The sequence below is a fragment of the Peribacillus faecalis genome (assembly GCF_014712675.1).
Classification (GTDB): Bacteria; Bacillota; Bacilli; order Bacillales; family DSM-1321; genus Bacillus_AD; species Bacillus_AD faecalis.
The window spans coordinates 1-57,671 of the sequence record NZ_JACXSI010000034.1 but is presented as its reverse complement, the minus strand read 5'-3'; the positions used below and the strand labels follow the sequence as shown (position 1 = coordinate 57,671).

48 protein-coding genes (1 of these 48 running past the window's edge) are annotated in these 57,671 nt (G+C 39.6%); 44 read left to right on the top strand and 4 right to left on the bottom strand.

All coding sequences use genetic code 11. The features are described from left to right. The 33 genes from pnp to IEO70_RS13530 all read left to right on the top strand — a co-directional run. On the top strand, positions 1 to 1,023 hold the end of the coding sequence (gene pnp, locus IEO70_RS13690; protein ID WP_190998929.1) for a polyribonucleotide nucleotidyltransferase. It extends 1,092 nt beyond the left edge of the window; the window shows 1,023 of its 2,115 coding nt (coding positions 1,093–2,115); the start codon falls outside the window, past its left edge; it ends in the stop codon at positions 1,021 to 1,023. A 200-nt stretch (positions 1,024 to 1,223) separates the two neighbouring features. After that, on the top strand, positions 1,224 to 2,186 hold the full coding sequence (locus IEO70_RS13685; protein ID WP_328820932.1) for a polysaccharide deacetylase family protein: 963 nt from the start codon (positions 1,224 to 1,226) through the stop codon (positions 2,184 to 2,186). Positions 2,187 to 2,294: 108 nt separating this feature from the next. Beyond that, positions 2,295 to 3,542: a M16 family metallopeptidase gene (locus IEO70_RS13680; RefSeq protein WP_190998927.1), complete on the top strand. Its 1,248-nt coding sequence runs from the start codon at positions 2,295 to 2,297 to the stop codon at positions 3,540 to 3,542. A gap of 98 nt (positions 3,543 to 3,640) precedes the next feature. Continuing rightward, positions 3,641 to 3,898, top strand: coding sequence for a YlmC/YmxH family sporulation protein (locus tag IEO70_RS13675; RefSeq protein ID WP_190998926.1), 258 nt, complete (start codon positions 3,641 to 3,643; stop codon positions 3,896 to 3,898). A gap of 299 nt (positions 3,899 to 4,197) precedes the next feature. Beyond that, positions 4,198 to 5,091, top strand: a complete 894-nt coding sequence (gene dpaA / locus IEO70_RS13670; protein ID WP_190998925.1) for a dipicolinic acid synthetase subunit A — start codon at positions 4,198 to 4,200, stop codon at positions 5,089 to 5,091. Between the two features lie 4 nt (positions 5,092 to 5,095). Beyond that, positions 5,096 to 5,692: a dipicolinate synthase subunit B gene (locus IEO70_RS13665; protein WP_190998924.1), complete on the top strand. Its 597-nt coding sequence runs from the start codon at positions 5,096 to 5,098 to the stop codon at positions 5,690 to 5,692. A gap of 361 nt (positions 5,693 to 6,053) precedes the next feature. Continuing rightward, entirely contained in the window at positions 6,054 to 7,112 is a 1,059-nt protein-coding gene (gene asd / locus IEO70_RS13660) for an aspartate-semialdehyde dehydrogenase (RefSeq protein ID WP_190999007.1), read from the top strand. A gap of 67 nt (positions 7,113 to 7,179) precedes the next feature. Continuing rightward, entirely contained in the window at positions 7,180 to 8,415 is a 1,236-nt protein-coding gene (gene dapG, locus IEO70_RS13655) for an aspartate kinase (protein WP_190998923.1), read from the top strand. Positions 8,416 to 8,457: 42 nt separating this feature from the next. Then, on the top strand, positions 8,458 to 9,330 hold the full coding sequence (gene dapA, locus IEO70_RS13650) for a 4-hydroxy-tetrahydrodipicolinate synthase (protein WP_190998922.1): 873 nt from the start codon (positions 8,458 to 8,460) through the stop codon (positions 9,328 to 9,330). A gap of 144 nt (positions 9,331 to 9,474) precedes the next feature. After that, positions 9,475 to 11,142, top strand: coding sequence for a ribonuclease J (locus tag IEO70_RS13645; protein WP_190998921.1), 1,668 nt, complete (start codon positions 9,475 to 9,477; stop codon positions 11,140 to 11,142). A 401-nt stretch (positions 11,143 to 11,543) separates the two neighbouring features. Continuing rightward, a complete protein-coding gene (locus IEO70_RS13640) occupies positions 11,544 to 12,290 on the top strand; it encodes a ClpP family protease (protein WP_190998920.1) in 747 nt (248 codons plus the stop codon). Continuing rightward, on the top strand, positions 12,287 to 12,514 hold the full coding sequence (locus IEO70_RS13635) for a YlzJ-like family protein (protein WP_190998919.1): 228 nt from the start codon (positions 12,287 to 12,289) through the stop codon (positions 12,512 to 12,514). Before IEO70_RS13640 ends, IEO70_RS13635 begins: the two co-directional genes overlap by 4 nt. Before the next feature lie 119 nt (positions 12,515 to 12,633). After that, on the top strand, positions 12,634 to 14,970 hold the full coding sequence (locus tag IEO70_RS13630) for a DNA translocase FtsK (RefSeq protein WP_190999006.1): 2,337 nt from the start codon (positions 12,634 to 12,636) through the stop codon (positions 14,968 to 14,970). 345 nt (positions 14,971 to 15,315) lie between these two features. After that, positions 15,316 to 16,041, top strand: a complete 726-nt coding sequence (locus IEO70_RS13625; RefSeq protein ID WP_190998918.1) for a GntR family transcriptional regulator — start codon at positions 15,316 to 15,318, stop codon at positions 16,039 to 16,041. A 46-nt stretch (positions 16,042 to 16,087) separates the two neighbouring features. Continuing rightward, positions 16,088 to 17,170 (top strand): BMP family lipoprotein, encoded by a 1,083-nt coding sequence (locus IEO70_RS13620; RefSeq protein ID WP_190998917.1) that lies wholly within the window; start codon positions 16,088 to 16,090, stop codon positions 17,168 to 17,170. Positions 17,171 to 17,271: 101 nt separating this feature from the next. Continuing rightward, positions 17,272 to 18,366 (top strand): BMP family lipoprotein, encoded by a 1,095-nt coding sequence (locus IEO70_RS13615; RefSeq protein ID WP_190998916.1) that lies wholly within the window; start codon positions 17,272 to 17,274, stop codon positions 18,364 to 18,366. Between the two features lie 402 nt (positions 18,367 to 18,768). Further along, entirely contained in the window at positions 18,769 to 20,304 is a 1,536-nt protein-coding gene (locus IEO70_RS13610) for an ABC transporter ATP-binding protein (RefSeq protein ID WP_190998915.1), read from the top strand. After that, positions 20,297 to 21,343, top strand: a complete 1,047-nt coding sequence (locus IEO70_RS13605) for an ABC transporter permease (protein WP_190998914.1) — start codon at positions 20,297 to 20,299, stop codon at positions 21,341 to 21,343. The genes IEO70_RS13610 and IEO70_RS13605 overlap by 8 nt, the downstream gene beginning before the upstream one ends. Then, complete coding sequence (locus IEO70_RS13600) at positions 21,344 to 22,303, top strand: ABC transporter permease (protein ID WP_190998913.1); 960 nt, start codon at positions 21,344 to 21,346, stop codon at positions 22,301 to 22,303. It abuts the gene before it with no gap. A 261-nt stretch (positions 22,304 to 22,564) separates the two neighbouring features. Beyond that, a complete protein-coding gene (yfmF, locus tag IEO70_RS13595) occupies positions 22,565 to 23,845 on the top strand; it encodes an EF-P 5-aminopentanol modification-associated protein YfmF (RefSeq protein ID WP_190998912.1) in 1,281 nt (426 codons plus the stop codon). After that, entirely contained in the window at positions 23,845 to 25,131 is a 1,287-nt protein-coding gene (gene yfmH / locus IEO70_RS13590; RefSeq protein WP_190998911.1) for an EF-P 5-aminopentanol modification-associated protein YfmH, read from the top strand. Before yfmF ends, yfmH begins: the two co-directional genes overlap by 1 nt. A gap of 257 nt (positions 25,132 to 25,388) precedes the next feature. After that, positions 25,389 to 26,114, top strand: coding sequence for an elongation factor P 5-aminopentanone reductase (ymfI, locus tag IEO70_RS13585; RefSeq protein ID WP_190998910.1), 726 nt, complete (start codon positions 25,389 to 25,391; stop codon positions 26,112 to 26,114). A 186-nt stretch (positions 26,115 to 26,300) separates the two neighbouring features. After that, positions 26,301 to 27,092: a DUF3388 domain-containing protein gene (locus IEO70_RS13580; RefSeq protein ID WP_190998909.1), complete on the top strand. Its 792-nt coding sequence runs from the start codon at positions 26,301 to 26,303 to the stop codon at positions 27,090 to 27,092. Positions 27,093 to 27,112: 20 nt separating this feature from the next. Then, entirely contained in the window at positions 27,113 to 28,021 is a 909-nt protein-coding gene (locus IEO70_RS13575) for a helix-turn-helix domain-containing protein (protein ID WP_190998908.1), read from the top strand. Between the two features lie 192 nt (positions 28,022 to 28,213). Further along, positions 28,214 to 28,792, top strand: coding sequence for a CDP-diacylglycerol--glycerol-3-phosphate 3-phosphatidyltransferase (gene pgsA / locus IEO70_RS13570; protein ID WP_190998907.1), 579 nt, complete (start codon positions 28,214 to 28,216; stop codon positions 28,790 to 28,792). Between the two features lie 21 nt (positions 28,793 to 28,813). Then, the gene (locus IEO70_RS13565; protein WP_190998906.1) at positions 28,814 to 30,055 is read left to right on the top strand and encodes a competence/damage-inducible protein A; all 1,242 of its coding nucleotides are present in this window, start codon (positions 28,814 to 28,816) and stop codon (positions 30,053 to 30,055) included. Positions 30,056 to 30,320: 265 nt separating this feature from the next. Beyond that, on the top strand, positions 30,321 to 31,361 hold the full coding sequence (gene recA, locus IEO70_RS13560) for a recombinase RecA (protein ID WP_190998905.1): 1,041 nt from the start codon (positions 30,321 to 30,323) through the stop codon (positions 31,359 to 31,361). A 366-nt stretch (positions 31,362 to 31,727) separates the two neighbouring features. After that, the gene (gene rny / locus IEO70_RS13555; protein ID WP_190998904.1) at positions 31,728 to 33,290 is read left to right on the top strand and encodes a ribonuclease Y; all 1,563 of its coding nucleotides are present in this window, start codon (positions 31,728 to 31,730) and stop codon (positions 33,288 to 33,290) included. Positions 33,291 to 33,403: 113 nt separating this feature from the next. Beyond that, positions 33,404 to 34,201 (top strand): TIGR00282 family metallophosphoesterase, encoded by a 798-nt coding sequence (locus tag IEO70_RS13550; RefSeq protein ID WP_190998903.1) that lies wholly within the window; start codon positions 33,404 to 33,406, stop codon positions 34,199 to 34,201. Between the two features lie 499 nt (positions 34,202 to 34,700). Then, positions 34,701 to 34,961, top strand: coding sequence for a stage V sporulation protein SpoVS (gene spoVS, locus IEO70_RS13545; protein ID WP_190998902.1), 261 nt, complete (start codon positions 34,701 to 34,703; stop codon positions 34,959 to 34,961). 71 nt (positions 34,962 to 35,032) lie between these two features. Then, positions 35,033 to 35,962: a dipeptidase gene (locus IEO70_RS13540; RefSeq protein ID WP_190998901.1), complete on the top strand. Its 930-nt coding sequence runs from the start codon at positions 35,033 to 35,035 to the stop codon at positions 35,960 to 35,962. 313 nt (positions 35,963 to 36,275) lie between these two features. Continuing rightward, entirely contained in the window at positions 36,276 to 38,006 is a 1,731-nt protein-coding gene (locus tag IEO70_RS13535; protein WP_190998900.1) for a 2-oxoacid:acceptor oxidoreductase subunit alpha, read from the top strand. 2 nt (positions 38,007 to 38,008) lie between these two features. Beyond that, the gene (locus IEO70_RS13530; protein ID WP_190998899.1) at positions 38,009 to 38,875 is read left to right on the top strand and encodes a 2-oxoacid:ferredoxin oxidoreductase subunit beta; all 867 of its coding nucleotides are present in this window, start codon (positions 38,009 to 38,011) and stop codon (positions 38,873 to 38,875) included. A 248-nt stretch (positions 38,876 to 39,123) separates the two neighbouring features. Here IEO70_RS13530 and IEO70_RS13525 read toward each other — a convergent pair whose 3' ends face one another. Continuing rightward, entirely contained in the window at positions 39,124 to 39,378 is a 255-nt protein-coding gene (locus IEO70_RS13525; RefSeq protein ID WP_190998898.1) for a hypothetical protein, read from the bottom strand. A gap of 413 nt (positions 39,379 to 39,791) precedes the next feature. Here IEO70_RS13525 and miaB point away from each other — a divergent pair, with 413 nt between their 5' ends. The 5 genes from miaB (at position 39,792) to mutL (ending at position 47,726) form a co-directional block, all read left to right on the top strand. After that, positions 39,792 to 41,330, top strand: coding sequence for a tRNA (N6-isopentenyl adenosine(37)-C2)-methylthiotransferase MiaB (gene miaB, locus IEO70_RS13520; protein ID WP_190998897.1), 1,539 nt, complete (start codon positions 39,792 to 39,794; stop codon positions 41,328 to 41,330). A 2-nt stretch (positions 41,331 to 41,332) separates the two neighbouring features. After that, a complete protein-coding gene (locus tag IEO70_RS13515) occupies positions 41,333 to 41,764 on the top strand; it encodes a RicAFT regulatory complex protein RicA family protein (RefSeq protein ID WP_190998896.1) in 432 nt (143 codons plus the stop codon). A 284-nt stretch (positions 41,765 to 42,048) separates the two neighbouring features. Beyond that, positions 42,049 to 42,588 carry an outer spore coat protein CotE gene (gene cotE / locus IEO70_RS13510; protein WP_190998895.1) on the top strand — a complete coding sequence of 180 codons (540 nt, stop codon included), beginning with the start codon at positions 42,049 to 42,051 and terminating at the stop codon, positions 42,586 to 42,588. Between the two features lie 531 nt (positions 42,589 to 43,119). Then, positions 43,120 to 45,738, top strand: a complete 2,619-nt coding sequence (gene mutS, locus IEO70_RS13505; RefSeq protein ID WP_190999005.1) for a DNA mismatch repair protein MutS — start codon at positions 43,120 to 43,122, stop codon at positions 45,736 to 45,738. Positions 45,739 to 45,755: 17 nt separating this feature from the next. Beyond that, a complete protein-coding gene (mutL, locus tag IEO70_RS13500; protein WP_190998894.1) occupies positions 45,756 to 47,726 on the top strand; it encodes a DNA mismatch repair endonuclease MutL in 1,971 nt (656 codons plus the stop codon). Positions 47,727 to 47,776: 50 nt separating this feature from the next. Here mutL and IEO70_RS13495 read toward each other — a convergent pair whose 3' ends face one another. From IEO70_RS13495 to IEO70_RS13485, 3 genes are read right to left on the bottom strand one after another with little or no spacing between them, the layout of a single operon-like run. Beyond that, positions 47,777 to 48,889, bottom strand: coding sequence for a Ger(x)C family spore germination protein (locus IEO70_RS13495; RefSeq protein ID WP_190998893.1), 1,113 nt, complete (start codon positions 48,887 to 48,889; stop codon positions 47,777 to 47,779). Next, positions 48,879 to 49,985 (bottom strand): GerAB/ArcD/ProY family transporter, encoded by a 1,107-nt coding sequence (locus IEO70_RS13490; protein ID WP_190998892.1) that lies wholly within the window; start codon positions 49,983 to 49,985, stop codon positions 48,879 to 48,881. The genes IEO70_RS13495 and IEO70_RS13490 overlap by 11 nt, the downstream gene beginning before the upstream one ends. Further along, positions 49,978 to 51,516, bottom strand: a complete 1,539-nt coding sequence (locus IEO70_RS13485; RefSeq protein WP_190998891.1) for a spore germination protein — start codon at positions 51,514 to 51,516, stop codon at positions 49,978 to 49,980. Before IEO70_RS13485 ends, IEO70_RS13490 begins: the two co-directional genes overlap by 8 nt. A 272-nt stretch (positions 51,517 to 51,788) precedes the next feature. Between IEO70_RS13485 and miaA the strand changes: the two genes are divergently transcribed. The 6 genes from miaA to glnA all read left to right on the top strand — a co-directional run bounded on the left by miaA (position 51,789) and on the right by glnA (position 57,507). After that, positions 51,789 to 52,754 carry a tRNA (adenosine(37)-N6)-dimethylallyltransferase MiaA gene (miaA, locus tag IEO70_RS13480; RefSeq protein WP_407949319.1) on the top strand — a complete coding sequence of 322 codons (966 nt, stop codon included), beginning with the start codon at positions 51,789 to 51,791 and terminating at the stop codon, positions 52,752 to 52,754. A gap of 15 nt (positions 52,755 to 52,769) precedes the next feature. Continuing rightward, positions 52,770 to 53,003, top strand: coding sequence for an RNA chaperone Hfq (gene hfq, locus IEO70_RS13475; RefSeq protein ID WP_190998889.1), 234 nt, complete (start codon positions 52,770 to 52,772; stop codon positions 53,001 to 53,003). Positions 53,004 to 53,120: 117 nt separating this feature from the next. Further along, complete coding sequence (gene spoVK, locus IEO70_RS13470; protein ID WP_235973610.1) at positions 53,121 to 54,089, top strand: stage V sporulation protein K; 969 nt, start codon at positions 53,121 to 53,123, stop codon at positions 54,087 to 54,089. 107 nt (positions 54,090 to 54,196) lie between these two features. Next, positions 54,197 to 55,465 (top strand): methionine gamma-lyase family protein, encoded by a 1,269-nt coding sequence (locus tag IEO70_RS13465; protein WP_190998888.1) that lies wholly within the window; start codon positions 54,197 to 54,199, stop codon positions 55,463 to 55,465. A 263-nt stretch (positions 55,466 to 55,728) separates the two neighbouring features. Beyond that, positions 55,729 to 56,133, top strand: a complete 405-nt coding sequence (locus IEO70_RS13460) for a MerR family transcriptional regulator (RefSeq protein WP_407949316.1) — start codon at positions 55,729 to 55,731, stop codon at positions 56,131 to 56,133. Positions 56,134 to 56,172: 39 nt separating this feature from the next. After that, positions 56,173 to 57,507, top strand: coding sequence for a type I glutamate--ammonia ligase (gene glnA / locus IEO70_RS13455; RefSeq protein ID WP_190998887.1), 1,335 nt, complete (start codon positions 56,173 to 56,175; stop codon positions 57,505 to 57,507). The last annotated feature ends 164 nt before the right edge of the window (positions 57,508 to 57,671 follow it).

Genomic DNA, 57,671 nt, shown 5'->3' with positions numbered 1-57,671 from the left:
ATTCTTGACGGATTAGGCGTTGAAGAGTCAAAACGCTTCATGCATCATTACAACTTCCCTCCATATAGTGTCGGTGAAACAGGATTTATGAGAGGGCCTGGACGACGTGAAATCGGTCACGGTGCACTAGGTGAAAGAGCGTTAGAGCCAGTGATTCCATCTGAAAAAGATTTCCCTTACACAATTCGTCTAGTATCGGAAGTATTGGAATCAAACGGTTCAACTTCTCAAGCAAGTATTTGCGCAAGCACATTGGCGATGATGGATGCAGGTGTGCCGATTAAATCGCCGGTTGCAGGTATTGCGATGGGTCTTGTAAAGAAAGACGAGCATTACACAATCTTAACAGATATTCAAGGTATGGAAGATCACCTTGGCGACATGGACTTTAAAGTTGCCGGTACAGCTAAAGGTGTTACTGCGCTGCAAATGGATATCAAAATTGACGGATTATCAAGAGAGATTTTAGAAGAAGCTCTTCAACAAGCAAAAGCAGGCAGAATGCATATTCTTGACTCTATGCTGAAAACAATCCAAGAGCCGCGTACGGAATTATCTCGATACGCTCCGAAAATCTTGACGATGACAATCAATCCAGATAAAATCCGTGATGTTATCGGACCAAGCGGTAAACAAATCAACAAGATTATTGAAGAAACAGGCGTTAAGATCGACATCGAACAAGACGGCACAATCTTCATTTCTTCTACTGTTGAAGAAAACAACCGTAAAGCGAAACAAATCATTGAAGATCTTGTACGTGAAGTAGAAGTGGGTAAAACATATTTAGGTAAAGTAAAACGTATCGAGAAATTCGGTGCATTCGTTGAAATCTTTGCAGGTAAAGATGGATTAGTTCACATTTCTGAGCTTGCTGAAGAGCGTGTCGGCAAAGTGGAAGACGTTCTGGCAATCGGAGACGATGTACTCGTAAAAGTTACTGAAATTGATAAACAAGGCCGTGTAAACTTATCTCGCAAAGCTGTTTTAAAAGAACAAAAAGAAGCAGAGAAAATGAGCTAAGTTAAGGTTCTGTTACAAAGCGTCGGGCAAAAATATTGCCTCGGCGCTTTATTTATGTTCAAAAGTTCAGTATGATTAAATTGTTCAAGCACTTCTATATTACTTAAACTTCTCATAAAACTGTACAAAGCATGTTTTGTATTCGGCAAATTGACAAATGCTATACGAAACATCTCTGTTAGATGAGGAGGATAAGAGAAGTGAGTCAAAAGTGGAAGCTTTATTTAAGTGTAATTTGCATCGGATTATTTTCATGGCTAATCGTACAATCCGCTTATGTTCATACATACATTACTCAATTGAAAGAGCAGCAGGCTGTAACAGTCAGCAAAAAGACGAATCTTTTATTGGAAGAGATTAAACAGAAGGCAGCGCAATATGAAATTGCTCCGAAAGATGCGATGATTGATTCCGTATGGAAAACGGTGCCCGGTTATAATGGTTTGCAGGTTGATATCCAAGCCTCTTACGAGAATATGAGAAAAGAAGGCGTCTTCAATGAGAAAAGATTGATTTATAAGGAAATTTCGCCAAAGAAGCATTTATCCCAGCTTGAGGCAGCTCCAATCTATAGAGCACACCCTGATAAGCCTGTCGTCTCTTTTTTAATCAATGTAGCGTGGGGAAATGAATATATTCCTACAATGTTATTGACATTAAAAGAGCATAATGTGAAGGCTACTTTTTTCCTTGAAGGAAAGTGGGCGAAGAACAACCCTGATTTAGTGAAAATGATTCATGAAGCAGGCCATGAGATCGGAAATCATTCTTATTCGCATCCTGATATGAGCTCATTGCCGGCCGAGCAAACACGACAGCAAATTAGCGAGACAAGTAAAATTATAAAAGCAATTACCGGAGAGTCAGAATCTTTATTTGCCCCACCAAGTGGAGCGTTTCGAGATGAGACAGTAAAAATAGCACATGAATATGGTTTGCATACAATTATGTGGAGTGTCGATACAATTGATTGGCAAAGACCGCCATCTTCTGTTTTAATAGAACGAGTAATGAGTAAAATTCATAAAGGAGCATTTATATTAATGCATCCTACTAAACCGACATCTGAAAGCTTGGAACAGCTGATTATACAAATCAAAAGGAAAGATCTCCATATTAAAACAGTGTCGGATGCACTTTCGGAAGAACGGATCATGCATTAATCAGATTGAACCGTGCATTCAACTTACTTTTGTAAGCTAATGGCTTAGAAGACAGGCTAAATAAAGAAAAAACAATGGAAAACAGCTAGAAGTTAGGGAGGAACAAAATTGATAAAGAAATATACATGTCAAAATGGTGCAACAATCGTATTAGAACAGATTCCTACAGTTCGATCAGTGGCAATCGGTCTTTGGATCAAAGCTGGTTCGTCATATGAGAACGAGAAAAATAACGGGATCTCGCATTTCTTGGAGCATATGTTTTTTAAAGGCACGACAACACGCAATGCGAAAGAAATTGCGGAAGCTTTTGACAGCATTGGCGGACAAGTCAACGCTTTTACCTCAAAGGAATATACATGCTATTATGCGAAAGTACTCGATAACCATGCTTCATATGCACTAAATGTATTGGGAGATATGTTCTTCAACTCCGTATTCGACCAGGAAGAACTGGAAAAAGAGCGTAATGTAGTTTATGAAGAGATTAAAATGTACGAAGATGCTCCAGATGATATCGTTCATGATTTGTTAAGCAAGGCTGTATATGAAAATAACCCGCTTGCTTTTCCAATTTTGGGCCGTGAAGAAACATTGGCGACGTTTACGAGCGATACACTGAAGCAATACATATATGATATGTATACACCTGACCGCTTAGTCATCAGCATTGCCGGCAATGTCGATGAAAGCTTTATTAAAGAGGTAGAGAAGCTGTTCGGAAGTTTTGAAAGAGGAAAAACAGCCGAAACCGTAAATGAAAAGGCAACGTTCCATATGAATACACTGCACAGAAAGAAAGAAACCGAGCAAGCTCATTTATGCCTAGGTTATGAAGGTTTGCCAATCGGCGATCCTGATTCATACAGCTTAATTATTATGAACAATATTTTAGGCGGCAGCATGAGCAGCCGATTGTTCCAAGAAGTCAGGGAACAACGCGGTTTGGCGTATTCCGTTTATTCTTACCACTCAAGCTACAAGGATAGCGGTTTAGTGACAATCTACGGTGGAACAGGCGCAAAACAGATGAATGTGTTATTTGAAACGATTCAGCAAACGTTAGATGTATTTAAACGTGACGGCATTACTAAGAAGGAATTAACAAACAGCAAGGAACAGCTTAAAGGCAATTTAATGCTGAGTCTAGAGAGCACAAACAGCAGAATGAGCCGCAATGGCAAGAATGAATTAATGCTTGGCAAGCATCGCTCATTAGATGAAATTGTCGAACTGATTGATGCTGTTACTGAGGACAGCGTCATGACGATGACAAATAAAGTATTCGGCAATCAGCATTCAATGGCCTATATAAGCCCTATCAATGATTGGGCAAAAATGGCTGGAAGCAAGTAACGCGGAACGCTTTAACAATATCTTATAGAATTTACTTCTAAGAACGTCCAATTTTCTATATGAATGTAATAGGACAATTTAAAAGAGGTGATATTCTAATGAGATTAAGTGAACTTAGCGGGAAAGAAATTGTCGATGTAAAGCGGGCTGAAAGGCTTGGCGTCTTAGGTCAGACAGATTTGGAAATTAACGAAAATGGTCAAATCGTTGCACTGATTATCCCTTCTGTGAAATGGTTCGGATTTAAGCGGAATGGCAACGAAATCAGAGTTCCTTGGCGTCATATTAAAAAAATCGGTACTGATATGATTATTATAGACATTCCCGATTCGCAATTGGATGGAGTGGATCCGTAAAGAGCTTCCTAAAAGCAAATGCTTTTAGGAAGCTCTTTTTTTATTAAAACAATACATAAAAACGACCGGTGACGGTTTTTCTTAAAAGATAAGAAAGTATTAATTTTTGAACTTGGAAAGCTGTCTAACCTTATACCTGCCATGCTCGGTCCTAAGCTGCCTCCCCCGGGAATCCAAGAGGGCGGATTCAAAAATGAAAAAGGACCGGTAACGGTTTTTCTTATCACCTTAGTGCACATTTGTTCATATGATGACAAAGGAATAGGGTGAAAATAGACCTTTAAAGAAGGTGAAACATCATGCTGACAGGTATGCAAATCGCTGTTATAGGCGGAGATGCAAGACAATTAGAGGTTATAAAAAGTTTGACTGAAAATGACGCAAAGCTTTCTCTAGTCGGATTTGAGCAATTAGGCCATTCTTTTTCGGGCGCGACCAAGGAGAAACTGGAAGAATTAGAACTTGATAAATTAGATAGCATTATTTTGCCTGTGCCTGGTACGAACTTAGAAGGGAAAGTTGAAACTATTTTTTCAAATGAAACGGTAATTTTAACAAGTGCGCTATTAACGAAAACGCCGGCTCATTGTACGGTGTATTCTGGAATCAGCAATGCTTATTTGGACGGTATTGCAAAAAAAGCAAACCGTAAGCTGGTCCGTCTTTTTGAAAGAGACGATGTGGCGATTTACAACAGCATTCCGACAGTTGAAGGAACAATTATGATGGCAATTCAGCACACAGACTTCACTATCCATGGCAGCAAGGTGCTTGTTTTAGGGCTTGGCAGAGTAGGCATGAGTGTTGCAAGAGTATTTCATCTGTTAGGAGCTAAAGTTAAGGTAGGAGCAAGAAAAACCGAACATATCGCCCGTATTACCGAAATGGGCCTAGAGCCATGCTATTTGAAAGATTTAGAAGAAGAAGTGAAGGATACGGATATTTGTATTAATACAATCCCAGCCAAAATTGTTACGGCTAAAGTAATTGCCAAGATGCCGGCTCATACATTGATCATTGATTTAGCTTCGAAACCGGGCGGCACGGATTTTCGTTATGCGGAAAAAAGGGGAATTAATGCCTTGCTGGCCCCTGGATTGCCAGGAATTGTTGCGCCAAAAACAGCGGGTAGAATATTGGCGAATGTACTGACGCAGCTGCTGGAAGAAGATTTAATGAAGCGAGAGGGGTAGGAAAATGAGTTTAAAGGGTAAACGTATCGGCTTTGGAGTAACGGGGTCCCATTGTACTTATGATGTTGTTTTTCCGGAAATCGAAAAGCTGGTGGAAGAAGGGGCGGAAGTAATCCCGATTGTCACACATACAGTTACAAATACGAATACACGTTTTGGAAAAGGAGAAGAGTGGGTAGAACGATTCGAAGCTATTACCGGCCATCACATTATTGATTCAATCGTTAAGGCCGAGCCGTTAGGACCGAAGATGCCGCTCGATTGCATGGTAATTGCGCCAATGACAGGCAATTCATTAAGTAAGCTGGCAAATGCTTTGACAGATTCTCCTGTTTTGATGGCTGCCAAGGCGACGATGAGAAATCACCGTCCTGTTGTGCTGGGGATATCAACGAATGACGCATTAGGTTTAAATGGAGTGAATATTATGAAGCTGATGGCTGCAAAAGATATCTACTTTATCCCATATGGTCAGGATGATCCGCAAAAGAAACCAAAATCGATGGTGGCGAATATGTCGCTTATTCGCGACACGATTGTAGCGGCTATCAATAAAGAACAATTGCAGCCGGTTATCATTGAAAAATTCCGTTATGAATAAGCCGTTTATTATAGAAATTAGAAAATTTAGAAAACATATGTTTCTTTTGCAAGTTAATATGTTAAAATCAACTTAATGCTATAGGGAAGAGTAGATTTGAAAAATTAGTATTGTATTTTATCTGTATTTATATTCTAATTAATAAGGAAATAGGTGAAAAAGTTTTAAAATCATACTATTATATTAATTGACTGCATGAAGTATTTGCCGTTCATTGTAAAATATATTAGGTGAGTAGGCGAGAGGCGAATCCTATTTTTGTAATCTTAAATGTCACTCTTATACTAATAGTAATCAAGGCTTTTATGCCTTAAATAACAATTAACACTTAACAAAAGTAGAAAGAAAAGGGGTTTGAATGATGGAAGAGAAACAACAAGGACTGCATGTGGCAGTTGTCGGTGCGACTGGCGCAGTCGGTCAGCAAATGATTAAAACATTAGAGAAAAGAGACTTTCCAATAAAACAGTTAACTCTTTTATCTTCTTCTCGTTCTGCTGGAACAAAAGTCAAATATAAAGGTCAGGAAGTAACTGTTCAAGAAGCTAAGCCTGAATCATTTGAAGGGGTAGATATCGCTTTATTCAGCGCAGGCGGCAGTATTTCGCTTCAATTCGCTCCTGAAGCAGTAAAACGCGGGGCGATTGTCGTTGACAACACTAGCGCATATCGTATGGATGAAAATGTTCCTCTTGTAGTGCCTGAAGTAAACGAGAACGATTTGAAAGAGCATAAAGGCATTATTGCAAACCCGAACTGCTCTACAATTCAAATGGTAGCAGCTATGGAGCCTATTCGCCGTGCTTACGGTTTAAATAAAGTGATTGTATCGACTTATCAAGCGGTATCCGGTTCAGGTGCAGCTGCAATTGAAGAACTTCAAACGCAAACGCAGGAGATTCTGAATGGTGAAGAGATTAATCCGCAAGTGTTGCCTGTTAAATCTGACAAAAAACATTACCAAATTGCATTCAATGCAATTCCACAAATTGATAAGTTTCAAGATAACGGCTATACATTTGAAGAGATGAAAATGATCAATGAAACGAAGAAAATTATGCATATGCCTGAGCTTCCAGTAGCGGCTACGTGTGTCCGTATTCCGGTTGTAACAGGTCATTCCGAATCATTATATATTGAAGTGAATGAAGCAGGTGTAAGCGCAGAAGACATTAAAGCTTTAATGAAGGATGCTCCTGGTGTCGTACTTGAAGACGATATTGACAACCAAGTGTATCCGATGCCTGCTCATAGCGTAGGCAAAAATGAAGTATTCGTAGGAAGAATTAGGAAAGATTTAGATAATGATAAAGGCTTTCATATGTGGGTCGTTTCTGATAATCTTTTAAAAGGGGCTGCATGGAACTCTGTTCAAATTGCAGAAAGTCTAATTAAATTAGGTTTAGTAACGCTAAAATAACCTAGGAGTATTCCTTAGTCGATTGAATAAGAAAGCAGGCTGAGGTAATTTGAGGTGTGAAAAGAAAATGAATATTATTGTTCAGAAGTTCGGCGGTACATCTGTCAGAGATGAAGAAAGTAGAGCACATGCAAGAAAACATATAGAGAAAGCAGTTAAAGAAGGCTATAAAGTTGTAGTTGTTGTTTCAGCTATGGGTCGAAAAGGAGAGCCGTATGCAACGGACACCCTTCTGTCATTGGTCGACGGATCTCAAAGCTTAATAACAAAGCGAGAGCAGGATTTATTGCTTTCTGTGGGAGAAACGATTTCATCAGTTGTCTTTGCAAATATGCTCTTACAGCATGGAATTAACGCAACAGCATTCACAGGCGCACAAGCGGGCTTTCGTACAAATAATGATCATACGAATGCGAAAATTATCGATATGAAATGTGATCGTCTACTGAAAGAGTTAGAAAATGTCGATGTCGTAGTAGTGGCAGGTTTCCAAGGTTCGACACGCAATGGTGATATCACAACGATAGGACGCGGCGGCAGCGATACTTCTGCTGCGGCAATCGGAGCAGCGCTGCAAGCTGAATGGGTAGATATCTTTACTGATGTTGAAGGTATCATGACAGCAGATCCTCGCATTGCAGACAATGCACGCGCATTGTCTGTCGTTACTTACAACGAAGTATGTAACATGGCTTATCAGGGAGCTAAAGTCATTCATCCGCGCGCAGTTGAAATTGCGATGGCGGCAAAAGTGCCGATTCGCATCCGTTCTACTTACAGCGATGGCTTAGGCACGCTCGTTACATCAGTGCATCAGCAAAGCCGAGGAAGCGACATTAATGATAACTTAGTAACAGGCATCGCGCATATGAGTAATATTTCTCAAATTCGTGTTAATGCTAAAAAAGATCAGTATGATTTTCAAACAGAGATTTTCAAAGCGATGGCAAATGAATCTATTTCTGTCGACTTTATTAATATTTCTCCTAATGGTGTCGTTTACACAGTCAATGATGAGATGACAGATACGGCAATTGCAGCTCTTGAAAGAATCGGATATGAGCCGAAAGTCATCAAAAATTGCGCGAAAGTTTCCGTTGTCGGTGCCGGAATTGCCGGTGTTCCAGGCGTAACGGCTAAAATCGTGAACGCGCTGTCTGATAAGGGAATTTCAATTTTGCAGGCTGCCGATAGTCATACAACCATTTGGGTGCTTGTAGAAGGAGATCAATTATCACTTGCTGTCAACGCATTGCATGATGCGTTCGAATTGCATGTTGATTATGAAGACTCAATGAAATAAGATGAACATGCTTTATTAAAATCGTTAGGAGTGAAAGAAAGTATGATTTCTTTCGGAAAAGTATTAACTGCGATGGTGACGCCATTTGATCATAAAGGAAATATTGACCTTGCGAAAACGACGCAGCTGGTTAATTACCTTATTGAAAATGGGACAGATTCAATCGTTGTATCAGGAACAACAGGCGAATCACCAACGCTTTCAACAGAAGAAAAATTAGCATTATTCCAGCATGTGGTGAAGGTAGCCGATAAACGTGTAAAAGTAATTGCCGGTACGGGCTCTAATAATACGTATGCATCGATTGAACTATCAAAAAAAGCGGAGAAGATCGGTGTGGATGGTCTTCTGCTTGTTGCTCCGTATTATAACAAACCGAATCAACAAGGCTTATATGAGCATTTTAAAGCAATTGCTGAAAGCACAGAGCTACCGATTATGCTTTACAATATACCTGGAAGAACTGCTGTGAAAATCGATGTCGATACAATTGTTAAGCTTTCGGCTATTCCAAATATTGTCGCTTTAAAAGAATCGACAGGCGATCTTTCGGCAGCAACTGCTATTATTGCTAATACTGATGAAAGCTTCAAATTGTATTCAGGCGATGATTATTTAACACTTCCGATGCTGGCGATCGGTGCGACAGGCGTCGTTTCTGTAGCATCACATATATTCGGCAATGAAATGCAAGAAATGATCAAAGCATACCAATCTGGCGAAACTGAAAAAGCAGCACTTATGCACCAACGATTATTGCCAGTAATGAACGGCATGTTTATTGCTCCTAATCCGACTCCGGTCAAAACGGCTCTTCAAATGAAAGGGATAGACGTTGGATCTGTCCGTTTGCCATTAGTGCCATTAACGGGGCAAGAACGTGAGAAATTAAGCACAATCGTTAATAGTTTTTAAAGGCTGTCTCAAAAGTGACAATCTCACTTTTGAGACGCTTTTTTTATACATAGATTTTCTGAAAAGGTTGATAAGTAAAAAATGTATGCGGTATAATGATAGTAATTGCTTTGAACGGGTGGTATATAATTAGGAGGAAATTTTGTGAAAAATAAAGGAAATAGTAACATTCAAATAGTTGCTCTTGGGGGTCAAGGGGAACTGGGCAAAAACATGTATGTAGTAGAAATTGATCAAAAAATGTTCGTATTGGATGCGGGACTAATGTTCCCAGAAGATGAAATGCTCGGAATCGATGCGGTAATACCGGATGTTTCGTACTTGCTTGAAAATAAGCATAAATTGCAAGGGATTTTCATAAGCCACGGGCATGAGGATCACATTGGGGCATTAGCTTATTTGTTGGACTATATCGATGTTCCGGTGTACGGATCGAAACTTAGCATTGAGTTGATTAAGATCAAACTGAAAGAAGCGAAGTTTAAAGGAAAAGTGAAATTTTTTGAAATTGATAATAATACACTATTAAACTTTGATGGAACGACTATTAAATTTTTTAAGACGAATCATAGTATCCCGGGTTCTTACGGGATTTGCATAGATACGGACCAAGGCAGTATTGTTTACACAGGGGATTTTAAATTCGACCAAGGAGCTTCTCCTCTATATGCAGCTGATTTAGGGAAAATGGCAAAGATAGGTCAGGAAGGCGTTTTAATTTTACTGTCAGACAGTGTAGGTGCTGAAATGCCGGGCTATTTAATGAGTGAAATGATGATTGAAGAGAATATGATGGATGTTTTCCATTCTTCTGAAGGACGAGTCATCATTGCTTCATTCGCTTCTAACATCAATACAATTCAGCATACGATGAATGCCGCTTATAAGAGTAACCGAAAAGTGGCGATTGTCGGCAATGAAATTCGCCAAATCACAGATTTGACGATTTCATCAGGATTTTTACATGTTGAAGAGGATGTCATTATCCCTATTTCGGAGGCGAATGATTTACCGGATCATGAAGTTGTTATTTTAGTTGCAGGAGCAAAAGGAGAGCCGATTTCAGCGCTTGAAAGAATGGCCAGAAAAGCTCATAAACAGGTTGCTTTAACATCGACAGATACAGTTGTTGTTGCTGCTTCACCTGTAAGAGGTGGAGAATTGGCAATGTCAAGAGCAATTGATGCTTTATTCCGCACAGGAGTCAAAGTTGTCGCAGGCAAACGCTCTTTATATGTACCTGGACATGGTGCGCAAGAAGAATTGAAAATGATGCTCAATTTAATGAAGCCAAGATATTTTATGCCTGTTCACGGTGAGTATCGTATGCTGAAAGCTCATGAAAAAATAGCCAAGAAATGCAATCTAGATAAGGATGACATTGTTATCGCCGAAAATGGCGAAGTAGTGGAATTGAAAAAGAATGAGATTCGCATTTCCGGTAAAGTAAGTGCAGGTAATATTTTAATAGACGGAAGCGGAGTCGGCGATGTCGGGAATATCGTGCTTCGCGACCGACGATTATTATCGCAAGACGGGATTTTACTTGTCGTTGTAACTTTAGACCGAGCAACAAAGGCTATTGTAAGCGGTCCGGAGATTATCTCAAGAGGTTTCGTATACGTGAGAGAATCTGAGCATCTTATTGATCGAGCTGTAGAAATTGTTCGTGAATCAGTTGAAGAAAATGTCAGTGGCGCTAACTTTGATTGGTCTAGCTTGAAGCAGGATGTACGTGACCGTTTGAGTTCGCATTTATATGAAGCTACGAAAAGAAGACCAATGATTCTGCCAATCATTATGGAAATTTAATATTTATTATAAAAGCTTGATAATTCCGCTGTTCTTTATTTTAAAGGGCAGCTGATTTATCAAGCTTTTTTTACGTTTGGTGAGACGCATACACAAGATTTGCAGTAAACTTCAGATGAAGTACCGGTGACGGTTTTTCTAAAAAGTATATATTTTTGAACATAGATAGCTGTCTAACCATACACCTGCCATGCTATGTCCTAAGCTGCCTCCCCCAAGAAACCAAAACCGGGTTTCTTGTGTGATTCATCTTAGTCCTGCCACATGTCTCCTTTTTCATTGAAATGAATTCATGTAGCGGATTCAAAAATGAAAAAGGACCGGTGACGGTTTTTCTAAAAGGAATGATTCGGCAAAACTGCGTTCATACTAGTACTATTATTCGTAAAGGGGAGTTCACTATGTTTGAAAATCAGCAATCACCGCCGCAAAATGAGCCACAAGGAGAGAAGCCTCCTTCAATTTTGGATAAAATACAGCAGCTTGGCCAAACGACTGTTCCACAAATGTCCGATTCAAAGATTCATTGTTTGACGATTATCGGTCAAATAGAAGGGCATATGCAATTGCCGACACAAAATAAGACAACGAAATATGAGCATGTTATTCCGCAAATAGTAGCAATCGAGCAAAATCCGAATATAGAGGGTTTACTTGTTATTATGAATACAGTCGGGGGAGATGTAGAGGCCGGGCTAGCTTTAGCTGAAATGTTAGCGTCTTTATCAAAACCGACTGTTTCAATTGTTTTGGGAGGAGGACATTCGATCGGTGTTCCTATTGCTGTAAGCTGCGATTACAGCTTTATTGCAGAGACCGCGACAATGACAGTTCATCCGATCAGGCTGACCGGACTTGTCATTGGTGTTCCGCAAACATTTGAGTATTTGGATAAAATGCAGGACCGTGTTATTCATTTTGTGACGAAGCATTCCAATATAACAGAAGACGACTTTAAGGAGTTAATGTTTGCGAAGGGTAATCTGACGCGCGATATCGGAACGAATGTTGTCGGGACTGATGCGGTGGAGATGGGCCTGATCGATGCTGTAGGCGGGGTCGGGCAAGCGATGAAGAAGTTGAATGAATTGATAGAAAAGAATAAGAGTGATTTATCAAGTGACGAAGGGAAGACGACTTTAAATTGATCTTGTATACGATTGTACCGCATGAAATCATCTATGAATCAGAGCAGGAATTTAAAGCCAGTCAAGAGAATGTTTATTACAATGGTGTACTTGTTACGGTGGAGAGACTCGCAGTAAATCGCTATCAAATTGTAAGCATATTAAGCACTGATCCGAAAGACTATTTAAGAGAAGAACTGCAGCCGGGCAAGATGATTGAAATACCGCTAATTCGAGGCGTCTAATTATGAATTATATGGTATACTGAATAAGAACGTTTATTCTGTAGGGACATATGTGTGAGGTCATAAAAGCAGCCATTTGGCTGCTTTCTCTAGGAACAAAAGAAAGTATGGGTGATGAAATGGCAAAAAGAAAAAGAAGAAGAAAAAGCAAATCGACCTCAGAGATGAAACGCACCCTAAAGTATGAAATAACCGGTCTTATAATGGCTGGTCTGGCTGTAATATCTATAGCAAAACTTGGTGCTTTTGGAGTTGCGCTTTCAATGGTTGCGCGCTTTTTTATGGGAGAATGGGAAATTATTTTATTGATATCTCTATTTTTATTGGCCTTATATTTAATGTGGAAGAGAGACTTTCCGCCGTTTGCCGGACGTCGAATGATTGGAATTTATTTAATAGTTGGAAGTATCCTGCTATTGAGCCATGTAAAGTTGTTTCAATTGTTGTCAGAAGGAGGACCCTTCGAGAAGCCTAGCGTTATTCAAAATACATTTGAATTATTTTGGATGGAGGCAACGAGTGCAGGCGCGAATCCTTCAGATTTGGGAGGCGGTATGCTTGGGGCACTCTTGTTCGCCTTATTCCATTTCTTATTTGCTTCTGCAGGTGCAAGAATAGCAGGCTTAATCACATTAATAGTCGGTTTAATTCTCGTCTCCGGCAAAACATTTGGTGAAGTATTCGGTAAGTTGATCATTGGGTCAAAGGATTTTCTTAAGAAACAATTTGAAGGGTTGAGAAAAGAATTTTCAATCAGTCAAAAGAAAGAGAAAAAGCCTAAGAAAGAAAAGACAGTGAACCCTATTGCGGAGCCGGCACAGGAGATCGAGGAATACATAGAAGCAACACCGATAGACATTAGCTCTTTCTCTGAAAAGGCAAAATATGAACAACCGCAAGAGACTCGCAAAGTTCATGTGATTCCGGATGAAACAACTGTTTTGCAGGAAGAAGCGAAGTTAGAAGAAATAGACGTTAATGAATCGACACAGCCGTTGCCTTTTGTTGAAGTAGAGAATGCGGAGTACCAACTGCCTCCCCTGTCACTTTTACAGATGGCCGGCAAATCAGACCAAACGAAAGAATATAAACGTATTCATGAGAATGCAGCAAAGCTTGAGCGGACATTCAGTAGTTTCGGTGTTAATGCAAAGGTAACCCAAGTACATTTAGGGCCGGCTGTCACAAAGTATGAAGTTCACCCGGCTGTGGGTGTAAAAGTGAGCAAAATTGTTAGTTTATCGGATGATATCGCTTTAGCATTAGCTGCAAAGGGCATCCGGATTGAGGCGCCGATTCCGGGGAAATCAGCGATTGGAATTGAAGTGCCGAATTCTGAGGTTGCTATGGTTTCCTTGCGTGAGGTGCTAGATTCCAAACAATCGCTTGAATCGGATTCAAAGCTATTGATTGGATTAGGCAGAGATGTTGCTGGGGATGCAGTTATGGCTAAGCTTAATAAAATGCCGCACTTGCTTGTTGCCGGAGCAACCGGTTCAGGTAAATCAGTGTGCATAAACGGAATTATAACCAGCATACTAATGAGGGCAAAGCCTCATGAAGTCAAACTCATGATGATTGACCCTAAGATGGTAGAGCTCAATATGTATAATGGAATACCTCATTTATTGGCACCTGTAGTAACTGATGCAAAAAAGGCGTCTCAAGCTTTAAAGAAAGTTGTCAATGAAATGGAAAGAAGATATGAACTTTTTGCACATACAGGAACGAGGAATATTGAAGGCTACAATGACCATATTAAGCTTCATAATATGGAAAGCGAAGCGAAACAGTCGTTATTACCTTATATCGTTGTCATTGTCGATGAGTTAGCTGACCTAATGATGGTGGCATCTTCGGATGTGGAAGATGCCATTACAAGACTTGCGCAAATGGCTCGAGCAGCAGGCATTCATTTAATAATTGCAACGCAAAGACCTTCAGTTGATGTCATTACAGGCGTTATAAAGGCTAATATTCCATCTCGGATTGCGTTTAGCGTTTCTTCAGCAACCGATTCACGTACAATTCTTGATATGGGCGGTGCGGAAAAGCTTTTGGGCAGAGGTGATATGCTTTTCTTACCTGTCGGAGCTTCTAAACCGATCCGAGTACAAGGAGCATTTTTGTCCGACCAGGAAGTCGAAGAGATTGTTGATTATGTTATTTCGCAGCAAAAGGCACAATATCATGAAGATATGATTCCTGATGATACACAGACAGTTACTGAAGAAGTAGCGGATGAACTGTATGATTCAGCTGTTCAGCTGGTGATAGAAATGGAAACAGCCTCTGTATCTATGTTGCAAAGAAGATTCAGAATTGGTTATTCACGGGCAGCGCGCTTAATTGATGAAATGGAAGCAAGAGGTATAGTCGGCCCGTATGAGGGCAGTAAGCCAAGGGTGGTATTAGTAAACAAGGAAGATTTGACTCCTGACGTTAAACATTCATAGTTGTACCGAGGTCCAAGCGGAATTTCAAACTGTTTTGAGTTTCGCTTGGATCTATTACTATCTCCCTAATAGCTGAACACTATAGGGGAATAAGGTTATACTCTTTCGTGATTAAGAGCGGATAAGACAATGATTATGTTGGAAATGTGGTATTAATTGTCAAATAACGAGCCGATTTTATCTTTTTATGCTAAATTCGTTATATTTTTCACACACTTTTGTTAAAAAATTAAATGTTGGCTATTTATTTATTATTTAAAAAGTGATAATCTATTAACGATTAGTAGAAAGATTGCACATCTGAGGTCTGACGTCTTAGGTGTATTAGTTTTGGGGGAATGCTTGATGACGATAAGGCAAGATCACCGTCTTCTTTATCTGCAGGTCATTGATAGGATTAAAAAAGATATAAAAGATGGCGTTTATGCGGATAAAGAGAAACTACCATCAGAATTCGAACTTGCTAAGCAACTCGGTGTTAGTCGAGCTACCCTTAGAGAAGCTTTGCGTATTCTTGAAGAGGAACACATGGTTATTCGCAAACACGGTGTAGGAACATTTGTGAATGCGAAGTCTGTGCTCAGCTCAGGAATTGAACAACTAACAAGCGTAACCGATATGATTACGCAAGCTGGAATGAAGGCAGGTACCATCTTTTTAAGTTCTACAGTTCAATTTCCTTCCGATGAAGCATTGCAAAAGCTCAAATGCGAAAAGGATGATGCACTAGTAGTAATCGAGCGTATTCGAACTGCAGATGGAGAGCCGGTTGTATATTGTTTGGATACTATCCTGGAGAAACATTTGCCCAGCTCTTTTTCACATCAAGAAGAATCTATTTTTCATATATTGGAAAATTATTCGTCCATTAAAGTTACATATGCAGTGTCTGTTATTGAACCGCTTGGTTACCATGAGAAAATATCACCTTTGCTGCAATGCGACCCGGAAACAGCTTTACTTGTATTAAAACAGACACATTATGACGACATGGATCGTCCTATATTGTATTCAATCAATTATTTTAGGGCGGATCAGTTTAGTTTTCATGTGCTAAGAAAACGAATGTAATTTGTTTGATCTACTAATCAAAAAACATCTTGGGAGGTTTACATCATTGAAAAAGCGTAAATTAGGTTTAGCATTATCAGCAGTTTTAGCAGCGGGAACAATTCTTGGAGCTTGCGGAAGCGACGATAAAGGCTCAAATAGCGGAAGTGATTCTAAAGATAACTTCTCTATAGCAATGGTTACTGATGTTGGTGGGGTTGATGACAAATCATTCAACCAATCAGCATGGGAAGGCATCCAAGAATTCGGTAAAGAAAACGGGTTAGAAAAAGGCACTGGCGGATATGATTATCTTCAATCTGCAAGTGATGCAGATTATGCAACTAACCTTAACACTTTAGTTCGCAACAATTTCGACTTGATTTATGGTATCGGCTATAAATTAGCTGAAGACATTAAAGAAGTGGCAGAACAACGTCCTGATTCAAAATTTGCTATTGTTGATGAAGTAGTAGAAGGAGATAACATTGCAAGTATTACATTCCGTGAAGAGCAAGGTTCTTTCTTAGTCGGTGTAGCAGCGGCATTATCTTCTGAGTCAAACAAAATTGGATTTATTGGCGGTATCGATTCTGAACTTATTAACAAGTTTGAAGTAGGTTTCATTGCTGGTGTTAAATCTGTTAAACCTGATGCTGAAGTAAGTGCGCAGTATGCGAATGCTTTTGATAAAGCAGAAATCGGTAAAGAAATTGCTAACTCAATGTACAAACAAGGCGTCGATGTTATTTATCATGCTGCTGGTGCTACTGGTAACGGTGTATTCACAGCTGCGACTGAGCTTAAACAAGCTGATAACAACAAAAATGTATGGGTAATCGGTGTAGACCGTGACCAATATGATGAGGGTGCAGTACCTGGCACTGACTTAAATGTAACATTAACTTCAATGATTAAACGTGTAGACGTTGCGGTTAAAGACTTAGCAACTCAAACTAAAGAAGGAAACTTCCCTGGCGGAAAAACTATCCGTTACGGTTTAGATGAGGAAGCTATTTCAGTTGCAACTACCGGTGATCACATGTCTGAAGAAACACTGGCTGCAATTGAAGAGTGGACTGCGAAAATCAAAGCAGGTGAAGTTGAAATTCCAACAACTCACGAAGAATTAAAAGCAATGAACTTTTAATCATTAAATGAGATAGCCTTTAGTAGACTTGATTCTGTGATTTCTTTTCTGTTTTAACATTCATTCGAACAAAAAATGATATGTAATTAGGGGGAGTTATTTTGAAGAAACGCAAATTCGGTTTGGCATTATCTCTAGTATTAGCAGCAGGAACAATCCTTGGCGCTTGCGGAAGCAGTGACGAGAGCAGCAATGATAAATCATCTGGGGATACAGAAGAAAAATCAAAATTCACTGTTGCCATGGTAACTGATACCGGCGGTGTTGATGACAAATCATTTAACCAATCAGCTTGGGAAGGTTTGCAAGCTTTTGGTGATGAAAATGGAATTGAAGAAGGCAATAGCGGATACACATATTTGCAATCCAAAAGCGATGCAGATTATGCTACTAACTTAAATACGTTAGTACGAAATAATTTTGACTTAGTTTATGGTATTGGATTCTTATTAGAAAAAGATGTAGCAGCAGTTGCACAGCAAAATCCGGATGCTAAATTTGCAATTGTCGATTCAGTTGTAGATGCAGAGAATGTTGCCAGCATCACTTTTAAAGAAGAGCAGGGTTCATTCCTTGTCGGTGTTGTCGCAGCCTACGCTACGCAATCTAATAAAATCGGCTTTATCGGCGGTGTAGATTCTGAACTAATCAATAAGTTTGAGGTTGGCTTCATTGCCGGTGTTAAATCTGTTAAGCCTGATGCTGAAGTAACAGTACAATATGTAAATGACTTTAGTTCAGCTCATATCGGTAAAGAAATTGCTAACTCCATGTACAAACAAGATATTGATGTTGTTTATCATGCTGCCGGCGGTGCGGGTAATGGTGTATTCACAGCGGCTACAGAGCTAAAACAAGCAGATGCTAACGCAAATGTATGGGTTATCGGTGTTGACCGTGACCAAGCAGAAGAAGGTAAAGTGCCAGGCACGGATTTGAACGTTACTTTAACTTCAATGGTTAAACGTGTTGATGTTGCTGTTAAGGACCTTTCTGAAAAAACAATGGCTGGTAACTTCCCGGGCGGAGAAATCATCCAATATGGTCTTGAAGAAGGCGGAGTTGGTATTGCACCAACTACGGACAACGTCCCTGCAGAAGCATTAACTGCTGTTGAAGAGTGGACAGAAAAAATCAAATCAGGTGAGACTAAAGTTCCAACAACTCGTGCTGAGTTAAAGGAAATGGGCTTCTAATTTGATGACATGTAAATGGGGGAATACCGGTTTTGCTAGGTATTCCTTCATTTACGAATATAGAGAAGAATTTCAAATAAAACTAATTTTAATTTTAATATTATTTGTTTCTTTATCACAATTGCTATAGTACAATAACGTAAGGAAAAATTGGTTCTACAGCTATAAAATTGTAAACATGATATATTATTGCAATTAATTAGCTTTTAAAACGCTTACACATTAGAATGAACAGGAAAAATGAACGGGAACCTCGAAATAATAGAAAAAGTAAATGAAAGGGTGTAAGTTGTAGGACTTCTTACAAGTTTTCCTTTGCTTTTTTAAAAAAATAAAGTTGGTAAAGATGTATAGAAAATATGAAAACATCTTTGCTCTGTATATAAGGGAGTGAATAAAAAAGTGGAATACGTTATTGAAATGCTTAACATTAGAAAAGAATTTCCGGGCATTGTAGCGAATGACAATATTACGCTGCAAGTAAAAAAAGGCGAAATTCATGCATTACTTGGGGAAAATGGGGCTGGAAAATCCACTTTGATGAATGTGTTATTTGGTCTTTATCAGCCGGAAAAAGGTGAAATTCGTGTAAATGGGGAGAAAGTACATATTTCAAACCCGAACATAGCGAATGATTTAGGAATCGGGATGGTTCACCAACATTTCATGCTTGTTGATCCATTAACTGTAACTGAAAATATCATCTTAGGACAAGAACCAACAAGATTCGGTAAAATTAACTTAAAAGAAGCAAGTAAAGAAGTTAAAAAAATATCTGATCAATACGGTTTAAGTGTCGACCCGGATGCAAAAATCTCAGACATTACGGTAGGTATGCAGCAACGTGTTGAAATTTTGAAAACTCTATATCGCGGTGCTAATATTCTTATATTTGACGAGCCTACTGCCGTTCTTACGCCTCAGGAAATTAAAGAATTGATTTCCATCATGAAAAAGCTGATTGCAGAAGGCAAATCTATTATTTTGATTACGCATAAGCTGAAAGAAATTATGGAAGTGTGTGACCGTGTTACGGTTATTCGTAAAGGTGAAGGCATCGGCACAGTGGATGTGGCAGATACAAATGAAAATGAACTGGCAAGCTTAATGGTTGGCCGTGAAGTAGTTTTCAAAACTGAGAAAAAAGAAGCTCATCCGAAGCAGGATGTATTAAAAGTCGAAAACCTTGTTGTTAAAGATTCACGTCATGTGAACGTTGTGAACAACTTGAATTTAAATGTCCGTGCAGGTGAGATTGTCGGTATCGCCGGTGTTGACGGCAATGGTCAATCAGAATTGATTGAAGCTATTACAGGACTGAGAAAAATCGAATCCGGTTCAATACTGTTGAATGATAAGAATATAACGAAATTGACTCCACGTAAAGTGACAGAATCTGGAGTAGGCCATATTCCGCAAGACCGTCATAAACACGGGCTTGTATTGGATTATCCTATGAGCGACAATATCGTTCTGCAAACGTATTACAAAGAGCCATATTCTAAATATGGGGTACTAAATCAAACAGAAATCGTAAAAAAAGCGAAAGAAATTATTGCCGAATATGATGTGCGTACGCCTAGTGAAAGCACTCTCGCACGTGCTTTATCTGGCGGTAACCAGCAAAAAGCGATAATCGGTCGTGAAATTGACCGTAATCCGGATTTACTGATTGCGGCACAGCCTACACGCGGATTGGACGTCGGAGCGATTGAATTTATCCATAAGCGTCTGATTGAACAGCGTGACCAAGGAAAAGCGGTTCTTCTTGTTTCATTTGAATTAGATGAAATTATGAATGTAAGTGACCGCATCGCTGTTATGTATGAAGGACAAGTAGTAGCCGTAGTCGATCCTAAAGAAACAAATGAACAAGAACTGGGTCTTCTAATGGCCGGAAGTAAGAGAACGGAAGTGGGGGAAGTAACTAATGTCTAAGCGTACGGTCAATTTATTAGTACCTGTTATAGCCGTATTACTAGGTTTACTGGCAGGTGCGCTGATCATGCTTGTGTCTGGATATAATCCAATTTCAGGTTATCAGGCACTTTTAGAAGGTGTTTTCGGAAATGAATATAATATTGGGGAAACAATCAGACAAGCCACGCCATTAATTTTGGCAGGTCTTGCTGTCGCATTTGCCTTTAAAACTGGATTATTCAATATCGGTGTTGAAGGACAGCTAATTATCGGCTGGTTCGTAGCGGTTTGGGTTGGTACAGCTTTTGATTTACCGGCAGGTGTTCACGTAACGGTAGCAGTTGTTGCAGCAGCTGTAGCTGGTGCATTATGGGCAGCGATTCCGGGTTTATTAAAAGCAAAGCTGCGTGTCCATGAAGTAATTGTTTCAATAATGCTGAACTATACAGCTCTATATGTCACAAACTACTTAATCCGTAACGTGCTGACAGAGAATTCGGATACGACAGAACGCATTGCTGAAACAGCTTCATTACGTTCAGAATTTTTATCAAGCATGACTGATTATTCTCGTCTGCACTGGGGAATTGTCATCGCGATTATCGCTGCGATTATTATGTGGTTCATCTTAGATAAAACAAAAACAGGTTATGAACTTAAAGCAGTTGGTTTCAATGAAGAAGCATCACGCTATGCAGGTATGAATGTAAGCAAAAATATCGTATTCTCAATGGTAATTTCCGGTGCGTTTGCAGGTTTGGCAGGTGCGATGGAAGGTTTGGGAACTTACGAGTTTACTAGTGTAAAAAGCGGCTTCTCCGGTATAGGATTTGATGGGATAGCAGTTGCATTGTTAGGCGGAAACACAGCTATTGGCGTTGTTTTAGCCGGAACACTGTTTGGAGCTTTAAAAATGGGAGCTTTAAATATGCCGTTCGCTGCGGGTGTACCAAATGAATTGGTAGATATCGTGATAGCACTTATTATTTTCTTTGTAGCATCAAGCTATGTCATTCGTGTGTTCTTAGAACGCAAGAAACGTAAGGGGGCGAAATAAATGAGCTTTGTAGAAATTTTGCATATTATCATACCTTCTATGATTGCTTTAGCAGCTCCTCTTATTTTTACAGCAATTGGCGGCGTGTTCTCTGAGCGTGCCGGAGTAGTAAATATCGGTTTAGAAGGTTTAATGGTTTTCGGGGCATTCACATCGATTGTATTTACATTATCATTCGGTGATTCTCTTGGTGCTTGGACACCATGGTTGGCAATTATTGCGGCAATGGCTGTGGGTATGCTGTTTTCATTATTGCATGCAGTTGCATCTATTTCATTCCGCGCCGATCAAACAGTCAGTGGTGTGGCTCTGAACTTCCTTGCAGCTGGTCTATGTTTGTTCTTAGTTAAGTTAATGTATGATAAAGGTCAAACTGACAGAATTTCTGTTCGTTTTGACAAAACGGATATTCCTTTATTAAGCGATATTCCGGTTATCGGAGAAATCTTCTTCCAAAACGTTTATGTGATTTCATATATTGCGATTATAGTTCCTTTCATTGTTTGGTATGTTATATATAAAACACCGTTCGGTCTTCGCATTCGTGCGGTTGGGGAACACCCGATGGCTGCTGATACAATGGGGATCAATGTAACACGCGTTCGTTATATGGGTGTTATTCTATCGGGGGCATTTGCCGGTATCGGGGGAGCAATCCACGCAATTACAGTAACAAATGACTTCAGTCATGCGACAATCAACGGTCAAGGTTTCATGGCGATTGCTGCGATGATTTTCGGGAAATGGCATCCGCTTGGCGCATTAGGCGCAGCGCTATTCTTCGGATTAGCACAAAGTTTGAGCGTAGTTGGTGCTTCGCTTCCATTCTTCAGCGAAATTCCGAAAGTATACTTGGATATCCTTCCATACGTATTAACAATTATCGCATTAGCGGGCTTCATCGGCCGCGCAGATGCGCCAAAAGCTTCCGGTAAGCCTTATATTAAAGGAAACCGCTAATTTAATATTTTTCAAGAAACCCATAAGTCGAGTGCTTATGGGTTTTATTTTGGCAAGGAAGTTTAACTCCTAACTATAACCAAATACGAAAAAAGGAGCGGTAACGGTTTTTCTTTACTAATCAGCCGCATATAAGTAATACAGTACAGTAAGGGATTCCTTTGTTTTGAAAACCACTTATGAAAATAATGGTTTAAATACAAGAGGATAAGGTAAAATAAGCTTGATAAGGTTTTACATAACGGCAAGGGAGGCTTATGTATGTCCCAAGAAAATCAAACCATCTTTGAGAAGAATGGCTATAAATTAAACGTCATACCAACTGATAAATATAAAACGAATACAGTTGTTTGGAAAATGAAAGCGCCGCTGTCAGAGGATACAGTGACGCTGCGGGCTCTTTTGCCGTACGTGCTGCAGAGCAACACAAAGAAATATCCGAGCAATACAGCACTAAGAACATATTTAGAGGAACTGTATGGAGCTGGATTATATGGCAGTGCCGGAAAAAAAGGAGAATATCATATTATTACCTTCACACTGGAAGTCGCAAACGAAAAGTTTCTTTCCGGCGGTGAACCATTGCTTGAAAAAGCAATTCAGCTCCTGTCTGAAGTGATTTTTCATCCGAATGTGGAAAATGGAGCTTTTCAGCAAAAGACAGTTGATGAAGAAAAACGTAATCTGAAGCAGCGCATACAATCACTGAATGACGATAAAATGAAGTACGCTTCTACCCGTTTAATTGAAGAAATGTGTAAAGACGAACCTTATGCAATAGAAGTGAATGGCTTTAGCGATCAAGTAGATGCAATTACGCCCGCTATTTTATTCGATTACTTCACACATGCGGTCGAAACAGATGAAATTGACATATTTGTAGTAGGGGACGTTAATCCCCAACGGGTTGACCGTCTATGTTCGCAATACATTCATTTATCGGAAAGAAAACCGCAAGTGCAGCCTTTTGAACGCAACTTCCATGTTGATGCACCGAAGGAAGTAAAGGAAGTTCAAGATATTACACAAGGAAAATTGAATATCGGCTATCGTTCCGGCATTGTATATGGAGATAAGCAATACTACTCGCTGCAAGTGTTTAATGGTATTTTCGGCGGTTTCCCTCATTCAAAATTGTTTCTGGAAGTCAGGGAAAAAAATAGCTTGGCTTATTATGCAGCCTCAAGATTGGAAAGCCATAAAGGGCTAATCATTGTCATGGCCGGCATCCAACAAGAAAATTATCAAAAGACGGTCAATATCATTAAGGAACAAATGGATGCGATGAAAAAAGGTGAATTCTCGGAACAAATTATTTCGCAAACAAAGGCTGTCATAGAAAATCAGCTTCTGGAGACGATTGACCATCCAATCGGTCTTGTAGAAGTGCTTTACCATGATGTCATTGCAGGCAAAACGGTCAGTATACAGCAATGGCTTGATGGAGTGAAGAAGGTGACGAAAGAAGAAATTGTCGATGTAGCAAATCAAGTTGAGCTCGATACAATTTATTTCTTGGCAGGAACGGAGGTGGCACAATAATGGAAGCAGTAACGTATAAGCAAATTGACGAAGTGCTTTATTATGAAAAACAGAAAAATGGACTTGATGTATATATTTTGCCGAAGAAAGGTTTTAATAAATCATTTGCTACCTTTACGACGAAGTATGGCTCTGTCGATAATTGGTTTATCCCGTTAGGTAAACAAGAATATGACCATGTGCCGGATGGCATTGCTCACTTTTTGGAGCATAAAATGTTTGAAAAAGAAGACGGGGATGTATTTCAGCTGTTTTCTAAGCAAGGTGCCTCTGCGAACGCCTTTACTTCATTTACCAGAACAGCCTATTTGTTTTCTTGTACGTCTAATTTTGAGCAAAACTTAACAACGCTGATTGATTTTGTTCAGGAACCGTATTTCACGGAAGCGACAGTAGAGAAAGAAAAAGGGATTATTGGTCAAGAAATCAATATGTATGATGATAATCCGGATTGGCGATTATATTTTGGGACAATCGCAAATATGTTTCATAATCACCCTGTGAAAATTGATATAGCGGGAACAATCGAAAGTATTGATAAAATAACGAAAGATATGTTGTACGAATGTTATAATACATTTTATCATCCGAGCAATATGTTATTATTCATTGTTGGAGCAGTTGATCCTGAGAAGACGATGGAACTAATCAGAAATAATCAAAATAGTAAAACGTACGAAGAAGCATCCGAAATTAAGAGGAAAAATGATACTGAACCGAACGAGGTCGAAAAACAGAAACATGTTATTCATATGAATGTTTCAACTCCGAAAGTGCTGGTCGGTATAAAACCAGAAAATAAGAGCCTTTCAGGCGCTGAATTGCTGAAAAATGAATTAACCGTAAATCTATTGCTCGATATTTTGTTCGGACGCAGCTCGGATATGTATGAGCACTTATATTCAACAGGTTTAATCGACGGTACTTTTTCATATGATTATACAAGAGAAGAGAATTTCGGGTTTGCGATGATTGGCGGCGATTCCGGAAAACCGGATGAATTGGCTGATCAAATCATCAATTATTTACTGGAGAAAAAAGAGCATGATGACATTACGGAAGAAACATTGATGCGGACGAAAAAGAAAAAAATCGGCGGATTCTTGCGTTCATTAAATTCTCCTGAGTATATCGCAAATTCATTTACGCGATATGCATTTTATAAGACGAGCTTGTTTGAAATCGTTCCTGTTTTGGAAAGCATTACATTAGAGGACATCCAGAAGGCTGCGAGCGAGCTGATAAGCAAAGAACGTATGACAGTATGCCAAGTTTTGCCGAAATAAAAAACAAGTGATAGGGCTCTCTAAAAGTCAAATCTTGACTTTCTGGAGGCCCTTACTCTTGTGTGTTTTAAATGGAGGCTCTGTTATCATTTGTTGTTGATTGGAACGGAGGGCGGCGACTACTGTGAGGGAAAGCGTGCAGGCCGATACACCGCAGGAGCGTTAGCGATTGGCGTATGCCCCACGGAAAGCGTCCGCCCGCAGTGGAAATCAACAGTAGCCTTTAACATAGCCTAATGGAAATGAGGATTGAAAGAATGAAAGAGAAATATATATTAATAACTGGCGCCAGTGGAGGAATAGGAAGGGAAACTGCCTTGAAGTTGGCTAAAGAAGGCTATTCTTTATATCTTCATTATTTTCGTAATGAAGAAGCTATCAATACATTAATGGAACAATTGCAGCAGTACGATGGCGAATTTATACCTGTACAATCTGACCTTGCTGCTAAAGACGGGGCAGAAAAACTGAGCAGCCAAATTTTTTCTTTGGACGGCATTGTTTATACGTGCGGTAAATCTTATTACGGATTGATTTACGATATAAACGATGAAATTATCCAAGAATGTATGCAGCTCCATTTAACAAGTTTATTTGTTTTGTCCCAAAAGCTTACAGATAAGCTAATGAAAAAGAATTCTTCAAGTATAGTGGTGATCTCATCTATTTGGGGTGATACTGGTGCCTCCTGTGAAGTATTATACAGCATGGTTAAGGGCGGTCAAAATGCGTTTGTGAAGGGTTTGAGTAAGGAGTTGGCTCCAATGGGTGTCAGAGTCAATGCCGTTTCTCCCGGTGCGGTCGCTACAGAAATGATGAGCAGCTTTAACGCTGAGGAACTTGAAAAAATCGCTGAGGAAATACCTCTTGGCCGATTAGCCGAACCGGAAGAAATTGCTGCAAGCATCAGCTTCTTACTATCTGAGCAGGCGTCCTATATAACGGGTCATATATTGCGTGTAAACGGCGGCTGGTATACTTAATTTTATTTATTTATAGTATAATATGCAGGATATGTCGATATATGTAAAAATATAAAAGTGCGAAATAGTTTAACTATTTATTTTTATTGCGTTTTTCCTTTAATATTAATAGAAAATCATATATTATTAATAGAAGATAATAGATATAGTTGCAGGATTTTGTCAAGAGGGGCAGGGAATCTGAAAATGGATCGCAAAGAGTGGTATTTTGAATATGAAATTCAAAAGAATCGACCTGGCTTATTAGGCGATATCTCCTCATTATTAGGGATGCTTTCTATAAATATCGTAACAATTAACGGCGTGGATGAAGGACGAAGAGGGATGCTTCTGAAAGCGAAGGATTACAAAAATATCGAGCGTCTCGAATCAATTTTATCCACTATGGATACGATAAAAGTAATTAAAATTCGCGAACCTAAACTGCGCGACCGGTTAGCGGTTCGCCACGGACGTTACATACAAAGAGATGCAGATGATAAGAAAACATTTCGTTTTGTTAGAGATGAACTTGGCTTGCTCGTTGACTTTATGGCTGAACTATTTAAAAAGGAAGGTCATAAAATGATCGGCATTCGCGGCATGCCGCGAGTCGGAAAAACAGAATCTATTGTTGCGGCAAGTGTATGCGCGAACAAGCGTTGGCTGTTTGTATCGTCAACATTGTTAAAGCAAACAATCAGAAGTCAATTGATTGAAGATGAATACAATAGCGACAACTTATTCATTATCGATGGTATTGTTTCTACCCGCCGTGCGAATGAAAAGCATTGGCAACTTGTCAGAGAAATTATGAGACTTGACGCAGTAAAGGTAATCGAGCATCCGGATGCATTTGTTCAAAATTCTGAATATACTCTTGATGATTTTGATTATATTATCGAATTGAGAAACAATCCTGATGAAGAGATTACATACGAACTTGCAAACCAGAATCAATTATTTGGCGGATCTGATTTCGGATCCTTTGATTTCTAAAGTATAGAAGGTGTATCGATTTGACAGAATTAGGAAATGTTTTGAAGGCGGCGCGCGAGGCTAATGGCTTAAGCCTTGATGATTTGCAACAATTGACAAAGATTCAAAAGCGCTATTTAGTTGGGATTGAAAATGGCGATTATGGTATGATGCCGGGGAAGTTCTATGTCCGGGCCTTTATCAAGCAATACGCCGAAGCTGTAGGCCTTGACCCAGAATCGCTTTTTGAGCAATATAAAGATGAAGTACCTTCAGTTCGCGAAGAAGAAGTTCCCGAGCAGCTTTCAAGAGTGCAGTCGAAGAAGACGATGTCAGCTCCGCAATCGAAACTGTTAGAGGCTTTGCCTAAAATTTTACTTGTGGCATTTATTTTAGGTATTCTTGTCTTTGGTTATTTGTTCTTCTCTAAAGTGTATTCACCTAAAGAAGAATCAAACAGCAGCAATAGTGGAACTGAAATAAAACTTGAAGAAAACGCAGTTTCACCAAGTCAAAAAGAAACAACAGATGAAAAGTCTGCTGAAGAAGACGAAGCTAAAGAAGAAACTAAAACAGAAGATAAAGATAAAAATAAAGAAGAGGATTCAAAAGCTAAACAAGAAATTGCAGTTGTTGAATCTTCGGGAAAAAATTCAACAATGGAATTGAAAAATGCCGATGAATTCAAATTGAAAATTTTGTCGACAGGTGGTCCTTGGCTTCAAGTAACAGACGACAGCGGGAAAGTATTGTTCAGCGGCGTTTTAAATGAAGGGGAAAGCCAAGAATTTGACTTGACCAACAATAGCTCAGTCGACTTAAATATTGGACTAGCGACAGCAACTGAGCTTTATATTAATGACGAGCCAGTGGAATATCCCATTTCAACGGCTGAAAGAGTAAGTCAGCGTATTAAAATCAATTACACAAAAGCTGATGAGGCTGAATAAGATTTAATCGCTGCCGGTTTTTAACGATGAAGTGAGTATAACCTCCTTTTGACGGTGATAAGCCAATTCTTTTATAAAATCAATTGATTTTATCTGGAATTGGCTTATCACCGTCCTCGGGATATAGCTTTTTATTGTTGGACCGGTGTGAGTACATAATTAGATAGATAGATTTTTTGGAGGTTTTTGGTTTTGAATATACCTAATAAGATTACTGTATCAAGAATTTGTTTAATCCCGATTTTTCTTATTTTTATGCTTGTTGATTTCGGTTGGGGCGTTTTAGAAGTTGGTAACGCAACATTGCCGGTAGAGCATTTAGTCGGAGCTATTATTTTTATTTTCGCATCCGTTACAGACTGGGTAGATGGTTACTATGCGCGAAAATACAATCTTGTGACAAATTTAGGTAAGTTTTTGGATCCGCTAGCAGATAAGCTGTTAGTCAGTGCGGCATTAATCGTTTTAGTTGAATTACAACTGGCTGCTTCATGGATTGTTATCGTCATTATAAGCCGTGAGTTTGCTGTAACAGGATTAAGACTTATTTTGGCTGGCACAGGTGAAGTAGTAGCTGCCAATATGCTTGGTAAAATTAAAACATGGACGCAAATTATTGCGGTATCAGCGTTACTACTGCACAATATTCCATTTGAACTGATCAATTTTGACTTTGCGACAGTTGCATTGTGGATTTCAATGTTCTTTACAATTTGGTCCGGATGGGATTACTTTGCGAAAAATAAAGAGGTTTTCAAAAATTCCAAGTAACTAAATTAGGAGAGAGAAATCATGAATGCGGAGATTATTGCGGTTGGTTCAGAGCTTTTGCTTGGTCAGATTGTTAATAGCAACGCACAATTCTTATCTCAAGAACTAGCTCGAATTGGTGTAAATGTCTACTATCATACAGTTGTCGGCGATAATCCTGAACGACTTGAGCAAGCCCTCGGCATTGCTGAGGGGCGTTCGCAGCTAGTTATATTATCGGGAGGACTTGGTCCGACTAAGGATGATTTGACGAAGGAGACTATTGCCAAGCATTTGCAGACAGAGCTTGTGATGGATGAGGATGCGCTTGCCCATATTGAATCTTACTTTTCTAAAAGAGGAAGAATCTTAACGGAAAACAATCGAAAACAAGCGCTTATTTTAAAAGGAAGCAAAGTTTTGCCGAATGATCACGGCATGGCTCCGGGGATGGTGCTATCGACTTCTGCACATTCTTATATGCTATTGCCCGGTCCTCCAAGTGAAATTAAGCCGATGTTCTCTAAATATGGTATTAGCGCAATTACGGAAAGAATGAATAAGATAGAACGCATTCATTCGAGAGTATTGCGATACTTCGGTATTGGCGAAGCGCAGTTGGAAACTGAAATCGAAGACTTATTAGAGGCACAGTCCAACCCGACAATTGCGCCGCTTGCAAGTGACGGAGAAGTGACGCTGCGCATTACAGCTAAGCATACTTCATCTGCAGAAGCGGAACAGATGATTGACGAAATTGAGAAGCAAATCAATGCCCGAGTCGGTCAATATTGCTATGGCTATAACGATACATCTCTTATGCAAGAATTGGTGAAAGAGCTAAAAGCAAGAAATGTAACTGTATCTGCTGCCGAAAGTTTGACCGGTGGCATGTTCCAGGAGCAATTAACTTCCGTATCCGGTGCGAGCACTGTTTTTAAAGGTGGTATTGTGTCATATTCAAACGAAGCAAAGCAAAACTTGCTTCATGTGAAGGAAGAGACGCTTGCCGGATTTGGAGCTGTCAGCGAACAATGTGCCATTGAAATGGCAGAACAGGTACGCCATTTAATGGGGGCAGACTTTGGTCTGAGTTTTACAGGCGTAGCCGGTCCGGACGAGCTTGAAGGGCATCCGGTCGGCACTGTTTATGTCGGATTCGCAACAAAAGAAGATGGAGCGAAAGCGTACAAGCTTTCACTCGGTAAAAGCAGACAGCAAAATCGTATAAGCAGTGTCAAAAATGGCTGCTCTATTCTATTAAGATATTTAAAACAGCATTAATACAAGGAGAAGCGTTCCATTATGGGGCGCTTTTTCTTTTCTCATTTATTGAATTTTTGAGCGGAAATAGTGGTTAAAGATGTGTTTTTTGTTTGTGTAATCAAGCATTTTTCAGATAAAAAGCGCCGAAAAATAATCGAATAAACGTTCGCTTTTTTTCTTGTCAAAAGAAGAAAAAAGCGTTATAGTAAATATAGTTCTTAAGTAAACAAAAGCAAAGCTTTAATTATATAAATGAAAAAGACAATTAAAAGGGGGAACTCTAGTGAGTGATCGTCAGGCCGCATTAGAAATGGCTTTAAAGCAAATCGAGAAGCAATTTGGTAAAGGTTCCATTATGAAGTTGGGAGAACAAGCGGAACGCAAGATTTCAACTATTCCAAGTGGATCTTTAGCATTGGATGTAGCTTTAGGTGTAGGTGGGTATCCAAGAGGAAGAATTATCGAAGTATATGGACCAGAAAGCTCAGGTAAAACAACTGTAGCGCTTCATGCAATTGCAGAAGTGCAAGCAAGCGGTGGACAAGCTGCGTTCATCGATGCCGAGCATGCACTTGATCCGGATTATGCTCAAAAACTTGGCGTTAATATTGATGAACTATTATTATCTCAGCCGGATACAGGTGAGCAAGCACTTGAGATTGCTGAAGCGTTGGTTCGAAGCGGAGCAATTGATATTATTGTTGTTGACTCAGTTGCGGCACTTGTTCCGAAAGCAGAGATTGAAGGCGATATGGGTGATTCTCACGTTGGTCTTCAAGCACGTTTAATGTCTCAGGCGCTTCGTAAATTATCAGGTGCAATTAATAAATCTAATACAATTGCTATCTTTATTAACCAAATCCGTGAAAAAGTCGGTATTATGTTCGGAAACCCTGAAACAACACCAGGTGGCCGTGCGTTGAAATTCTACTCAACAATCCGTTTAGAAGTGCGCCGTGCTGAGCAAATTAAGCAAGGCAACGAGATTGTCGGGAACAAGACAAAGATTAAAGTCGTTAAGAACAAGGTAGCTCCTCCTTTCCGTGTAGCGGAAGTTGATATTATGTATGGAGAAGGCGTATCACGTGAAGGTGAAATTGTCGATATGGCTTCTGAACTGGATATCATTCAAAAGAGCGGTGCATGGTATTCTTATAATGATGAACGCGTCGGTCAAGGCAGAGAGAATGCGAAGCTATTCCTGAAAGAAAATGATGCGCTTCGTCTGGAAGTTATGCAAAAGATTCGCGATCATTATCATTTAGACGGCGAACATATTGCGCCAAAAGATGAAGATGAGCAATTTGAATTGATGGATGAATAGAACTTTTAAGGGGGTTTCTTGGATGATTTATTCATCTGAGGAACCTCTTTTTTGTACTTTAATTTGTCTATAAAGGTTGTACGAAATAATTTTAAAGACAAGAAATTATTTTCATAAAATGAAATATAAAATGCTAATTAGTGAATAATTAATGGAAAATAAACATAAAGTCTGAAAATTCGAGGCTGTATAAGGACAACCTCTTGACAATGAATTTTTGCAACTATACAATTAAAAATGTATATTTTACATTTTTCCCAATTAGACATTTGTAAAAAGACAAATCGGACTGTATAGATGAATATTATTGTACAAGCCGACATGACACCATTTAAACTAATTTCATAGCAAGGGGAGGTGAAAACGATGGAACCTATTTATATCATCATCTCCATTTTGCTTGCTCTGTTCGTTGGTGCAGTTGTTAGTTATTTTGTATTCAAGTCAATTGAGAAGAACAAAATAGCGGGAGCAAAGAGTGAAGCGGAACGTATTATTGAAGATGGACTTCGAGAAAGCGAAGCTTTGAAGAAGGAAGCTCTATTGGAAGCGAAGGATGAGATTCATGTACTTCGTACTGATGCGGAACGCGACATTCGTGAACGACGATCTGAATTACAAAAACAAGAAAATCGATTATTGCAAAAAGAAGAGAACCTTGATCGAAAAGATGAAACGCTGGATAAACGTGAGTCACTTTTAGAGAAAAGAGATTACTCTCTTAACCAAAGACAACAGCATATTGAAGAGAAGGAAAGCAAAGTGGAGGAAATGGTTCGCTTACAGCAATCAGAGCTTGAGCGCATTTCGAGTTTGACGAAAGAAGAAGCAAGAACCATTATCCTTGAACGTGTAGAAAGCGAGCTTTCGCACGATATTGCAATGATGGTTAAGGAAAACGAAAATCGTGCTAAAGAAGAAGCCGATAAGAAGGCAAAAGAAGTTCTTTCACTTGCTATTCAAAGATGTGCTGCTGATCATGTTGCTGAAACAACAGTTTCAGTAGTAACATTGCCTAATGATGAAATGAAAGGTCGAATTATCGGTAGAGAAGGACGTAATATCCGTACACTGGAGACGTTAACTGGTATTGATTTGATTATAGATGATACACCAGAAGCGGTAATACTATCCGGTTTTGATCCGATAAGACGTGAAACAGCACGCTTAGCGCTTGAGAAGCTTGTGCAAGATGGCCGAATCCATCCGGCGCGCATTGAAGAAATGGTTGATAAAGCAAGACGTGAAGTTGATGAGCATATTCGTGAAATCGGTGAACAAACTACGTTTGAAGTCGGTGTACACGGATTGCATCCTGATTTAATCAAGATTCTTGGCCGTTTGAAGTTCCGTACGAGTTACGGACAAAACGTGCTGAAGCATTCAATGGAAGTTGCTTTTCTTTCCGGTTTGCTAGCTGCTGAGCTTGGAGAAGATGTTACGCTTGCGAAACGAGCAGGCTTGCTCCATGATATCGGTAAAGCAATAGACCATGAGGTAGAAGGAAGTCACGTAGAAATCGGTGTTGAATTAGCTACTAAATATAAAGAACATCCTGTTGTTATAAATAGTATCGCTTCTCACCATGGTGACACAGAACCTACATCAATCATTGCTGTTCTTGTTGCGGCAGCGGATGCATTGTCTGCAGCAAGACCAGGTGCTAGAAGTGAAACGCTTGAAAACTATATTCGACGCTTAGAAAAGCTTGAAGAGATCTCAGAGTCATATGATGGCGTAGAGAAATCCTTTGCAATTCAAGCTGGACGTGAAGTTCGCATTATGGTTAAACCGGAACAAATTGATGATTTAGAGGCCCATCGTCTAGCTCGCGATATTCGAAAACGAATTGAAAAAGAACTAGATTACCCAGGCCATATCAAAGTTACGGTCATAAGAGAAACTCGTGCAGTTGAGTATGCTAAATAAGTAGATGAAAGGTAAGCTCACATATAATGTAGCTTACCTTTTTTACTTTTTGTACAGTATAATAAAGAAATAAGATTTTGAAGTGAATTTGTTTCACAAGAAAGGAAATGAATATGAAATTATTGTTTGTCGGTGATGTTGTTGGTTCACCAGGAAGAGATATGGTGCAGGAATATTTACCGAAATTAAAAGATAGATATAAGCCCCAAATTGTCATCATTAATGGTGAAAATGCCGCGGCAGGGCGTGGCATTACTGAAAAAATCTATCGCCAGTTTTTAGAGTGCGGTGCAAATGCCGTTACGCTAGGTAACCATACATGGGATCATAAAGAGATTTTTGAGTTTATTGAAGATGCCAAAAATCTTGTCAGACCAGCAAACTATCCGGAAGGGACTCCGGGAAAAGGGCTTACATATATACGTTGGAATGCCCTGACAGTGGCTGTTATCAATTTGCAAGGCCGAACATTTATGCCGGCGATTGATTGTCCTTTTACTGTCGCTGAGAAGCTTGTAGAGGAAGCGAGAAAGGTAACGCCGATTATTTTTGTTGATTTCCATGCAGAGGCAACAAGTGAAAAGCAAGCGCTAGGCTGGTTTTTAGACGGCAAAGTTTCGGCTGTTGTAGGAACGCATACGCATGTGCAAACGGCTGATCAGCGAATCTTGCCTAATGGAACGGCTTATTTAACTGATGTCGGCATGACAGGGCCGTATGACGGAATTTTAGGGATGATGAGGGAGCCTATTATCCAAAAGTTCCAAAACAGTCTTCCTGCCCGTTTTACAGTGCCTAAAGATGGCCGTACGCTATTAAGTGCCGTACTTATTGATATTGATGAAAAGACAGGAAAAGCAACAAAGATTGAAACGATTTTAATTAACGAAGATCACCCGTTTTTTGAATAATGATTTTTAGCTGTCCGGTAGTGCGGGCAGCTTTTTTTGCCTGCAAGATACAGGTCAAGGCGACATTACTGTAGGATGGAGCGCCCTTAGTTGTTGCACTATGCTTGCGAATTATTGTTTCTATATCTCTTTTTTCAAAGAAGTGAATACAGGAGGCAGATTCAAAATTGAAAAAGGATCGGTAACGGTTTTTCTAACTTCTTAAGTGAGCATAAATTATTGAACTTGGATAGCTGTCTAACCTTATACCTGCCATGCTCGGTCCTAAGCTGTCTCCCCCAAGAAACCAAAGGCGGGTTTCTTGTGTAATTCATCTTAGTCCTCCCGCATGACTCCTTTTTCATTGAAGTGAATTCAGGAGGCAGATTCAAAATTGAAAAAGGATCGGTAACGGTTTTTCTTTATAGTCATAATAACTCGGATTCGAGAATATAGTAGCAATGGAGATAGTATCATCGCTTAACGATGAAGAAGGAATAACACAAGGAGGAGCTAGGGGATGGAAATATTAAAGGTTTCAGCAAAATCTAATCCTAATTCTGTAGCAGGCGCACTTGCGGGTGTATTGCGCGAAAGAGGAGCGGCCGAAATTCAGGCTATCGGCGCAGGAGCGTTAAATCAAGCCGTAAAGGCAGTAGCAATTGCAAGAGGATTTGTCGCACCTAGTGGAGTGGACTTGATATGTATTCCTGCTTTTACAGATATATTAATTGATAATGAAGAAAGAACAGCGATAAAGTTAATTGTCGAACCACGGTAGAACGATTGGAACGAACAGCCTGTTTGCGATTTTGCAGCAGGTTTTTTTCTGTGAATATGGAGGTGAAAAACATGAAAATTATTGATTTGCATTGTGATGTATTAATGAAAATGTTGCATAATCCAGCAATCTCATTCGCAGATAGTGATTTGTTGTCTGTCAACTACAAACAATTAGAAGGTACAAACAGCAGGCTGCAATATTTCGCTATCTATGTGTCTGAACATATACATCCGAGTATTAGATATGAAGCGGTCTTAAAAATGATCTCGATTTTTTATAGAAATATCCTGTCAATGCCGAAGATGAAGTTAATTCAATCAGTGAAAGATTATCAAAAATTAAGCGATGATGAAATTGGTGCGGTTCTTGCTCTTGAGGGCTGTGACGCAATCCAGGATGATATCGGGAGGCTTGCTACGCTAAAGCAATTAGGGGTTTCTTCTGTTGGGCTGACATGGAATTATGCAAATGTATTTGCTGATGGTTCCCTGGAGTGTCGCAATGCGGGACTTTCGATAAAGGGCAGGCAGTTAGCACAATGGTTGAAACGCCATCGATTAACATTGGATGTTTCGCATTTAAGTGAAGCCGGATTTTGGGATTGCGTACAAATTGGAGGTAAGCTCTTTGCGTCTCATTCAAATTGTCGCTCCATTTGTGATCATCCGAGAAATCTATATGATAATCAAATAACCGAATTAATCAATCATAATGGATTGATTGGTTTGACTTTTGTGCCGAAGTTTGTCACAAAGGATAGACAGGCGACAATCAATCAATTATTGCACCATATTGACCATATCGCGGCTTTGGGGGGGATAGAACATATCGGGTTCGGCTCTGATTTTGACGGCACAGAGGAATATGTCGGCGGTCTACATACATACTCCTGTTATAATGCATTGATTGAGGAGATGATGAAGCATTACACATTTGCTCAAGTAGAAGGTTTTTTATATAAAAACTATGAAAGATTTCTGTTAAACAAACCGAACTAAAATCATATTGCTATTATTTTTCTGAATTTTTAGTTAATATAAAAGGTTTATTGTTGATTTTTTTAGATTATAGGTCTAGAATTGTAAGCATTTAGTACCGTTTAAATAGAAACGTTTTTACGGCAATTGATATGTCGAGCAACTAGCATTGTAATTAGAAATAATAAAATATTGAAAGACAGAATCTTTTGAGTCGTATAAATAGAAAAAATTGTTATAATAAAGTTTGAAGATATCATCTCGTACTCTATTTTTTATACGGGCTAATATTTATTATTTTTCCATTTATGGTGCAACTAAAGGGGTGTAAGCAATGATTAATCAACTTTCATGGAAAGTAGGCGGACAGCAAGGAGAAGGGATTGAAAGCACTGGGGAAATCTTCAGTATAGCGCTTAATCGACTTGGCTATTATTTATATGGATACCGTCACTTCTCATCTCGGATTAAAGGAGGTCATACGAACAATAAGATTCGGGTTAGCACATCTGAAACGCGTTCTGTATCTGATGATTTAGATATACTTGTTGCGTTTGACCAAGAAACAATCGATGTCAATTATAAAGAACTTCATGATAGCGGAATCATTATTGCTGATACAAAATTTAAGCCGCAATGTCCTGAAGACACAAAGGCAGTAATGTATAGTGTTCCTTTCACGGAAATTGCAACGGGGCTTGGCACATCGTTAATGAAAAACATGGTGGCTGTAGGTGCATCTTGTTCTATTTTAGGCATTGATATTGCTGTGTTCAAAGAAGTTGTCGAAGAGATTTTTGGCCGCAAGGGAGAGCAAGTGGTTCAGAAAAACTTGGATGCTATTAAAGCCGGATATGATTATATGGCAGAAGAACTTGGTGACCAAAAGGGAGCTATGCAACTTGAAAAGGGTGATGGGCAGAAACGATTGTTTATGATCGGCAATGATGCGATTGCACTTGGTGCATTGGCAGGCGGGTGCCGATTTATGGCAGCTTATCCTATTACACCGGCTTCTGAAATTATGGAATATTTAATCAAAAAACTTCCTGCTGTCGGGGGAACAGTCATTCAAACTGAAGATGAGATTGCAGCAGTTACGATGGCAATCGGTGCGAACTATGCCGGTGTAAGAGCGCTTACTGCTTCTGCCGGACCTGGTCTCTCTTTGAAAATGGAAGCACTTGGATTATCCGGGATTACTGAAACACCGCTTGTAGTCGTCGATACTCAGCGGGGCGGTCCTTCGACAGGGTTACCGACAAAACAAGAACAATCGGACTTAATGGCGATGATATACGGAACGCACGGTGAAATCCCGAAAATTGTAATGGCTCCTAGTACGGTTGAAGAGGCATTTTATGATACGGCTGAAGCTTTTAATCTAGCAGAAGAATATCAGGTGCCGGTCATTGTTTTAACAGACTTGCAGCTTTCACTTGGCAAGCAGACGGTACAGCCGCTTGAGTTAGGGCGTGTACAAATCCGCCGAGGTAAATTAATCCAAGATGAAATTCCGGAAGCGACAGGCTACTTCAAACGTTATGAAGTGACGGATGATGGAATTTCACCGCGTGTCATCCCGGGTATGAAGAACGGGATTCACCACGTGACGGGTGTTGAGCATGATGAAACAGGAAAACCATCTGAAGCAGCACCAAACCGCATTGCTCAAATGGATAAGCGAATGAGAAAAATTAAAGATATTAAGTTTCCGATGCCGGTCTATAAAAATGCGAAACATGAGGAAGCAGATTTATTGATTGTAGGATTCAACTCTACTCGCGGAGTGATAGAAGAAGGGATGGCTCGACTTGAAGCAGACGGCTTGAAAGTAAATCATGCCCATATGCGTCTTATTCATCCGTTCCCTGTTGAAGAAATGCTGCCGCTCGTGAATTCCGCTAAAAAAGTCGTTGTTATTGAAAACAATGCAACAGGACAATTAGCGAATATTATTAAGATGAATATCGGCCAGGTAAACAAAATTAAGAGCATCTTAAAATATGACGGAAATCCGTTCTTGCCGCATGAAATTCACTCGAAATGCAAGGAGTTGTTCTAATAATGGCTACATTTAAAGATTTTAGAAACGATGTTAAACCGAACTGGTGCCCGGGTTGCGGAGATTTCTCTGTTCAGGCTGCTATTCAGCGTGCGGCTGCAAGTGCCGGCTTACAACCGGATCAATTAGCAATTATTTCAGGTATCGGCTGTTCCGGCCGTATTTCCGGCTACATTAAATCATATGGCTTTCACGGCATCCATGGTCGTTCCTTGCCTATTGCACAAGGAGTTAAAATGGCAAATCGCGATCTGACAGTCATTGCTTCAGGAGGAGACGGAGACGGGTTTGCGATCGGAATGGGGCATACAATCCATGCAATCCGTCGAAATATTGATGTCACATATATCGTTATGGATAACCAAATTTACGGGCTGACAAAAGGACAAACGTCACCGCGTTCTGCTGCGGGCTTCAAGACAAAATCAACTCCGCAAGGATCGATTGAGCCGGCGCTTTCTCCAATGGAAATGGCATTGACTGCAGGGGCGACATTTGTAGCGCAAAGTTTCTCAACAGATCTGAAAGATTTGACGAACATTATTGAAGCCGGCATTAACCATAAAGGTTTTTCATTGATTAATGTGTTCAGCCCGTGTGTCACATATAATAAGATCAATACGTATGATTGGTTTAAAGAAAACTTGACGAAGCTTTCTGAGATAGAAGGTTATGATTCTTCCAGCCGTGAAATGGCTATGCAAACATTAATGAAGCATAATAGTTTAGTAACGGGAATCATTTATCAAGATCAAACACGCCAATCGTATCAAGATTTAGTGAAAGGTTACGCTGAAACACCGCTTGCCTCTGCTAAACTTGAATTAACGCAAGAAAGCTTTGATCAATTAGTTGAGGAATTTAAGTAAGAAAAACCGTTACCGGTCCTTTTTCATTTTTGATTTCACTCATTGATTTCACTTCAATGAAAAAGGGGCCATGCGGCAGGACTAAGACGAACCATCCAAGGAAACCCGGTTTTGGTTTCTTGGGTGGGGTGGCTTAGGACCAAGCATGGCAGGTATAAGGTTAGACAGCCAACTGAGTTCAAAAAAATATACTATTTTAAGTAAAAAAAGAGAGCTAAAGGAAATAATCCTTTTGCTCTCTTTTACTTTCAGTAATTTATTAGATTACCAGAAGAAGCCTCCGCAGAACCCGCCGCAGAATCCGCCGCAGCGTCTGCGGCAACAACAGTTTCGGTTGTTATTGTAATTATTGTTGTTTTGATTATTGTAGTTTTGATTATTGTTGTTGTAGTTATTGTCGTAGTTTTGATTTCTTCTTCTATGATGTCTGCAGCTGCTGCTACTGCTACTGCTACTGCTACTGCTGCTTGATTCAGAGCGGTGTTTACGTCTGCGTCTTTCATTGCCGGAGTCAAAGTTATTAAAACGGCCAGAGTTAATGCAATTGCAAAGACCTACATGTTCACAGAAAGATAAGTTACTATTGCTGTTGTTGTTGTTGTTGTTGTTGGAGCTGCCATCATGTCCATGTCCACCTTGATTGTTATAGTTACCCATTATTACACTCTCCTTTTAATTATCGTTCACTGTAATGTATGTACAAGGCTGGTAACTTGAAAAGGCTTGTACCTAGTTATGAAGAAATGTGTTAATGTCCGAAAAAGAATAGAGAGCTATTCGTTTTTTTTCAGCTATTGTTTAAACCAAGCAAAACATTTATACTAAAAAGTGATTGTTTCTGTTAAATAATTGGCACATTTTGTGAAAAAACAATGACTATCATGAAGTATAATCATAAAGAAAGGAGATCCAACGTATGAATGAAAAACAACGTACAGAATCTCAACAAGTAAAAGAAAGTAGACCAACGGACAAAAAATCCGAAAAGGACTACAGCAAATATTTTGAAAAGACATATGCGGCTCCTTCTTTAAAGGATGCAAAGAGACGTGGTAAAGAAGCTGTCCAATATCATAATGATTTTTCTATTTCTGAGCAGTTCAGAGATATGGGGAAAGGCAGAAAGTTTTTAATTCGTACTTACGGCTGCCAAATGAATGAGCATGATACAGAAGTAATGGCAGGTATTTTTATGGCTTTAGGCTATGAACCAACTACTGATGTGAAAGAGACAAATGTAATTCTTCTCAATACGTGTGCGATCCGTGAAAATGCGGAAAATAAAGTGTTTGGAGAGCTTGGCCACTTGAAAGCGCTGAAGCGAGAAAATCCAGACTTGCTGATCGGTGTGTGCGGCTGTATGTCACAGGAGGAATCGGTTGTTAACCGCATTCTTCAAAAGCATCAATTCGTAGATATGATTTTCGGGACACATAATATTCACCGTCTACCGAACATCCTCCAAGACGCTTATATGTCGAAGGAAATGGTTGTAGAAGTGTGGTCTAAAGAAGGGGATATCATTGAAAACCTTCCGAAAGTCCGTAAAGGCAATATTAAAGGCTGGGTTAACATTATGTACGGATGCGATAAGTTCTGTACGTACTGCATTGTTCCGTTTACGCGAGGTAAAGAAAGAAGCCGCCGTCCGGAAGATATCATTCAGGAAGTCAGACACTTGGCTGCGCAAGGCTATCAAGAAGTAACGCTTTTAGGTCAAAATGTTAATGCGTATGGGAAAGATTTTACAGATATGAAATACGGTCTTGGCGATTTGATGGATGAAATCCGTAAGATTGACATTCCACGCATTCGTTTCACAACAAGTCATCCGCGCGATTTTGACGATCGTCTAATCGAAGTGTTGGCTAAAGGCGGTAACTTAGTTGACCATATTCATCTTCCAGTTCAGTCAGGAAGTTCAGAAGTGCTGAAGATTATGGCGCGCAAATACAACCGCGAGCAATACTTAGAGCTTGTCAGAAAAATTAAAGCGGCGATACCGAATGTTTCATTGACAACTGATATTATTGTCGGCTATCCGAATGAGACAGAAGAGCAATTCGAAGAAACCCTTTCTTTATATAAAGAGGTAGGTTATGATGCGGCTTATACATTTATTTATTCTCCGCGAGAAGGTACTCCGGCAGCGAAAATGGTCGATAACGTGCCAATGAGTGTTAAGAAAGAACGTTTGCAGCGCTTAAATGCCGTTGTTAATGAAATCTCCGCGCAAAAAATGCTTGAGCATAAAGGGCAAATTGTTGATGTATTAGTCGAAGGGGAAAGCAAAAATAACCCAGATGTTTTAGCGGGATATACGACTAAGAGCAAGCTAGTAAACTTTGTCGGACCTAAATCAGCTATCGGACAAATTGTGAAAGTGCGTATTACAGATGCTAAAACATGGTCATTAAACGGAGAAATGGTGGATCAAATAATTGAGGTGAAATAATAGTGGGAACTTATACAAAAGACGATCTTATTAAAAAAGCGCAAGAACTTGCAGCAATGATTGCAGAAACAGAAGAAGTGGATTTCTTTAAAAAAGCCGAGGCGCAAATTCATGAAAACAAACGGGTTCGTGAATTAATTGCCAGCTTAAAAAGCTTGCAAAAACAATCGATTAATTTCGAGCATTACGGCAAAGAGAGAGCATACAAGCAAGTACAAGATCGTATTCACGCTATTGAAGAAGAAATTGATGAGATTCCTGTTGTTCAGGAGTTCAAGCAATCTCAAATCGAGGTCAATGAACTGCTGCAAATGGTATCTTCGGCAATTTCTAATAAAGTTACAGACCTCATCATAGAATCAACTGAAGGAAATGTATTGCGCGGCCAAACCGGCGCAGAAGTGAAAAATCAAACAGCCAGCAGCTGTTCATAATCAATCAGTAAAGTCCCGTGAATTTTCACGGGACTTTTTTGCATCTTTGTCCCGGTAAAAGTAGTTTCCCTATAAAGAAATAAATTTAAAAACAAACAAGGACCTGCAATGTTTTTCTTATTAAATTTTGTACGTCCACTGTCGTCTCCAAAGGCACACAGCCTCCATTATTGCATACAATGAATTATGAAATCCGCCTATTGATGCAGTAGGGATAATTTTATTCACACTAGACATTTAACACGCATAGGATGAATTGAAAATGAATGAGGAGGGTTCGCTTCATGTCACAGTATAGAGAGATTATAACAAAGGCAGTGGTGGCCAAAGGACGCAAATTTACAAGGTCCAATGAAACTATTTGCCCGGATCAAAATCCTTCCAGCATTCTTGGTTGTTGGATTATAAATCATCATTATACAGCGAAAAAGAATGGGAAGAAGGTCCATATAAGCGGCAGTTTCGATATCAGCATCTGGTATTCGTATAACAAAAATACGAAAACAGGTGTTAAAACAGAAAAAGTTCAATATACAGACGTCGTCAATTTAAAGTACCGTGACCCTGATTTCCTGGATGATCGTGAAATAGTGGTGAGAGTTGTTCAACAGCCAAATTGCATTGAAGCCTGCATTAATGGAGATGGGCAGAAAATTGTTGTGGAAGTCGAGAAAGAATTTTTTGTTGAAGTGATTGGCGAAACGAAGGTAGTCGTTGCGGTGAGTCCTGATGGAAGAGCTGACGATGATGACTGGTTCAATGATGTCGATGACGACGATCTCCACGAAATTCAGCCGGACTTTATAATGGAATATGAGAAATAACATGTATGCTAGGGGGGAAACTTCCTAGTTTTTATTTTTAGAGATAAGTGTATAATTTTGAACATAGATGGCTCACACCTGCCATGCTCGGCGGCCTACAGGAATTAGGTCATATCGGCGTTGCAACAGGACGTGGCGTTCTTAGCCGATGTTCTTTTAAACGCCTCACACAAGAAACCAAAGGTGGGTTTCTTGTGTGAGGCTCTCACGATGAGAGTCACAGCGATGAAGATATCCGGACGTAGCGTCCTTAGTCGCTGTTCAATACTTGTGGGCCGCTTCCGCTTTTCGTTACCCGCATGGCTCTTTTTTCATCGATGTGAACCTAAGGAGCATTATTCTTGATAAAAAGGGCCGGTGTCGTTTTTTCTAGCACTATAAGAACATAAATTGGCAACGATGTGGAAACTCGACGTAGTGACCAATTTTAAGTCTATAGTATAAGCGCAACTAGCCAAATTAGTGTGCTATAATAAACGGGATAGAGTGAAACTGAAGATAATTTTTTGTACGAAAGGTTTTGAAATGAACATGGCCACTTACACGCCAATGATTATGCAATATTTACAAGTAAAGGCAGATTATCCTGATGCCTTTTTATTTTTTCGTTTAGGTGACTTTTATGAGATGTTCTTTGATGATGCCGTTAAAGCGTCTCAAGAACTTGAAATAACATTAACGAGCAGAGACGGTGGTTCTACGGAAAGAATTCCAATGTGCGGCATACCGTATCACTCTGCTGCTAACTATATTGATACATTAATTGAAAGAGGCTATAAAGTAGCTATCTGCGAGCAAGTCGAAGATCCAAGGCAAGCAAAAGGGGTAGTTAAGCGTGAGGTCGTGCAAATGATCACACCTGGGACAGTTATGCAAGGACGTGGCATTGACGAAAAGCAGAATAACTATGTGACATCAGTGACGCGGTTTGCCGACCAAACATTCGGATTTGCTTTCGCCGACCTTTCTACCGGTGAAAATAAGGTGACTTTACTGACCAACTCATTTCAGGATGTCATTAATGAAGTGACAGCTTTGGCCGCTAAAGAAATGATAATTGACGAAAGTTTTCCTGCTGATCTGCAAAAGCAGCTGAGCGAAAGACAGTCCATCGTTTTCTCTATTCAAAACGAAACAGCTGTTGCTCCGGAGTTTGAAGGAATTATAGCTGATTTAACACAAGAAAAGTTAGTTGTGACAACAGCCCGTTTGCTTCATTACTTGTTTAATACGCAAAAGCGCGGTCTTGCGCATATGCAAAAAACAGTTACTTATGATACAAGCCATTATTTAAAAATTGATTACCACTCAAAGCGTAATCTGGAACTAACAGAAACAATTCGCAGCAAAGGCAAGCATGGCTCGTTATTATGGCTTCTTGACGAAACGAAAACAGCGATGGGAGCTCGAATGCTAAAGCAATGGGTCGATCGGCCGCTTATCACAAAAGAAAGCATTATTGAACGCCAAAATACAGTTGAAGTATTATTAAACAATTATTTTAACCGTGAAGAGCTGCGGGAAAGCTTGAAAGAAGTATATGATTTAGAGCGTCTTTCCGGCCGTGTCGCATTCGGCAATGCCAATGCCCGCGATTTGATTGCCTTGAAAAAATCATTGCATCAAGTGCCTAAAATTATTGCTATTCTAGAAGAAATGAATGACAGCAAGCTTGAGCTAATTATCAACCAATGCGACCCATGTGAAGAGGTTGCAGATATGCTTGAACAGGCGCTAGTCGAGAACCCGCCGCTTTCTATAAAAGAAGGCAATATGATTATGGATGGCTACGATGAACAACTGGATCAATACCGTGATGCGAGCCGTAACGGTAAAACATGGATCGCCGCGTTAGAGAAGCAGGAGCGCGATATTACCGGCATTAAATCATTGAAAGTCGGCTTTAACCGTGTGTTTGGTTATTATATTGAAGTGACGAAAGCGAATATTCATTTGCTTGAAGAGGGACGATATGAGCGCAAGCAAACGTTGACGAATGCCGAACGTTATATTACACCGGAACTGAAGGAAAAAGAGGCTTTAATTTTAGAAGCAGAAGAGAAAATGATTGATCTAGAATATGATATATTCGTGAAACTGCGGGAGCATGTGAAAGAGTATATTCCGCGCCTGCAAAGCTTGGCGAAATGCATTAGCGAGCTAGACGTTATGCAATGTTTTGCGACAGTGAGTGAAAACCGTCATTATGTTAAACCGGTATTTTCCGATGAGCGACGTATTGCGATTGTGAATGGCCGACACCCGGTTGTTGAAAAAGTGATGCAAAAACAGCAATATGTGCCGAATGACTGCATAATGAACAGTGAGCGCGAAATGCTTCTTATTACTGGACCGAACATGAGTGGTAAAAGTACGTATATGAGACAAGTCGCTTTAACAGCAGTGCTAGCTCAAATCGGATGTTTTGTCCCTGCCGATCAAGCAGAATTGCCGATATTTGATCAAATCTTTACCCGTATCGGGGCAGCAGATGATCTTATTTCCGGCCAAAGTACATTCATGGTAGAAATGCTGGAAGCGAAGCATGCGATTGCTCATGCGACGCAAAACAGCTTAATCTTGTTTGATGAAATCGGTCGTGGTACGTCTACTTATGACGGAATGGCGCTCGCGCAGGCAATCATTGAATATATTCATGGCAAAATTGGTGCTAAAACACTGTTTTCAACGCACTATCATGAATTAACAACGCTTGAGGACGAATTGAAACAATTGAAAAATGTACATGTAAGCGCAATTGAGCAAAACGGTAAAGTTGTCTTCTTGCATAAAATTAAAGAAGGCGCGGCTGATAAAAGTTATGGTATACATGTAGCGCAGTTGGCCGAACTTCCGGAGGAATTGATTAAAAGAGCGAATGAGCTTTTGCAGCAATTTGAAGGAAATCCCATTCCGCAAACGCAACAGCAGCCAGTTGAGCCGGTCGTTAAAGAAACAGCGGCAACAGTAGTAACTGATGACACAGAGCAACTGTCATTTTTCACAGCAGCCGACCGGGTACCGAAAGAAGACAAGCTTTCAAGCAAAGAGCATAAATGCATTCAACAGTTGAAAAAAATCAACATTCTAGAAATGACGCCACTTGATGCGATGAATGCCTTATATGAATTACAAAAACACATTAAATAGCACGGAGGTGAAGATACTTGGGGAAAATCATTCAATTAAGCGATGACCTGTCTAATAAAATTGCAGCCGGTGAGGTTGTTGAACGGCCGGCATCTGTCGTAAAGGAATTAACGGAAAATAGCATTGATGCCAACAGTACAATCATTGAAATTGAATTGGAAGAAGCAGGATTGCAAGCAATTCGAATCATTGATAATGGTGATGGTATTGAAAGTGACGATGTAAAAAAAGCTTTTCATCGCCATGCTACAAGTAAAATCAAAAATGAAAATGATCTGTTCCGTATTCGCACACTCGGTTTCCGCGGAGAGGCTTTGCCAAGTATCGCTTCCGTTTCCAGACTCGAACTTAAAACTAGTACCGGTGAAAATGCCGGTACGCACCTTGTTTTAGAGGGCGGGAAAATCATTTCTGAGACAGGAAGTGATGCCAGAAAGGGAACAGAGATTACCGTTTCAGATTTATTCTTCAACACGCCTGCCCGCCTGAAATATGTCAAAACGATTCATACCGAACTTGGAAACGTAACTGATGTTGTTAACCGTCTTGCTTTATCGCATCCGGAAATATCGTTTCGTTTAACGCATAACGGCAATCAAATTCTTCGCACAAACGGAAACGGTGATGTGCGTGCTGTTTTAGCGGCAATTTACGGTTTTAACATTGCTAAAAAAATGATTCCGATTGAAGCGCAGTCTCTCGATTTCAATATTAGCGGCTATATCTCTTATCCGGAAACGACGCGCGCTTCAAGAAACTATATGTCATTACTGATTAATGGCCGCTATATTAAAAACTATTTATTAACGAAGGCGATTTTGTCAGGTTACCATACATTGCTTCCAATCGGTCGCTATCCGATTGCAATGCTGAATATTGAAATGGATCCTTTATTGGTTGATGTCAATGTGCATCCTTCTAAGCTTGAAGTACGACTGAGCAAGGAACAAGAATTGATGGAGCTGATCACCAATACAATTATTGCTGCCTTTAAGAAGGAAGTCCTCATTCCATCGGCCGTTGAAGAGAAAAAGCCGAAAGCAAAACCGCAATCTGAGCAAGTATCCTTCTCGCTTGAATCGGGCTATCAGCCTCCAAGCAGGCAGGAGAAGAAAGTAATTGCTGATTTTACGCAGTCTATACGGGAAACGCAAGTGAATGATTGGAAAAAAATTAAACCGCCTGCTGAGCCGTTTCCTGCTGCGGTTGAGCCGATGAAAGAACCAATTGCTGATACGCTGCCGGAGCCGTCAGCATTACAGCAGCCGTTTTCTACTCCTCCTGCTGACTATGTACCGACAGATCATGAGGAGGAGATGGAGGAAGCTGCACAATATCTAGAGCAAGACTACGAATCAGCGCCTTCGCAGCCTGAACCGCAGCATCATAGCCAAGAGGCGCAAAGCAGAATTCCGACAATGTATCCGATCGGGCAACTGCATGGCACCTATATATTGGCGCAAAATGAAAACGGCTTGTATATGATTGACCAGCATGCGGCGCAGGAACGTCTTAAGTATGAATATTTTCGTGATAAAGTAGGAGAAGTAAGTCAGGAACTGCAAGATATGCTCGTTCCGATTACACTGCAATATTCAACTGATGAAAGCATTAAAATTAAGGAGAATATCGATTTGTTGCAAGAAGTCGGCATTTTCCTTGAGGATTTCGGACATAACGCTTTCATCATCCGTTCGCACCCGCAATGGTTCCCGCAAGGAGATGAGCAGGATATTGTCGAGAGCATTATTGATCAGCTGCTGCAAATGAAGAAGGTTGATATTAAGAAGCTGAGAGAAGAAGCGGCTATTTTGATGAGCTGTAAAGCATCAATCAAAGCGAATCATCATTTGCGTCAAGATGAAATAGCGGCATTGCTTGAGCAGTTGCGCTACAGCTCTGATCCGTTTACATGCCCGCACGGACGTCCGATCATCATACACTATTCGACACGTGAAATAGAGAAGATGTTTAAAAGAATTATGTAGTAGCGATAAGACTAAAAGAGCGTATCTGAATTTTATCAGATACGCTTTTCTTATCGAATGACTCCATGGCTAATAATCTTTACATCAAAATCTACTTTTAAATCAGCCTGTTGATAACCGACTTCTTTCCAGTTCATTCTTTTAAATTCATCATTATGAAAAGCCATTAATTGTCTTCCGAGTGCGAGCCCGTCACAGTTGGCATTTTGCAGTTTTTCAAGAATTTTATTGCCGGTCTCAGTGAATTTTTTTCTGAGTTGTTTTTGGATATATTCATTGCTCTGACCTTTTTCATAAAGCGGTGATTCAATTACTTCCACATCTAAATTAACTTTTATGCGACCGATGACGCGACCGTTTTTAACTTGCATATTCAAATCTCGCTTCGCTTTCATTACATTAATCGAGATATAATTTTCGATATCGGGTTCCTCATTCGAGGCGATTTTTTTAATTAGGCTCGGTTTATTCTTCACTGATTTATTATCCATGATATTGAAGAGAATACTTTCCTGTTCATTAAAGGTTTTACCGGTGAAATGACTGCCGTTAAATAAAGCCAATCCTGCTACTCTCGGTGTTTTGTCCGGAGATTGTGATAAGTAAGGAATAAGAAGGTCTTTCCCCTCATTATGGAAAATTCGAGATCCGGTCAAAACATTTACATCGGTAAAAATCATCCGTTTTTGGGCACCTTTAATCAAATCATTATAATACTCTGAAATGATTTTTTCGTTAGGAATCGGAGTCAGAAAGTATTCCTTAACTTCCCCTTTTGTAATCGCTAAAAGCGGATTTAATGGATTATTCGGATCACGCAATGATATATTCAAATACGGAAAAATTCCTTCTTCTTTAGCGAGTTTATCTCCAAAAAATATGAATTCAATTCTAGTTGTGTCCAAATTCTCCGATACTTTATCGGCAACGTCCATAGTCAATCTGCGGACAGTGTGAGCCTGCACCGTTGTTAAAATAGTTGAATTCGGGTAATTGTTTGCGTTTGGTGTCGAGTAAATCCCGGTAATTTCCCCGTGTTTTCCTTTATCAAGTCCGATTGCCAAAATAAAACGAGTATCCCTCAGCAATTTTTCGTCCCAGCAGCCGGTTAAAAGCACTATTTGAATAGCCATGATCAGCAAGAAAAATCGTTTATGTTTCATGCTTATTCACCTTCCTGCCCTTGAAAATCATTATTACGGCAACGAGAAGTGGAATGAATAAAATCGTGACATACGTAAAATATAGCTGAACGGATTCAACTGTTATCCAAAACGATAGGCTATCCACTTTATCCGCTAAAATAGTAAGTATAAACATTATTAAAGCGACAATGCCTACTTCTTTTTTATGATCAGCTCTTTTACGGAGTCTGCCGATGCCTAGACAACAAACGTATAGAAAGCACATACAAGAAGTAATCATAACGACAACCCAACCTGCGAGGAAAAATACTTCAATTCTCTCAAGTATGGTGAACTTCGTTGGCACAAGCAAATAAACGACAGGGTGTTCGATGTTTTTAGCGGCATTCGGAAAATACATAAAGCAAATGAGAGTGGTGATTAAGTAAAACGAACCGGCAGTCAGTATGCTGATTCTTTCCCATTTAACCTTAGTTTTCACTGTTCCGGCAGTAAAAGCATGAATGAAAAGAAACGTCTCAAACCCGGCAAAAGCAGTAATGCCATGGAACGATCCTTTCAATATATTCGTGATGCCTGCTTCACCGATCGGCAATAAATATAACGGGTTCAAATCTTGGATTGTCCATGTTACAAAAAACAAAATTAAAAAAATAAAGAAAGATGACAGTATGAGAAACCGCCCAATAATTTGCAAGTCAGCATTTACAATGTAATAGCACACAAAAATAAATAAGCTGATCAGCACCCATGGTGGTGTTCGATAGTATAACCATAGATTTAGCACATCGATGCATTTTTGCGCCATTAAAACGGCATACAGAAAGTAGTAGGTAATTAAAATTAAGTTAATCACTTTGCCTGCTGTTTTGCCGAAAATATCGACCGTGATCTCAAAAAAATTTTTATCCGGATATTGTTTCACAATGAAATAATAAAGTGCTGATAATCCAAGTGCGAAAAGAAGGCAGACGATGACCGATATCCAGCCGTCATGACCGGCTCTCAATCCCAATATGTGAGGCAATGACAAGATTGCCATTCCTAATTGGGCATGCAGCGTAAAAAAGAAAAACTGAGATTTTGTTAATCGATTCATTTGCAGATCACTCATTTTTCTTCCACCACCTTGAAAAGCCTTGACGAATAATATTTTTTGTTTTAGTTTCTGCCGGCCGTCGATTCATCGTGATAACAGGTGCCCGAATAATCGTATCTTTTAAATCGCTCCATTTGATCGGAGAAATCGGCGCTAAATAAGGAATGCCGAACGGTTGCAGTTTACATAAATGACCGATCAATATTAAAAAGCCGATTAGTATGCCGTAAAGTCCGAGAAAGGCTGCCATAATCATAAACGGAAAACGTAATATCCGGACAGTCAGACTCATATCCGAAGATGGAATGACGAATGAAGAAATGGATGTCAACGCTACGATAACTACCATCAAATTGGATACAAGACCGGCCTGGACAATTGCATCTCCAATGACAAGTCCGCCTACTATGCCGATTGTTGGACCGATTTTTGTCGGCAAACGCAAACTTGCTTCTCTAATCAGTTCAATGAATATTTCCACAATCCCGGCTTCAATAAGCGGCCGGTAAGGTATTGTTTCGACTGATTTTTTCGCCATGAAAACTAAATAAGAAGGCAATACTTCGTTATGAAATCCGATAATGGCAATATAAAGTGAAGGCAGCAAAATCGCTATTAAAAAAGCAAGATAGCGAATTAGACGGTAAAAAGAACCGATTGTGAATCGTGTATTGTAATCGTCGGGCGATTGATAAAACGCGAAGAACGTAACCGGCAAGATTAATGCTGATGCGGACCCTTCAATAAAAAGTGCGACACGTCCTTCCGTCAAATTGCCGCATACACGATCAACCCGCTCTGTTGCCAGGCATTGGGGAAAGGGTGTGAACGTATAATCCTCGATATAGTCCACTAAATAGGCGAAACTGAATAAACTGTCGGTATCAATGCTATTAATCCTTTTCTCTATTTTTCGAATCAAATCAGGGTCGGCTAAATTGTTTAAATAGAGTAATGCCACCGTTTTTTGCGCTTCTTTTCCGATTTGAAAAGTTTTGACGGTCATATTTGGCGAAATCAGATTTTTTCGCGTCAAAAAAAGATTGGTTTCTAACGATTCTGTAAAGCCTTCGTGAGAGCCTTGAATAATTTGTTCGTTAATCGGTTGTGAGACAGAGCGCCCGTCATGCTTGCGCGCCATAAAACTGTAAGGTGCTTTCTGTCCGTCGAAGAAGAGCAGCACATATCCTGCCAGCATATCATTAATACAATCTTTCGAAAGGGAGTCTTTATTCTCATATGTTTTCAGCGTAAAGGATAATGTCTCTTCAAACGGATAATTGCTGGCCGTAAGATTGTCTATTACTTTTTCAATATCCATTTTGTCTGAAAGCGTATCAATAAAGATAATTGCTGCATCAAGATTGTTCAGAACAATTTTTTTAACGGTAATATCCGAACTGTCTTGTAAAGTCTGCTTGATTTTTTCAAGATTATCGTTCAGATTTTTTGTGAAAGTCAGTTGGAGTCGGTCAATTTGCGGTGTTGCTTTGTTTTGGACAGATGCAGGCGGCTTTTTTTTGTTGCGGAATAGTGAGCGCAGCAAATCAATCATCCCCTTTTCGTCGTTAATGATTGTTAGTATGCTACGGTTAAGCGAAAATATAAAATTTTTTTTCGTTTAAGCAATGCATAAATGGGAATAACTTTAATTGTTGTCTTAGAAAAAATTTGCTGTAGAAATGTGAATATTATGTAGCAATTTTATTTATGACCAGTTGGCCCTCCCTTAACGATGGTTTGATATGATACTATAAAAGAAATAAGATAGAAGATGTCACCGTATGGTGGACAATGACAAAAGGGTAGTTGAAAAAAGTGAGTGACAAACAAAAAGTAGTTGTTATTATGGGGCCTACCGCAGTAGGGAAAACAAAGCTCAGCATTGATCTAGCAAAAGCGTTTAACGGAGAAATCATCAGCGGGGATTCGATGCAAATCTATAAAGGGATGGATATCGGGACAGCCAAAATCAAAAAAGAAGAAATGCAAGGTGTGCCACATCATTTAATTGATATTATCGAACCGACGGATAGTTTTAATGTAGCGCAATTTCAGGAGCTTGTGACAAAATGCATTGACGATATTACGTCCAGAGGGAAGCTACCGATTATCGCCGGAGGCACAGGCCTTTACATTGAGGCAGTATTGCAGCAATATTCCTATGCTGAAAGTGTTAAAGATGAGGAATATCGTTTGGAGCTTGAACAATCGGCAAGGGAAAATGGCGTTCAATATGTACATAATTTATTGGCTGATATTGATGAAGCAAGCGCTGAACGCATACATCCGAACAATGTAAGAAGAGTGATCAGAGCGTTGGAAATTTACCATTGCACAGGCAAAAAAATGAGCGAGCAACTGGAAAAGCAAAATGATGACTATGTGTATGATGCTGCTTTAATCGGACTGACGATGGAAAGGGAACGATTATACGAGCGCATTAACAGAAGAGTGGACATAATGGCTGAAGAAGGACTGCTCGAAGAAGTGCAGGCGTTATATGATCAAGGTATTCGAGATTGCCAGTCGATACAGGCCATAGGATATAAGGAGCTTTATGAGTATTTCGACGGAAAAGTCACTTATGAACAAGCGATCGAAAATCTAAAGCAAAACTCGAGACGCTATGCAAAAAGGCAATTAACCTGGTTCCGCAACAAAATGAATTTGCAATGGTTTGAAATGAATCCGGGCAATGAAGAAAAAAACTTTTTGGAAATATGTTCATACATAGAGGAAAAGTTAGATGTAAAGCGAATATTTTACTATACAGATTTGTGAGGAGGATCAGTTGAAATGAAAACATCAGTCAATATTCAAGATCAGTTTTTAAATCAATTACGCAAGGAAGGCATTTATGTAACAGTCTTTCTTTTGAATGGCTTCCAAATTAGAGGTCAAATCAAAGGGTTCGACAATTTTACCGTTCTGTTTGAAAGTGAAGGGAAGCAGCAGCTTGTATTTAAACATGCTATTTCAACCTTTGCTCCGCAGAAAAATGTTCAAATCAATTTTGAAGGAAAAGAATAGTACATTCTATATAATTAGAAGAAAGCAGATGTTTATGCATCTGCTTTTTTCTATGGCACTACTAATTGCCGATTACTTCGAATATAGATAATAAGAAGTAATGCAGGAGGCTTCACTTTGATAGCAAGCGGGGTGGATTTTTTGTCTGATACGCCGAACAGAAGAAATAAAGGGCAAATAAATATCGTGATTAATAAAGAAAAAAGAAATTTTGCCACAAAAGAGTTGCCGATTATGGAAACATACGAAAAGGAAATTCCGCCCGAGCATCAAGCTTTAAAAGAAATTGAGGCGGAATTGTCCTCATTAGTTGGAATGGATGAAATGAAAAAAATCATTAAACAAATATATGCATGGATTTATGTCAATAAAAAGCGGCAGGAGAAGGGCTTGAAAGCAGGCAAACAATCGTTGCATATGATGTTCAAAGGAAACCCGGGCACAGGGAAGACGACGGTTGCCCGACTGATTGGTAAACTATTTGTAAAAATGGAAGTATTGTCGAAAGGCCATTTAATTGAAGGTGAGCGTGCTGATCTTGTCGGGGAATATATCGGACATACTGCTCAGAAAACACGTGATTTAGTCAAAAAAGCATTAGGGGGCATCTTATTTATTGATGAGGCTTATTCACTTGGTCGGGGAGGAGAGAAAGACTTCGGCAAAGAAGCGATAGATACACTAGTGAAGCATATGGAAGACAAGCAGCATGATTTTATATTAATTTTAGCCGGCTATTCAAAAGAAATGGATGATTTTCTGCTGTTGAACCCGGGCTTACATTCCCGATTTCCGATTGTCATTGATTTTCCCGATTACTCTGTTCCGCAGCTGATGGAAATAGCTGATATTATGCTGAAAGATAAAGAATATGTGCTGAGCAACGATGCTGAAAGGAAGCTTGAAGAGCATTTGCAATATATAAAAAGCAACTGGAGTCCGATCAGTTTTTCCAATGGGCGTTATATAAGGAATGTTATTGAAAAAGCAATCCGCGCTCAGGCAATGAGATTACTGATTAATGATGCATATGATAAGCGCGAACTGCAAACGCTGCGCAGTCAAGATTTACAATTTGGAGAATGAGGGAAATGCATTGCATTTTCCTCATTTTTGCGTTAAGTTTCTAAAGAGATAAGTGAACGCTTGCGAAAAGCAAGAACAATGAATTTATAGTTTAGAGGAGAAACATCATGTATCAAGATTTGACATACGGTGAACAATTAAAAACTTTAGTAACAAAAATCGAAGAAAAGTTGATTCCTGTACATAAAGCAGTGGAAGAAAACATTGATTACAATCAATTTCGTGTTTTGAAAGCTTTTCAAAATAATACAGTAAGCGATTATCATTTCAATCCGACAACAGGCTACGGCTATGATGACAGCGGTCGCGATACGCTTGAAAAAGTGTATGCCGAAGTGCTGGGCGGAGAAGCATGCCTCGTTCGTCCTCAAATCATATCAGGAACACATGCAATCTCAATCGCCTTATTTGGGATTTTGCGTCCTGGTGATGAATTGCTTTATATTACTGGCAAGCCATATGATACACTAGAGGAGATTGTCGGTATTCGTGGCAACGGCAACGGCTCTTTAAAGGAATTTAATATAAGCTACAATCATGTCGATTTAACAGTAGAAGGAAGAATCGACTATGAAGCTGTAAAGAACAGTATCAAGCCGGAAACGAAAATGATCGGTATTCAGCGTTCAAAAGGCTATGCGGCAAGACCATCCTTCACTGTCGCTGAAATTAAAGAGATGATTGAATTTGTCAAAGGAATTAAAAATGATGTCGTCGTATTTGTAGACAACTGTTACGGTGAATTCGTAGAAAGACAAGAACCTTGCCACGTCGGTGCCGATTTAATGGCTGGCTCATTGATCAAAAATCCGGGCGGCGGACTAGCAAAGACAGGTGGATATATTGTCGGTAAGAAGGAATATGTTGAAGCATGTTCTTATCGCCTAACTTCTCCTGGAATCGGAGCTGAAGCAGGAGCGTCTTTATATTCGCTTCAAGAAATGTATCAAGGGTTCTTTATGGCACCGCACATTGTCGGACAAGCATTGAAGGGCGCTCAATTTACTAGTGCCTTTTTAGAAGCAATCGGCATGAATACATTCCCGAAATGGAATGAGAAGCGTACTGATTTAATTCAGGCTGTCCAATTTGATAATAGCGAGTTGATGGTTGCTTTCTGTCAGGCGATTCAATACGCATCACCCATCAACTCGCATGTAACACCATACCCGAACTACATGCCAGGTTATGAGGATGATGTCATAATGGCAGCGGGCACATTTATTCAAGGAGCGAGCATTGAACTGACAGCTGATGGTCCGATTCGCCCACCATACATTGCCTATGTGCAAGGCGGTTTAACTTATTCCCATGTTAAATCAGCAGTTTTGATTGCAGTGAACTCTCTTTGTGAGAAAAAATTAATTACGTTATAATCATAGTTGGGTCTGTCCTGGTGGGGCAGACTCTTTTTATAGGCAAAAAGAGAGTTTATTTGATTGAATTTTCACAGTACAGTATTTTTTTACAAAAAATATGACAATAATTGAGGGAAGGGTGTATAATTCTACGGAGTTCGGAAAAATTGACAATTTATAAACTATTTAAAAATTTTTATGTAAGAAAACCTAACATTGTATTGACAAATATTATTACAATTAATAAACTATAATTAACAGTTAAGTGAGGAGGAAAAAAGGTGGATAGTAAAAATATTCGACGCTCTATGCCGCTATTTCCCATCAGTATTGTCATGCAGCTCACAGAATTGTCAGCGCGTCAAATTCGATATTACGAAGAACATGAATTAATATCGCCGGCCAGGACGGAAGGGAACAAGAGAATCTTTTCGTTAAACGATATTGATCGGCTGCTAGAGATTAAAGAAATGCTAGAGCAGGGTATTAATCTTGCCGGGATTAAGAAAGTCTTTTCGGTAAAGGAAGAGGCGCAAATAAAAACAAGTGAAGTTCATCAACAAGAAAAAGAAAAACGGGAATTGTCCAATGAAGAGCTAAGGAAGCTTTTACGCGCCGAGCTCATTCATAATAACAGACATCGTCCTTCGCTTCGGCAAGGAGATATGTCCCGATTCTTTCATTAAAAAAATAAAAAAGTAGAAAAAATGGGAGGAAGATTCAATATGGCAAAGTTTACTCGTGAAGACATTACACGTCTGGCAAAGGAAGAAAACGTAAAGTACATTCGTTTACAATTCACTGATATTTTAGGAACAATCAAAAATGTTGAAATTCCTGTAAGCCAATTAGAAAAGGCATTAGACAACAAAATGATGTTTGACGGTTCTTCAATTGAAGGATTCGTTCGAATTGAAGAATCTGATATGTACTTATATCCTGATTTAGATACTTGGGTTGTCTTCCCTTGGACAGCTGAAAAAGGTAAAGTAGCACGTCTGATTTGCGATATTTATCAACCAGATGGCACTCCATTTGAAGGAGATCCTCGTGCTAACTTGAAACGAGTACTTGCTGAAATGAGAGAGCTTGGTTTCACGGATTTCAACCTTGGACCTGAGCCAGAATTCTTCTTATTCAAATTAGATGAAAAAGGCGAGCCTACTCTTGAATTAAACGATAATGGCGGATATTTCGACCTTGCTCCAACAGATTTAGGTGAAAACTGCCGTCGTGATATCGTATTAGAACTTGAAGAAATGGGATTTGAAATCGAAGCGTCTCACCATGAGGTAGCTCCTGGTCAGCACGAAATCGACTTCAAATACGCTGATGCTGTTACAGCATGTGACAACATCCAAACATTCAAGTTGGTTGTTAAAACAATCGCTCGCAAACACGGTCTTCACGCGACATTCATGCCAAAACCATTATTCGGTGTAAACGGATCTGGTATGCACTGTAACCTTTCGTTATTCAAAGGTAAAGAAAATGCATTCTATGATACTGAAGGGCACTTAGAACTAAGCGAAACAGCAAAACAATTCATCGCTGGTATCATCAAGCACGCTCCGAACTTTACAGCGGTAACTAACCCGACTGTAAACTCTTATAAGCGTCTAGTACCAGGTTATGAAGCACCATGTTATGTTGCTTGGTCAGCTCAAAACCGTAGCCCGTTAATCCGTATTCCTGCTTCACGCGGCCTAAGCACTCGTGTAGAAGTACGTAGTGTTGACCCTGCTGCAAACCCTTATATGGCATTGGCTGTATTGCTTCAAGCTGGCTTAGATGGAATCAAAAACAAATTGACTCCTCCGGCTCCAGTAGACCGCAATATTTATGTAATGTCTAAAGAAGAGCGCACAGAAGTAGGTATCGTCGATCTTCCTGCTACTTTATATGCTGCATTAGATAACTTAAAGACTGATGAAGTGATCAAAGCCGCTTTAGGAGCTCATTTATTCGAACATTTTGTAGAAGCAAAAGAAATCGAGTGGGATATGTTCCGTACGCAAGTTCACCCATGGGAACGCGACCAATACATGACTATGTATTAATAGATTGATAGATTTGAAGAACCCTTGACACTACTGGTGTTAAGGGTTCTTTATTATAAAAACGAAAACCCTAGGCTAGGCCTAGGGTTCCAAAAAGCTTACAGCGTTGTATTAAAAAAACTCTTCCGAAGATGCTAAAATATTTTTGGTTCGCCAACCAAAAT

Coding starts and splice junctions, on each gene's coding strand:
- IEO70_RS13675 (WP_190998926.1), top strand. CDS start 3,641: ATGAGATTAAGTGAACTTAGCGGGAAAGAAATTGTCGATGTAAAGCGG.
- dpaA (WP_190998925.1), top strand. CDS start 4,198: ATGCTGACAGGTATGCAAATCGCTGTTATAGGCGGAGATGCAAGACAA.
- IEO70_RS13665 (WP_190998924.1), top strand. CDS start 5,096: ATGAGTTTAAAGGGTAAACGTATCGGCTTTGGAGTAACGGGGTCCCAT.
- asd (WP_190999007.1), top strand. CDS start 6,054: ATGGAAGAGAAACAACAAGGACTGCATGTGGCAGTTGTCGGTGCGACT.
- dapG (WP_190998923.1), top strand. CDS start 7,180: ATGAATATTATTGTTCAGAAGTTCGGCGGTACATCTGTCAGAGATGAA.
- dapA (WP_190998922.1), top strand. CDS start 8,458: ATGATTTCTTTCGGAAAAGTATTAACTGCGATGGTGACGCCATTTGAT.
- IEO70_RS13640 (WP_190998920.1), top strand. CDS start 11,544: ATGTTTGAAAATCAGCAATCACCGCCGCAAAATGAGCCACAAGGAGAG.
- IEO70_RS13630 (WP_190999006.1), top strand. CDS start 12,634: ATGGCAAAAAGAAAAAGAAGAAGAAAAAGCAAATCGACCTCAGAGATG.
- IEO70_RS13625 (WP_190998918.1), top strand. CDS start 15,316: ATGACGATAAGGCAAGATCACCGTCTTCTTTATCTGCAGGTCATTGAT.
- IEO70_RS13605 (WP_190998914.1), top strand. CDS start 20,297: ATGTCTAAGCGTACGGTCAATTTATTAGTACCTGTTATAGCCGTATTA.
- IEO70_RS13600 (WP_190998913.1), top strand. CDS start 21,344: ATGAGCTTTGTAGAAATTTTGCATATTATCATACCTTCTATGATTGCT.
- yfmF (WP_190998912.1), top strand. CDS start 22,565: ATGTCCCAAGAAAATCAAACCATCTTTGAGAAGAATGGCTATAAATTA.
- yfmH (WP_190998911.1), top strand. CDS start 23,845: ATGGAAGCAGTAACGTATAAGCAAATTGACGAAGTGCTTTATTATGAA.
- ymfI (WP_190998910.1), top strand. CDS start 25,389: ATGAAAGAGAAATATATATTAATAACTGGCGCCAGTGGAGGAATAGGA.
- IEO70_RS13580 (WP_190998909.1), top strand. CDS start 26,301: ATGGATCGCAAAGAGTGGTATTTTGAATATGAAATTCAAAAGAATCGA.
- IEO70_RS13565 (WP_190998906.1), top strand. CDS start 28,814: ATGAATGCGGAGATTATTGCGGTTGGTTCAGAGCTTTTGCTTGGTCAG.
- rny (WP_190998904.1), top strand. CDS start 31,728: ATGGAACCTATTTATATCATCATCTCCATTTTGCTTGCTCTGTTCGTT.
- IEO70_RS13550 (WP_190998903.1), top strand. CDS start 33,404: ATGAAATTATTGTTTGTCGGTGATGTTGTTGGTTCACCAGGAAGAGAT.
- spoVS (WP_190998902.1), top strand. CDS start 34,701: ATGGAAATATTAAAGGTTTCAGCAAAATCTAATCCTAATTCTGTAGCA.
- IEO70_RS13540 (WP_190998901.1), top strand. CDS start 35,033: ATGAAAATTATTGATTTGCATTGTGATGTATTAATGAAAATGTTGCAT.
- IEO70_RS13535 (WP_190998900.1), top strand. CDS start 36,276: ATGATTAATCAACTTTCATGGAAAGTAGGCGGACAGCAAGGAGAAGGG.
- IEO70_RS13530 (WP_190998899.1), top strand. CDS start 38,009: ATGGCTACATTTAAAGATTTTAGAAACGATGTTAAACCGAACTGGTGC.
- IEO70_RS13525 (WP_190998898.1), bottom strand. CDS start 39,378: ATGAAAGACGCAGACGTAAACACCGCTCTGAATCAAGCAGCAGTAGCA.
- miaB (WP_190998897.1), top strand. CDS start 39,792: ATGAATGAAAAACAACGTACAGAATCTCAACAAGTAAAAGAAAGTAGA.
- cotE (WP_190998895.1), top strand. CDS start 42,049: ATGTCACAGTATAGAGAGATTATAACAAAGGCAGTGGTGGCCAAAGGA.
- mutS (WP_190999005.1), top strand. CDS start 43,120: ATGGCCACTTACACGCCAATGATTATGCAATATTTACAAGTAAAGGCA.
- IEO70_RS13495 (WP_190998893.1), bottom strand. CDS start 48,889: ATGAAACATAAACGATTTTTCTTGCTGATCATGGCTATTCAAATAGTG.
- IEO70_RS13490 (WP_190998892.1), bottom strand. CDS start 49,985: ATGAGTGATCTGCAAATGAATCGATTAACAAAATCTCAGTTTTTCTTT.
- hfq (WP_190998889.1), top strand. CDS start 52,770: ATGAAAACATCAGTCAATATTCAAGATCAGTTTTTAAATCAATTACGC.
- IEO70_RS13465 (WP_190998888.1), top strand. CDS start 54,197: ATGTATCAAGATTTGACATACGGTGAACAATTAAAAACTTTAGTAACA.
- glnA (WP_190998887.1), top strand. CDS start 56,173: ATGGCAAAGTTTACTCGTGAAGACATTACACGTCTGGCAAAGGAAGAA.